General features: G+C 73.3%; 53 protein-coding genes and 2 pseudogenes (1 of these 55 cut by a window edge). 18 read left to right on the top strand and 37 right to left on the bottom strand.

The window, feature by feature from the left end; translation table 11 throughout:
* The 3 genes from trhA to ACN6LD_RS17285 all read right to left on the bottom strand — a co-directional run.
* Positions 1–428, bottom strand: the 5' portion of a protein-coding gene (gene trhA / locus ACN6LD_RS17295; protein WP_445043624.1) for a PAQR family membrane homeostasis protein TrhA. 217 nt of this gene lie to the left of the window's left edge; the window shows 428 of its 645 coding nt (coding positions 1–428); it begins with the start codon at positions 426–428; the stop codon falls past the left edge of the window.
* Positions 429–811: 383 nt separating this feature from the next.
* Positions 812–1,444, bottom strand: a complete 633-nt coding sequence (locus tag ACN6LD_RS17290) for a response regulator (RefSeq protein WP_445043631.1) — start codon at positions 1,442–1,444, stop codon at positions 812–814.
* Positions 1,444–2,715: a sensor histidine kinase gene (locus tag ACN6LD_RS17285; protein WP_445043630.1), complete on the bottom strand. Its 1,272-nt coding sequence runs from the start codon at positions 2,713–2,715 to the stop codon at positions 1,444–1,446. Before ACN6LD_RS17285 ends, ACN6LD_RS17290 begins: the two co-directional genes overlap by 1 nt.
* Before the next feature lie 199 nt (positions 2,716–2,914).
* Here ACN6LD_RS17285 and ACN6LD_RS17280 point away from each other — a divergent pair, with 199 nt between their 5' ends.
* Positions 2,915–3,652, top strand: a complete 738-nt coding sequence (locus tag ACN6LD_RS17280; RefSeq protein ID WP_319190439.1) for an ABC transporter ATP-binding protein — start codon at positions 2,915–2,917, stop codon at positions 3,650–3,652.
* Positions 3,646–6,102: an ABC transporter permease gene (locus tag ACN6LD_RS17275; protein ID WP_445043623.1), complete on the top strand. Its 2,457-nt coding sequence runs from the start codon at positions 3,646–3,648 to the stop codon at positions 6,100–6,102. The genes ACN6LD_RS17280 and ACN6LD_RS17275 overlap by 7 nt, the downstream gene beginning before the upstream one ends.
* An 80-nt stretch (positions 6,103–6,182) precedes the next feature.
* On the opposite strand, the gene ACN6LD_RS17270 is transcribed toward ACN6LD_RS17275, so the two are convergent.
* From ACN6LD_RS17270 to ACN6LD_RS17260, 3 genes are read right to left on the bottom strand one after another with little or no spacing between them, the layout of a single operon-like run.
* Positions 6,183–6,848, bottom strand: a complete 666-nt coding sequence (locus ACN6LD_RS17270) for a 3-oxoacid CoA-transferase subunit B (RefSeq protein WP_445043622.1) — start codon at positions 6,846–6,848, stop codon at positions 6,183–6,185.
* Positions 6,845–7,540 carry a 3-oxoacid CoA-transferase subunit A gene (locus ACN6LD_RS17265; protein ID WP_319190433.1) on the bottom strand — a complete coding sequence of 232 codons (696 nt, stop codon included), beginning with the start codon at positions 7,538–7,540 and terminating at the stop codon, positions 6,845–6,847. Before ACN6LD_RS17265 ends, ACN6LD_RS17270 begins: the two co-directional genes overlap by 4 nt.
* The gene (locus tag ACN6LD_RS17260; RefSeq protein WP_319190431.1) at positions 7,537–8,742 is read right to left on the bottom strand and encodes a thiolase family protein; all 1,206 of its coding nucleotides are present in this window, start codon (positions 8,740–8,742) and stop codon (positions 7,537–7,539) included. The genes ACN6LD_RS17265 and ACN6LD_RS17260 overlap by 4 nt, the downstream gene beginning before the upstream one ends.
* A 71-nt stretch (positions 8,743–8,813) precedes the next feature.
* On the opposite strand from ACN6LD_RS17260, the gene ACN6LD_RS17255 reads away from it, so the two are divergent.
* The 3 genes from ACN6LD_RS17255 (at position 8,814) to ACN6LD_RS17245 (ending at position 12,245) form a co-directional block, all read left to right on the top strand.
* Positions 8,814–9,698: a LysR substrate-binding domain-containing protein gene (locus ACN6LD_RS17255; protein ID WP_319190429.1), complete on the top strand. Its 885-nt coding sequence runs from the start codon at positions 8,814–8,816 to the stop codon at positions 9,696–9,698.
* 496 nt (positions 9,699–10,194) lie between these two features.
* The gene (locus ACN6LD_RS17250) at positions 10,195–11,694 is read left to right on the top strand and encodes an arabinofuranosidase catalytic domain-containing protein (RefSeq protein ID WP_445043621.1); all 1,500 of its coding nucleotides are present in this window, start codon (positions 10,195–10,197) and stop codon (positions 11,692–11,694) included.
* Positions 11,695–11,858: 164 nt separating this feature from the next.
* Positions 11,859–12,245: a hypothetical protein gene (locus tag ACN6LD_RS17245; RefSeq protein ID WP_445043620.1), complete on the top strand. Its 387-nt coding sequence runs from the start codon at positions 11,859–11,861 to the stop codon at positions 12,243–12,245.
* 54 nt (positions 12,246–12,299) lie between these two features.
* On the opposite strand, the gene hypE is transcribed toward ACN6LD_RS17245, so the two are convergent.
* The 19 genes from hypE to ACN6LD_RS17150 form a co-directional block, all read right to left on the bottom strand.
* Positions 12,300–13,379, bottom strand: coding sequence for a hydrogenase expression/formation protein HypE (gene hypE / locus ACN6LD_RS17240; RefSeq protein ID WP_445043619.1), 1,080 nt, complete (start codon positions 13,377–13,379; stop codon positions 12,300–12,302).
* Positions 13,372–14,499 (bottom strand): hydrogenase formation protein HypD, encoded by a 1,128-nt coding sequence (gene hypD / locus ACN6LD_RS17235; protein ID WP_319190424.1) that lies wholly within the window; start codon positions 14,497–14,499, stop codon positions 13,372–13,374. The genes hypE and hypD overlap by 8 nt, the downstream gene beginning before the upstream one ends.
* Positions 14,496–14,798, bottom strand: a complete 303-nt coding sequence (locus tag ACN6LD_RS17230) for a HypC/HybG/HupF family hydrogenase formation chaperone (protein WP_319190423.1) — start codon at positions 14,796–14,798, stop codon at positions 14,496–14,498. Before ACN6LD_RS17230 ends, hypD begins: the two co-directional genes overlap by 4 nt.
* A gap of 30 nt (positions 14,799–14,828) precedes the next feature.
* A complete protein-coding gene (hypF, locus tag ACN6LD_RS17225; RefSeq protein ID WP_445043618.1) occupies positions 14,829–17,222 on the bottom strand; it encodes a carbamoyltransferase HypF in 2,394 nt (797 codons plus the stop codon).
* The gene (hypB, locus tag ACN6LD_RS17220) at positions 17,219–18,016 is read right to left on the bottom strand and encodes a hydrogenase nickel incorporation protein HypB (protein WP_445043617.1); all 798 of its coding nucleotides are present in this window, start codon (positions 18,014–18,016) and stop codon (positions 17,219–17,221) included. Before hypB ends, hypF begins: the two co-directional genes overlap by 4 nt.
* 3 nt (positions 18,017–18,019) lie before the next feature.
* Positions 18,020–18,415, bottom strand: a complete 396-nt coding sequence (locus ACN6LD_RS17215; RefSeq protein ID WP_319190418.1) for a hydrogenase maturation nickel metallochaperone HypA/HybF — start codon at positions 18,413–18,415, stop codon at positions 18,020–18,022.
* A 145-nt stretch (positions 18,416–18,560) separates the two neighbouring features.
* On the bottom strand, positions 18,561–18,665 hold the full coding sequence (locus ACN6LD_RS17210; RefSeq protein ID WP_373430421.1) for a DUF6893 family small protein: 105 nt from the start codon (positions 18,663–18,665) through the stop codon (positions 18,561–18,563).
* 11 nt (positions 18,666–18,676) lie between these two features.
* Positions 18,677–19,219: a hydrogenase maturation protease gene (locus tag ACN6LD_RS17205; protein ID WP_445043616.1), complete on the bottom strand. Its 543-nt coding sequence runs from the start codon at positions 19,217–19,219 to the stop codon at positions 18,677–18,679.
* A complete protein-coding gene (locus tag ACN6LD_RS17200) occupies positions 19,216–20,706 on the bottom strand; it encodes a hypothetical protein (protein ID WP_445043615.1) in 1,491 nt (496 codons plus the stop codon). The genes ACN6LD_RS17205 and ACN6LD_RS17200 overlap by 4 nt, the downstream gene beginning before the upstream one ends.
* The gene (locus tag ACN6LD_RS17195) at positions 20,703–21,398 is read right to left on the bottom strand and encodes a DUF6084 family protein (protein WP_319190413.1); all 696 of its coding nucleotides are present in this window, start codon (positions 21,396–21,398) and stop codon (positions 20,703–20,705) included. The genes ACN6LD_RS17200 and ACN6LD_RS17195 overlap by 4 nt, the downstream gene beginning before the upstream one ends.
* Positions 21,395–22,057 (bottom strand): DUF5947 family protein, encoded by a 663-nt coding sequence (locus tag ACN6LD_RS17190; protein WP_319190411.1) that lies wholly within the window; start codon positions 22,055–22,057, stop codon positions 21,395–21,397. The genes ACN6LD_RS17195 and ACN6LD_RS17190 overlap by 4 nt, the downstream gene beginning before the upstream one ends.
* Positions 22,054–22,587, bottom strand: a complete 534-nt coding sequence (locus ACN6LD_RS17185; RefSeq protein WP_445043614.1) for a hypothetical protein — start codon at positions 22,585–22,587, stop codon at positions 22,054–22,056. The genes ACN6LD_RS17190 and ACN6LD_RS17185 overlap by 4 nt, the downstream gene beginning before the upstream one ends.
* A complete protein-coding gene (locus tag ACN6LD_RS17180) occupies positions 22,584–24,368 on the bottom strand; it encodes a nickel-dependent hydrogenase large subunit (RefSeq protein ID WP_445043613.1) in 1,785 nt (594 codons plus the stop codon). The genes ACN6LD_RS17185 and ACN6LD_RS17180 overlap by 4 nt, the downstream gene beginning before the upstream one ends.
* Positions 24,369–24,453: 85 nt before the next feature.
* On the bottom strand, positions 24,454–25,542 hold the full coding sequence (locus ACN6LD_RS17175; RefSeq protein WP_307048279.1) for an NADH-quinone oxidoreductase subunit B family protein: 1,089 nt from the start codon (positions 25,540–25,542) through the stop codon (positions 24,454–24,456).
* A gap of 63 nt (positions 25,543–25,605) precedes the next feature.
* Positions 25,606–27,387 carry an enoyl-CoA hydratase-related protein gene (locus tag ACN6LD_RS17170; RefSeq protein ID WP_319195231.1) on the bottom strand — a complete coding sequence of 594 codons (1,782 nt, stop codon included), beginning with the start codon at positions 27,385–27,387 and terminating at the stop codon, positions 25,606–25,608.
* A 220-nt stretch (positions 27,388–27,607) separates the two neighbouring features.
* Positions 27,608–27,865, bottom strand: coding sequence for a hypothetical protein (locus ACN6LD_RS17165; protein ID WP_319195229.1), 258 nt, complete (start codon positions 27,863–27,865; stop codon positions 27,608–27,610).
* A complete protein-coding gene (locus ACN6LD_RS17160) occupies positions 27,852–28,166 on the bottom strand; it encodes a DUF6400 family protein (RefSeq protein ID WP_445043612.1) in 315 nt (104 codons plus the stop codon). Before ACN6LD_RS17160 ends, ACN6LD_RS17165 begins: the two co-directional genes overlap by 14 nt.
* Before the next feature lie 132 nt (positions 28,167–28,298).
* Positions 28,299–29,711, bottom strand: a complete 1,413-nt coding sequence (locus ACN6LD_RS17155; RefSeq protein WP_415924967.1) for a sensor histidine kinase — start codon at positions 29,709–29,711, stop codon at positions 28,299–28,301.
* A gap of 125 nt (positions 29,712–29,836) precedes the next feature.
* Positions 29,837–30,586 (bottom strand): response regulator transcription factor, encoded by a 750-nt coding sequence (locus ACN6LD_RS17150; RefSeq protein ID WP_319195226.1) that lies wholly within the window; start codon positions 30,584–30,586, stop codon positions 29,837–29,839.
* Positions 30,587–30,851: 265 nt separating this feature from the next.
* Here ACN6LD_RS17150 and ACN6LD_RS17145 point away from each other — a divergent pair, with 265 nt between their 5' ends.
* Both ACN6LD_RS17145 and ACN6LD_RS17140 read left to right on the top strand, forming a co-directional pair.
* On the top strand, positions 30,852–32,204 hold the full coding sequence (locus ACN6LD_RS17145) for a ferredoxin reductase family protein (protein WP_445043611.1): 1,353 nt from the start codon (positions 30,852–30,854) through the stop codon (positions 32,202–32,204).
* Positions 32,205–32,211: 7 nt separating this feature from the next.
* The gene (locus ACN6LD_RS17140; protein WP_445043610.1) at positions 32,212–32,658 is read left to right on the top strand and encodes an FMN-binding protein; all 447 of its coding nucleotides are present in this window, start codon (positions 32,212–32,214) and stop codon (positions 32,656–32,658) included.
* Positions 32,659–32,730: 72 nt separating this feature from the next.
* Here the strand turns inward: ACN6LD_RS17140 and ACN6LD_RS17135 are convergent, their stop codons facing one another.
* From ACN6LD_RS17135 to ACN6LD_RS17115, 5 genes are all read right to left on the bottom strand, one after another.
* Entirely contained in the window at positions 32,731–33,747 is a 1,017-nt protein-coding gene (locus ACN6LD_RS17135) for a Rieske 2Fe-2S domain-containing protein (RefSeq protein WP_445043609.1), read from the bottom strand.
* Positions 33,748–33,988: 241 nt separating this feature from the next.
* Positions 33,989–36,277 (bottom strand): protein translocase subunit SecD, encoded by a 2,289-nt coding sequence (gene secD, locus ACN6LD_RS17130; RefSeq protein ID WP_445043608.1) that lies wholly within the window; start codon positions 36,275–36,277, stop codon positions 33,989–33,991.
* An 84-nt stretch (positions 36,278–36,361) separates the two neighbouring features.
* On the bottom strand, positions 36,362–36,793 hold the full coding sequence (locus ACN6LD_RS17125; RefSeq protein WP_319195223.1) for a hypothetical protein: 432 nt from the start codon (positions 36,791–36,793) through the stop codon (positions 36,362–36,364).
* A 140-nt stretch (positions 36,794–36,933) separates the two neighbouring features.
* Entirely contained in the window at positions 36,934–37,599 is a 666-nt protein-coding gene (locus ACN6LD_RS17120; protein WP_319195222.1) for a response regulator transcription factor, read from the bottom strand.
* Positions 37,596–38,549 (bottom strand): HAMP domain-containing sensor histidine kinase, encoded by a 954-nt coding sequence (locus ACN6LD_RS17115; RefSeq protein WP_445043607.1) that lies wholly within the window; start codon positions 38,547–38,549, stop codon positions 37,596–37,598. Before ACN6LD_RS17115 ends, ACN6LD_RS17120 begins: the two co-directional genes overlap by 4 nt.
* A 417-nt stretch (positions 38,550–38,966) precedes the next feature.
* Between ACN6LD_RS17115 and ACN6LD_RS17110 the strand changes: the two genes are divergently transcribed.
* The 5 genes from ACN6LD_RS17110 (at position 38,967) to ACN6LD_RS17090 (ending at position 41,628) form a co-directional block, all read left to right on the top strand.
* Positions 38,967–39,293: a TraR/DksA family transcriptional regulator gene (locus ACN6LD_RS17110; protein ID WP_319198462.1), complete on the top strand. Its 327-nt coding sequence runs from the start codon at positions 38,967–38,969 to the stop codon at positions 39,291–39,293.
* Between the two features lie 79 nt (positions 39,294–39,372).
* Positions 39,373–39,747, top strand: a complete 375-nt coding sequence (locus tag ACN6LD_RS17105; RefSeq protein WP_445043606.1) for a TraR/DksA family transcriptional regulator — start codon at positions 39,373–39,375, stop codon at positions 39,745–39,747.
* On the top strand, positions 39,744–40,538 hold the full coding sequence (locus ACN6LD_RS17100) for a hypothetical protein (protein ID WP_445043605.1): 795 nt from the start codon (positions 39,744–39,746) through the stop codon (positions 40,536–40,538). Before ACN6LD_RS17105 ends, ACN6LD_RS17100 begins: the two co-directional genes overlap by 4 nt.
* Positions 40,539–40,682: 144 nt before the next feature.
* A complete protein-coding gene (locus tag ACN6LD_RS17095; protein ID WP_445043604.1) occupies positions 40,683–41,162 on the top strand; it encodes a MarR family winged helix-turn-helix transcriptional regulator in 480 nt (159 codons plus the stop codon).
* A gap of 94 nt (positions 41,163–41,256) precedes the next feature.
* Entirely contained in the window at positions 41,257–41,628 is a 372-nt protein-coding gene (locus ACN6LD_RS17090; RefSeq protein WP_445043603.1) for a tetratricopeptide repeat protein, read from the top strand.
* 126 nt (positions 41,629–41,754) lie between these two features.
* Here the strand turns inward: ACN6LD_RS17090 and ACN6LD_RS17085 are convergent, their stop codons facing one another.
* Positions 41,755–43,155 (bottom strand): PepSY-associated TM helix domain-containing protein, encoded by a 1,401-nt coding sequence (locus ACN6LD_RS17085; protein ID WP_445043602.1) that lies wholly within the window; start codon positions 43,153–43,155, stop codon positions 41,755–41,757.
* 169 nt (positions 43,156–43,324) lie between these two features.
* On the opposite strand from ACN6LD_RS17085, the gene ACN6LD_RS17080 reads away from it, so the two are divergent.
* Positions 43,325–43,969 carry a peptide deformylase gene (locus ACN6LD_RS17080; RefSeq protein WP_319194460.1) on the top strand — a complete coding sequence of 215 codons (645 nt, stop codon included), beginning with the start codon at positions 43,325–43,327 and terminating at the stop codon, positions 43,967–43,969.
* 1 nt (position 43,970) lies between these two features.
* On the opposite strand, the gene ACN6LD_RS17075 is transcribed toward ACN6LD_RS17080, so the two are convergent.
* On the bottom strand, positions 43,971–45,389 hold the full coding sequence (locus ACN6LD_RS17075; RefSeq protein ID WP_319194462.1) for a dihydrolipoyl dehydrogenase family protein: 1,419 nt from the start codon (positions 45,387–45,389) through the stop codon (positions 43,971–43,973).
* A gap of 143 nt (positions 45,390–45,532) precedes the next feature.
* Between ACN6LD_RS17075 and trxA the strand changes: the two genes are divergently transcribed.
* Positions 45,533–45,937, top strand: coding sequence for a thioredoxin (trxA, locus tag ACN6LD_RS17070; protein ID WP_319194464.1), 405 nt, complete (start codon positions 45,533–45,535; stop codon positions 45,935–45,937).
* Positions 45,938–45,975: 38 nt separating this feature from the next.
* Here trxA and ACN6LD_RS17065 read toward each other — a convergent pair whose 3' ends face one another.
* The 4 genes from ACN6LD_RS17065 to ACN6LD_RS17050 form a co-directional block, all read right to left on the bottom strand.
* Positions 45,976–47,412: an aldehyde dehydrogenase family protein gene (locus tag ACN6LD_RS17065; RefSeq protein WP_445043601.1), complete on the bottom strand. Its 1,437-nt coding sequence runs from the start codon at positions 47,410–47,412 to the stop codon at positions 45,976–45,978.
* Between the two features lie 39 nt (positions 47,413–47,451).
* Complete coding sequence (locus ACN6LD_RS17060) at positions 47,452–48,630, bottom strand: 4-hydroxybenzoate 3-monooxygenase (RefSeq protein WP_445043600.1); 1,179 nt, start codon at positions 48,628–48,630, stop codon at positions 47,452–47,454.
* 25 nt (positions 48,631–48,655) lie between these two features.
* Positions 48,656–49,705 (bottom strand): LacI family DNA-binding transcriptional regulator, encoded by a 1,050-nt coding sequence (locus tag ACN6LD_RS17055; protein ID WP_445043599.1) that lies wholly within the window; start codon positions 49,703–49,705, stop codon positions 48,656–48,658.
* A gap of 269 nt (positions 49,706–49,974) precedes the next feature.
* On the bottom strand, positions 49,975–50,664 hold the full coding sequence (locus tag ACN6LD_RS17050; RefSeq protein ID WP_319194472.1) for a TetR/AcrR family transcriptional regulator: 690 nt from the start codon (positions 50,662–50,664) through the stop codon (positions 49,975–49,977).
* 103 nt (positions 50,665–50,767) lie between these two features.
* On the opposite strand from ACN6LD_RS17050, the gene ACN6LD_RS17045 reads away from it, so the two are divergent.
* Entirely contained in the window at positions 50,768–51,331 is a 564-nt protein-coding gene (locus tag ACN6LD_RS17045; protein ID WP_319194474.1) for an NAD(P)H-dependent oxidoreductase, read from the top strand.
* A gap of 205 nt (positions 51,332–51,536) precedes the next feature.
* Entirely contained in the window at positions 51,537–52,484 is a 948-nt protein-coding gene (locus tag ACN6LD_RS17040) for an FkbM family methyltransferase (RefSeq protein WP_445043598.1), read from the top strand.
* A 147-nt stretch (positions 52,485–52,631) separates the two neighbouring features.
* On the opposite strand, the pseudogene ACN6LD_RS17035 reads toward ACN6LD_RS17040, so the two are convergent.
* A pseudogene (locus ACN6LD_RS17035) lies at positions 52,632–53,603 on the bottom strand (TerC family protein).
* Positions 53,604–53,828: 225 nt separating this feature from the next.
* Between ACN6LD_RS17035 and ACN6LD_RS17030 the strand changes: the two are divergent.
* Both ACN6LD_RS17030 and ACN6LD_RS17025 read left to right on the top strand, forming a co-directional pair.
* Positions 53,829–54,803, top strand: coding sequence for an alpha/beta hydrolase (locus ACN6LD_RS17030; protein ID WP_445043597.1), 975 nt, complete (start codon positions 53,829–53,831; stop codon positions 54,801–54,803).
* Between the two features lie 55 nt (positions 54,804–54,858).
* Positions 54,859–55,016 (top strand): annotated as a pseudogene (locus ACN6LD_RS17025) (PucR family transcriptional regulator); the annotation flags it as partial.

Below are 55,016 nucleotides of genomic sequence, written 5' to 3'. Positions count from 1 at the left end.
GCCACCCAGCCCAGTGCGATGTAGCACGGGGTGTACAGCCACCGGGGAGCCCCGATCCACAGGGTGCGGAACGCGATCCCGGCGAGCGCGCCCGCCCACACCACGGCCAGCAGCAGCCGCTGACGGTCCGGGGGCAGCAGCAGCACCGCCAGCGGGGTGTAGGTGCCGGCGATGATGAGGAAGATGTTCGCGTGGTCCAGCCGCCGCAGCACCGCCTCACCGCGCGGGCCCCACGTCCCGCGGTGGTAGACAGCGCTGGTGCCGAACAGCAGGCAGGCCGACACCGCGTACACCGAGCAGGCCGCCACCGCCGCCCCCGAGCGCGACACGGCGATCAGGACGATCCCGCCGGCCAGCGCGAGAGGGAACACGCCGGCGTGCAGCCAGCCGCGCATCCGCGGCTTCAGCGCGGCCACCGCACGCTCCATACCGCCTTCGAGCCCGGTGGCGGCTGCCGGCCGACGGTGCGCGGCGGGTGACTGGTCTTGCGCCGCGGCCCGCACGGCGCCGTCGGAGGTGCTGCCGGGTCCGGGCTGTGGCTCTCGGCCCGGGGACGGCGGCTCAGTTTCTTCGGCGAACATGCGCTCATCTTCTCGAAGTGGCCAGAGCATGCGGTCCGGCGGGGTGGCGCGGAGCGTCGGCCGGTCGCCGGCGGCCGCCGGGCCCGTGGTGCGGGCGGGCCCGTGGTGCGGGCGGGCCCGTGGTGCGGGCGGGCCCGTGGTGCGGGCGGGGTCGTGGTGCGGGCGGGGTCGTGGTCGTCGTCCGGACGGGGCGGCCGCGGGCCATGACGGCGCAGTGCGCTCGGCGGGCGTCAGGCCCGGAGGTAGGTCAGGACGGCCAGGACCCTGCGGTGCGTGGTGTCCGTCGGAGGCAGGTCCAGCTTGGTGAGGATGTTGCCGATGTGCTTGCCGATCGCCGCTTCGGAGACCACCAGCTCTTTGGCGATCGCGCCGTTGGACCTGCCTTCGGCGATCAGCGCCAGCACCTCGCGTTCGCGCGGGGTGAGCTGCTCCAGCGGATCGCGGCGGCGGCGCAGCAACTGGCGTACCACCTCGGGGTCGACCACCGTCCCGCCGTCCGCCACCTTGTGCAGCGCCGCCATGAACTCCTCGACCTGGCCGACCCGGTCCTTGAGCAGATACCCGACGCCCGATCCGTCGCCGGAGTCCAGGAGTTCGGCGGCGTACGTGCGTTGCACGTACTGGCTGAGGACCAGGACGGGCAGTGCGGGGCGCTTCTCCCGCAGCCGCACTGCCGCGTGCAGTCCCTCGTCCTGGAAACCGGGCGGCATCCGCACGTCCGTCACGACGATGTCGGGGACATGCTCCTCGACCGCGGCGACCAGCGCCCGCGCGTCCCCGACCGCGGACACCACCCGGTGTCCGCAGCGGTCGAGCAGGCCGATGAGGCCTTCCCGCAGCAGCACGCTGTCCTCGGCCAGCACTACGCGCAGCGGTCGGCCGCCTTGGGCACCTCGCAAGGAAACTCCACACGCAAGAGAGTCGGTCCACCTGGCGGACTGGTCAGGGCAAGTCTGCCATCGAGGACCGAGACCCGGTCGGCGAGGCCGGTGAGTCCGCTGCCGGCCGTCGGGTCCGCGCCGCCGCGGCCGTCGTCGCGCACCTCGAGGAACAGACGTCCTTCGCGATGCCCCCCGCTGACCTGCGCGCGGCCGGCGCCGCTGTGCTTGGCGACGTTGGCCAGCGCCTCGCAGACCACGAAGTAGACGGCGGACTCGATCGCCCTGGCGGGCCGTCCCGGCAGTGCGAGGTCGACGTCGACGGGGACCACGCAGCGGTCGGCGGCGTCGCTGATCGCGGCGGGCAGGCCGTAGTCCGTGAGGACCTGGGGGTGGATGCCGTGGATGAGCTCCCGCAGCTCCGCGAGCGCCTTGCCCGCCTCCGCGTGGGCCCTGGTGAGCTGCTCGGCGAGCGGGCCGGGCGGGGCGTCCAGGCGGGCCAGCCCGAGGGCCATCGTCAGGGCCACGAGGCGCTGTTGGGCGCCGTCGTGCAGATCGCGCTCGATACGGCGCCGTTCGGCCTCGAAGGCATCGACCAGCCGGACACGGGAACGGGCCAGTTCGACCGCCGTGGAGCCGAGGTCGCCCTCGCGTGGGGCGATCAGGAGCCGGGCCAGGCCGGCGCGGGCGCCCGCCGTGACGCCGAGGAGGTAGGCGCCCAGAGCCGCCAGGAGCAGGCCCAGTACGGCGACGCCGAAAGCGGTCGGCCAGGTGGTGACCGTCCACTGTTTGAGCACCTTCGCCTCCCGGCCGTCGCCGACCGTGGCCATCAGCAGCGGAGTGGCCGCCATGGACAGCGGGCAGAGCAGCGCGACGGTGAGGGCCAGCGCGTCGACCGGCCACAGCAGCCCGGCGAACAGCAGCGCGTACCCGAGCTCCCGCCAGGTCGCCTGCTCGCGCAGCCGGGTGGTCAGCCAGGGCCGCAGTCCCGGTGCGGACGGCGTCCGGTGCCCACCGGACAGCGGGTCGCGGTCGACCAGGCGCATCCTGCGCCGCTCCACCCGGGCCGCCGGGATCCCGCCCAGGGCGACCACCACGAGCAGCGGCAGCCCCACCAGGACGATGGCGAGCGCACCGCAGACCACCGCCACCGTCACGATCACCACCAGGGTGACGGCGCCCGTCAGCGCGCCGGTGAGCAGATACGCGGCGGAGCGCCAGGGCCAGGCCGACAGCAGAAAGCCCGGCCGGGACATGGCCTGCCACACATTCCGAGGGTGCATGTGCATGACCGTAGGCGGCCCCACCGGTCCGGTGCCATCGGTCCAGGACCCGTGTCGGGGGTATGTCTGGCCCTACCCCAGGACTCGTTCCGGCCTTACTGCGCCACGCGGGGCTTCCGCGGTTTCGTGGAGACACCGACGAGCCGAGGAAGAGATACCGATGGGGCACCACATGAGCAACGACGCGATCCGACTGGACTCCGTGACCCGGCGATACGGCTCGGGCGGCACGTCCGTCACCGCCCTCGACCAGGTGTCGCTCGCCTTCCCGAGGGGGACGTTCACCGCCGTCATGGGCCCCTCCGGGTCCGGCAAGTCGACCCTGCTGCAGTGCGCCGCCGGCCTGGACCGGCCCACGTCGGGCTCGGTCACCGTGGGCGGCACGGAGCTGACCGGGCTGAGCGAGACCGCGCTGACCCTGCTGCGCCGCGAGCGCATCGGCTTCGTGTTCCAGGCGTTCAACCTGCTGCCCTCGCTGACCGCCGAGCAGAACGTGTCCCTGCCGCTGCGGCTCGCCGGCCGCCGCCCGAAGACGGCACAGGTGCGTGAGGTGCTCCGGCAGGTCGGGCTCGACGACCGGGCGCGACACCGCCCGTCGGAGATGTCCGGCGGCCAGCAGCAGCGGGTAGCCCTGGCCCGCGCCATGATCACTCGTCCGGAAGTGCTGTTCGGCGACGAGCCGACCGGCGCGCTCGACTCGCGGACCGGCCGCGAGGTGCTGACGCTGCTGCGCGGCATGGTCGACCGGGACGGCGGGACGATCGTCATGGTCACCCACGACCCCGTCGCTGCCTCCTACGCCGACCGCGTCGTCCTCCTCGTCGACGGCCGGGTCGACGGCGAGCTGCTGGGCGCCCGCGCGCACGACATCGCGGCGCGTCTGTCCGGGCTGGAGGCGGCGCCGTGCTGAGCACCACGCTGTGCACCCTGCGCACCCGATGGGTCACTTTCGTCGGCAGCTTCGTCGCCCTCTCCCTGGGGGTGGCGCTGATCGCCGTGATGGGACTGGCCCTCGCGTCCTCGCTGGACGCACCCGAGCGCGGGCCGGAGCGGTTCGCCGCCGCGCCCGTCGTCGTCAAGGGCCAGGACACCCTGCGGGTGCCGACCTCGATCGGTGAGCGCGACCAGAAGCTCGCACAGCCGCGTGCCGTGCCCGCCGACGCGGTCGCGAGGCTGCGGGACCTCGGGACCGTCGTGCAGGACCGGTCGTTCGCCGTGCGGGCGCAGGGCGGGCCCGCCGATCTGGTGGGCCATCCCTGGCCCACCGCGGCCTTCGCGCCGTACCGGCTCGCCGCGGGGCGGGCGCCCGCGGCCGCGGACGAGGTCGTCGTCAGCGGTGACTGGGCACGTCCGGGCGCCCGGGTGCGCACCGACGGCGGCGCCGTGCGCGTCGTCGGCGCCGTAGCCGGGCCGGGCTTCGAGAACGCCGTGTTCTACACCGCCGCCCGTGCCGCCGAACTGTCGCCGCGCAGCCCCCAGCTCGTGGTGGACGCCGATCCCGCGGCCGTGCGCGAGGCGGTGCGCGGTGACGAGGGGGTCCAGGTCCTCACCGGGGACGCGCGCCGGTACGCCGACGCCGACCCCGACCGCGACCGCGAGGCGCTCACCGCGATGAACGCGATGTTCGGCACGGCCGGCGGTGTCACCGGGTTCGTGTCGGTGTTCGTGGTGGCCTCGACCTTCGCGTTCACGGTGGCCCAGCGACGACGCGAGTTCGGGCTGCTGCGCACCGCCGGCGCGACCCCGGGGCAGATCCGCCGCATGGTCGTCTGCGAGGCGCTGGCGGTGGGCGTGCTCGCCTCGGCCGCCGGATGCGCACTCGGTTCCCGTGCGGCGCCGGGGCTCGCCGAGTGGGCGGTCGACGAGCGCCTCGCCCCCGGCTGGTTCGCCATCGGCGACCACGCCTGGCCCTTCCATGCGGCGTTCTGGACGGGGCTGTCGGTGGCCCTGTGCGGCGTGCTGGCCGCGTCCTGGCGGGCGGGGCGCACCGGTCCCGCCGAGGCCCTGCGCGAGGCGTCCGTGGACGCCCGGCCCATGACACGGGGCCGCCGGCTGTTCGGCGCGGCCCTGCTGGTCGCCGCCGCGGTGACGCTCGTCTGGGCCCTGGCGACGAACCCGGGCGAACTGCTGCAGCGCAAGACCTATGTGAGCCGGCCCATGCTGCTGATCACCGCGGTCGCCCTGCTCGCGCCGGCGCTGGTGCGCCGGCCGACCCGGCTGATCGCCTGGCTGCCGTCCCGGCTGCCGGGCGCCGGCGGGATGCTGGCGCGGGAGAACGCCGCCGCCGGGGTGCGCCGCACCGCAGCCGTCGCGGCGCCCGTGCTGGTCACGGTCGCGCTGGCGGGCTCGCTCCTCGGCGCCACCGCGACCCTCGACGAGGCGAGGGCCACCGAGGTGCGTGAGCGGACGGCCGCCGACCTCGTGGTCACTTCGGCGGGCGACGCCGGTTTCGACGCGGCGACGGTCCGGCGGCTGCGGGGGGTGTCCGGCGTCGAGGTCTCGCCGAGTTCGTCGAGCGCGGTGTACGTCCTCGAGGACGGCGTGGCGCTCGTCAGATCCGAGGCCAGGGCCGTGGAGCCGCGGCCGTTCGCGGCGACGGCCCGTCTTCCGCTCGCCGCAGGGACGGTGACCGCTCTCGACGACGACTCGATCATCGTCAACGAGGAGTGGGAGAAGCACACCGTGGGTGAGCGGGTGGACGTGTGGCTCGGCGACGGCACGAGGAGGTCCCTGCGGATCGCCGCGGTCATGACCGTCGGCACCGGCGACAACGGCGTCTACGTCACCCCGCGCAACGCCGTCGGCGCCCCCGTCGACCGGGTGGAGGCACGCCTCGCGGACGGCGCCGACGTGCACGCCGTGGCCACCGGGCTGCGTCAGGCGCTGCGAGGGTCGGGCGGGGAGGTGGTCACCAGGGATGCCTGGGTGCGCGCGATGGACCCGCAAACCGACCGCACGACCCGCATGGGCTTCTTCCTGGTCCTCGGGATCGCCCTGCTCTACACCGGCATCTCGCTGGCCAACACGATGGTCATGGCGACCTCCGACCGGTCCCGCGAACTGGCCGTGCTGCGGCTGGCCGGCGCCACCCGGTGGCAGGTGCTGCGGCTGGTGGGCGCGGAGGCGCTGATGGTCGTCGTGGTCGGCGGGCTGCTCGGAGCACTGGTCGCCGGTCTCGAACTGGTGGGCATGTGGGGCGCGTTGGGCCTGTGCTCGGTGTGGACGTCCGTCGAGATGCCGTGGGCGACGCTCGCGGCGGTCCTGGGCGCCTGCGCGGTGCTCGCCGTGATCTCGGCGGTCGTTCCGGCCGGCCTGCTGCTGCGCCGCAGTGCGGTGGACGCTGGGGCGGGAAAGCGATGAGCCTCCCGCCCCACGGGGCCGCCCGAACCGGTCCGCGGCCTTCCCCGGCTTCGCCGCCCGCGCACCTCGTCACGAAACGCTCAGTGCGCCGGCGTGACGCCGAGCCGCTCCGCGAGTTCGTCGGCGCTGACGCCGTACGTCTCCCGGATCCGCACGCCGTCGGGGCCGACGTCGAAGACGCCGTGGTCGGTGTAGACGCGGCTGACACAGCCGACCCCGGTGAGCGGATAGGTGCACCGCGGCACGAGCTTGGGCTCGCCGGAGCGGGTGAAGAGCGTCATCATCACGTAGACGTCCTTGGCGCCGATGGCGAGGTCCATGGCTCCGCCGACGGCGGGGATGTCGTCGGGCCTGCCGGTGTGCCAGTTGGCGAGGTCTCCGTCGAAGGCGACCTGGTACGCGCCGAGGACGCAGACGTCCAGGTGCCCGCCGCGCATCATGGCGAAGGAGTCGGCGTGATGGAAGTACGCCGCCCCCGGCAGTTCGGTCACGGGCACCTTGCCGGCGTTGGTCAGGTCGGGGTCGACCGCGTCGCCCTCGGCCTTGGGGCCCATGTTGAGCATGCCGTTCTCGGTGTGCAGCACCACCCCGGATCCGGCCGGCAGATGGTCGGCGATCTTGGTGGGCTGTCCGATGCCGAGGTTGACGAACGCACCGGCCGGGATGTCCCGGGCGATGGCGGCGGCCAGCTCGTCCATCGAGAGCCGGTGGCCGGCGCCGGCCCGATCGCTCGACGCGGTGGTCATCGTGCCCCCTGAACGGTGTAGCGACGGGCCGCCACCTGGACGACCCGGTCGACGTAGATGGAGGGCGTGACGACGGCCTCGGGGTCGAGCCTTCCGGATTCGACGACCTCGTCGACCTGGACGACGGTGGTCGTCGCGGCGGTGGCCATGACCGGTCCGAAGTTGCGGGCGGTCTTGCGGTAGACGAGGTTGCCCAGCGTGTCCGCGAGGTGTGCGCCGATCAGCGCGTAGTCGCCCTTGATGGGGTACTCCAGCAGGTACGTGCGCCCGTCGATCTCCCGCTCCTCCTTGCCCTCGGCCAGCGGAGTGCCGACCGCGGTCGGGCAGTAGAACGCGCCGATGCCCGCGCCCGCCGCGCGCATCCGCTCGGCGAGGTTGCCCTGCGGCACCACCTCCAGTTCGATCCTGCCCTCGCGGTAGAGCCCGTCGAACACCCAGGAGTCCGCCTGTCGGGGAAAGGAACACAGAACCTTGCGCACCCGGCCGGCGGCCAGCAGCGCGGCCAGTCCGACATCGCCGTTGCCGGCGTTGTTGGACACGATCGTGAGGTCCTTCGCACCCTGCCGGATGAGCGCGTCGATCAGGTCGAACGGCATCCCGGCCAGGCCGAAGCCACCGACCAGGACCGTGGACCCGTCCTCGATCCCGGCGACCGCGGCGTCGGTGCTGTCGACGATGTCGGCGCGGCTCACCGGGTCGCCCCCGTGTCGGCGCAGTTCTCGAGGACGACGGCCAGGCCCTGGCCCACCCCGATGCAGACCGCCGCGACGCCGTAGCGCTGCCGGGTCTCGCGCAGCACCTTGGCCAGGGTGGCGAGGACGCGGCCGCCCGAGGCGCCCAGCGGGTGCCCGATCGCGATGGCTCCGCCCTTCTGGTTGACGAGCGCCGGGTCGACCTTCCACGCGTCGAGGCAGGCGAGCGACTGCACCGCGAAAGCCTCGTTGAGCTCGACCGCGCCCACCTGGTCCCAGCCGATCCCGGCCCGGGCCAGCGCACGGTTCGCGGCTTCGACCGGGGCGTAGCCGAAGGCCTGCGGCTCCAGCGCGCTCGTGCCGCGGCCGGCGATGCGGGCGATCGGGTCCGCCCCGATGGCGGCCGCGGCCTTCTCGCTGCCCAGCAGAACGGCGCAGGCCCCGTCGTTGAGGGGGCTGGCGTTGCCCGCCGTGATGGTGCCGCCCTGTTCCGGTGTCCGGAAGACCGGTCGGAGCCCGGCCAGCACCTCCGGCGTGGATCCGGCCCTGATGCTCTCGTCGCGGGTCAGGCCGACTCCCTCGACCGGCGCCACCAGGTCGTCGTAGAAGCCCGACTCCCATGCCTGGTGGGCGAGTCGGTGGGAGCGTGCGGCGAACTCGTCCTGCCGTTCGCGGGAGATGCCGAAGCGCTCCCGGAGCTGCTCGTTGGCCTCGCCGAGGCTGATCGTCCACTCCTTGGGCATCCGCGGGTTGACGAGCCGCCAGCCGAGCGTCGTCGAGACCGCGGTGACGTCGCCGGCCGGGAAGGGCTTCGCCGACTTGGGCAGCACCCACGGCGCCCGGGTCATCGACTCGACGCCGCCGGTCAGCACCACCTCGGCGTCGCCGGTCTCGATCATCCGGCCGGCCGCCATCGCCGCGTCGAGGCTCGAGCCGCACAGCCGGTTGACCGTGGTGCCGGGCACGCTCACCGGAAGGCCGGCGAGCAGCGCCGCCATGCGGCCGACGTTGCGGTTCTCCTCGCCGGCTCCGTTCGCGTTGCCCCACACCACGTCGTCGATCGCGGCGGGGTCGAGGCCGGGCACCCGGGCGAGCGTCGAGGTGATCGCGGCGGCGGCGAGGTCGTCGGGCCGGACCCCGGCCAGCGCGCCGTTGAAGCGGCCGAACGGCGTCCGTGTCGCGGCGTACAGGAAAGCACTCATGGCAGCGACGCTAATCCCGGCCCGCGATATTCTGAAGTACGCATATCCGAGCCGATTGATACGGATGACCTATGGATCTGCGCCACCTGCGGTACTTCGTGGCCGTGGCCGAGGAGCGTCACTTCGGTCGCGCCGCCGAGCGGCTCCACATGGCCCAGCCGCCGCTGTCCACGCAGATCCGACAGCTCGAGACCGAACTCGGCGTCGAGCTGCTCCACCGCACGACCCGCCGCGTCGACCTCACCGAGGCCGGCCGGGCTTATCTCGGACGGGCGCGCGCGATCCTCGCCGGGGTCGACGAGGCCGCCCAGCACGCACGGCTCGTCGCCGCCGGCTCGGTGGGCCACCTCGCGATCGGCTGTGTGGGCTCGGCGACGTACAGTCTGCTGCCCGCCCTCTCCCGGCGGCTCACGGAGGAGCTCCCCGGCGTCGAATTCTCCTTCCGCGGCGAGATGCTCGCGCCCGACCAGGTCGAGGCGCTGCGCACCGGCGCGATCGACGTCGCGCTGCTGCGTCCCGTGGCGGCCGGCCGCTCCCTCACCGTGCACGCCCTGCGCCGGGACCGCCTCGTCGTCGCCGTGCCGGTCGACCACCCCCTCGCCCGCCGGAAGCGGCTGCGCGCGGCGGACCTGGCCGGCGCCGACCTGATCGTGCACTCCGCCGGCCGCCGGTCCGTGATGTACGACGTCGTCCTGGGCCTCCTGCGCGACGCCGGCGTCGAGCCGCGCATCCGCCACGAGGTCGGCGAGACCTCGACGCTGGTCACGCTGGTGGCCGGCGGTCTCGGCGTCGCGGTCGTGCCCGAGCCCGTGACCGCGTTGGCGCTCGACGGTGTCGTCTATCTGCCGCTGGCCGGACCGGACGCACGCGTGGAACTGGCGGTCGCCCACCGCGCGGACCGCTCCGAGCCGCATCTGGCGCGCACCGTGGGGATCATCCGGGCGATGTTCCGGTGACTCCGCCGGTCGGACCGGTCGTGACGTCTTGTTAGCGCACACATTCCGCGTGGGCCAGGACCGGTCGAACGCTCGATCCGGAGGCCTCGAGAGCGTGCGGATCGCCGGCTCCCCCAACGGACGGGGCCGGCCGGTGGAGCGCGCCGGTTCGGAATAACGGAAATCAAGGTCAAGGGATGGCATGGCCTTTGTTTCCATACTCTTGACTGTTCAGCAGTGTTGACCCGGTGTTCACGCCAGCGTAAAAAGGCGGAGTCACGGGACCGGTCGATCACCGCCAATCGTACGAGAACCGTCCAGGCACACCCTGGACCAGCTCCGACAACAGAGCCGCCGACGCACCGTTCACACCCCCGCCCCCCACGACCCGGATGAGTGATGACGTCCGGGCACCTCCTTTGTTAGCGCTCACAATTTTTCTGGTCGGCGGTCGAACATCCCCCTGCTGCCCGCGCCTTCGACAGCGGGCCAGAACGCAAGACGGAAGAGGTTCACAGTGATAGCCAGACACCTCAAGGGGCTCCGCCTGAGGGTCGTGGGCGCAGTCCTCGCCCTGCTCGCCGGCCTCCTGGCCGGGGTCATCAGCACCGCCGGCACGGCCGAGGCCGCCTCGTCCCTGCCGTGCGACATCTACGCCTCCGCGGGCACGCCCTGCGCCGCGGCCCACAGCACCACGCGGGCGCTCTACGCCGCCTACAACGGCCCTCTCTACCAGGTCAAGCGCGCCTCGGACTCCGCCACCGCCGACATCGGCGTCCTCAGCGCCGGCGGCTACGCCAACGCGGCGGCGCAGGACTCCTTCTGCTCGGGCACGACCTGCATCATCACCAAGATCTACGACCAGAGCACGCGCCACAACGACCTGACCGTCGAGGGGCCGGGCGGCAACGGCGGGCAGGACGTCGGCGCGATCGCCAGCGCGCTGCCGGTCACCGTCGGCGGTCACGCCGCCTACGGCGTCTTCGTGTCCGCCGGCGTCGGTTACCGCGACAACAGCACCACGGGCATCGCCACCGGAAGCTCACCCGAGGGCGCCTACATGGTGACCAGCGGCCACCACGTCAACAACCGCTGCTGCTTCGACTACGGCAATGCCGAGACGTCCGGCAACGACACCGGCAACGGCCACATGGACGCGATCAACTTCGGCACGGAGTGCTGGTTCTCCTGCTCCGGCGCCGGATCGGGACCCTGGGTCGAGGCCGACCTCGAGAACGGGCTGTTCTTCGGAGGCAACGGAGCCAACGCGGCGAACACCGGGATCTCCAGCGAATACGTCACGGCCATGGAGAAGAACAACGGCACGACGACCTACGCGATCAAGGGGGGCAACGCGCAGTCGGGCTCACTGACCACCTGGTACGACGGGGCGCTGCCCAACCTCGGCGGATACACCCCCATGCACCTGGAGGGCGCCATCGTCCTCGGCACCGGCGGTGACAACAGCAACGGGTCCGACGGCTCCTTCTACGAAGGCGTCATGACCTCCGGCTACCCGACCAACGCCGCCGACAACGCCGTCCAGGCCAACATCACCTCCGTCGGCTACAGCACCCCGGCCGTCACCTTCCCCGTCGCCGGCACCGCCTACCGGCTGACCAACCCCAACTCCGGCAAGGTCCTGGACGCGGTGAACTGCGGTACCGGCAACGGGACTTCGGTCGACCTGTGGTCCTCGCTCGGCAACGCCTGCCAGCAGTGGAAGTTCGCCGGCGCGGGCAACGGCCACTACACCATCACCAACGTCAACAGCGGCACCGTCCTGGACGACAAGAACTGCGCGCAGTCCAACGGCACGGCCGTCCAGCTGTGGGCCTCGCTCGGCAACCGCTGCCAGCAGTGGGACGTCACGAAGGCCGGCGCCCACTACACGATCTCCAACGTCAACACCGGCATGACACTGGACGTCGCGAACTGCGGAACGGCCAACGGCACCGCGGTGCGCCAGTGGCAGCAGCTCGACAACGTCTGTCAGCAGTGGGACATCGCCCCCTGACCGGATCACCGGGTCACCGACGGCCCGCCGGACTTCCCACCGGCGGGCCGTCGCGCTCCGATCACGCTCACGACATGCCCGCCCTGCACAAGAAGGGGATAATTCACCTGTACCGGGTGGGCGTCATCAGCGTCCCCGCTGACCGTGGAAAGGCGGATCGGACCATGTCGAAGAAACCACGCTCGTCCGAACCACCGCACGGCGAGGGCCCCAGCCGTCACACGGGCGGCGAGCACCACGGCTGGTCCCCCGACGTGGACGAGACGCGCCGGCAGGACAACCCGAGCGCCCACCGCTCGTTCCACCCGGGCGAGCACGCCGGCGAGCGCGGCCGCGGCCGGACGAAGTCCGCGCAGGAGACGAAGTCCGTGCCGGGTGACACGGCCGAGAGTCCCGGTGCGCGCGGCGAGGAGTACGGCGACGCCGAGGAGAAGGGCAGGCGCGACACCGGGCGCAGGGGCCGCTCCCAGCGTCCGAGCGGAACGAAGGACGCTTCCTCCAGGAGCGGTGTGGACCCGCAGGACCCGCCGTCCGGACCCCGGGCGGGCTGACCTTCCGATCGGGGGCCGGACGGGCGCTCTCCTCGGCGAGCGGCGCGCGCCCTGTCAGCAGATGCGCGGCAGCTGCTCCCCGATCGGCAGATCGACGACGCGCGTCCCCCCGAGGCCGGTCCGGGTCACGACCATGCCGGGATGCTCCGCGACGGCCTCACCGATGATCACGGAGTCGGCGCCCAGCGGATGCGCCCGCATCGCCTCGAGGACGGCGTCGGCGTGCTCGCGCGGCACGAAGGCCACGAGCTTGCCCTCGTTGGCGATGTAGAGGGGGTCCAGCCCGAGAACGGCGCAGGCGTTGGCCACGGCGGGCGGGACCGGGACGGCGCGTTCCCGGATGACCACCCCGGCGCCCGAGGCCCCCGCGATCTCGTTGAGCGCGGCCGCGAGGCCGCCCCGGGTGGGATCGCGCAGGACGTGCAGATCCGGGGTGACCGCCAGCATGGCGTCGACCAGGCCGCCGAGCGCCGCGCAGTCGCTCTCGATCTCCACGCCGAACTCCAGGCCCTCCCGCACGCTCATGATCGCCACTCCGTGGACGCCTACGGCGCCGCTGACGATCACGACATCGCCGGGGACGACCCGCTGCGGCCGCAGGTCGACGCCCGCGGGGACGAGACCGATGCCCGCCGTGTTGATGAAGATGCCGTCGCCGTGGCCGGCCTCCACCACCTTGGTGTCGCCGGTGGCCACCTGCACGCCGGCGGTGCGCGCGGCCGCGCCCAGCGCCTCGGACACCCGCGTGACCACGTCCAGCTCGACGCCCTCCTCCAGGATGAATCCGCAGGAGAGGTAGGCGGCCTGGGCGCCGCTCATGGCGAGGTCGTTGACGGTGCCGTTGACCGCCAGGTCGCCGATGCTGCCGCCGGGGAAGAACAGCGGCCGCACCACGTAGGAGTCGGTGGAGAACGCCAGCCGGGCGCCGCCCAGGGCGACGACGGCGGCGTCTCCCATCTGGGCGAGCACCTCGCCCCCGTAGGCGGGCGCGAAGATCTGCTGGACCAGTTCGGCCGACAGGGCTCCGCCGCCGCCGTGGCCCATCACGACGCGCGGCCGGTCGCGCAGGGGCGCCGGACACGTCCACGCCTCGAGGTCCAGGGCGGCGGTGGGGACAGCGGTGGTGTCAGACAACGGGGGTCGCCTCCCTGGCCTTGCCGGCGGGCATGTCGAGCCGTCGGTAGAGGTAGTACGCGGCGCACGCGCCCTCGCTGGAGACCATGGTGGCCCCCAGGGGCGTGCGCGGGGTGCACACGGTGCCGAAGGCCTCGCACTCGTGCGGTTTGAGCAGCCCCTGGAGGACCTCTCCGCTGCGGCACGCGGCGGGTTCCTCGGTCCGGATGCCGTCGACCGGGAAGCGGTGCTCGGCGTCGTGGTCGCGGTACTTCGGCGACAGCCGCCAGCCGCTGCCGGGGATCACCCCGATGCCGCGCCAGGCACGGTCGGTGACCTCGAAGACGTCCTCCAGCATGGCGCGGGCGGCCGGGTTGCCCTCCGGGCGCACGGCCCGCGCGTAGGCGTTGTCGACGGTGTGCTCACCGCGTTCCAGCTGGCGGACGGCCCGGCGCACGCCTTCGAGGATGTCCAGCGGCTCGAAGCCCGTCACGACGATCGGCACACGGAAGCGCTCCGCGAGTTCCGGGTACTCCTCCACGCCCATCACGCTGCAGACGTGTCCGGCCGCGAGGAAGCCCTGCACGCGGCAGCTCGGCGACGACATGATCGCCTCGATGGCCGGTGGCACGCGGACATGGGACACCAGCATGCTGAAGTTGGAGATGCCCAGCTTCCGGGCCTGATGGACCGTCATGGCGTTCGGGGGCGCCGTCGTCTCGAAGCCGATGCCGAAGAACACCACCTCGCGGTCGGGGTTCTGCCGGGCGATGCGCAGTGCGTCGAGCGGCGAGTAGACGACGCGTACGTCACCGCCCTCGCCCCGGACCTGGAACAGGTCCCGCCCCGTGCCCGGCACGCGCAGCATGTCGCCGAAGGAGCAGAAGATCACCTCGGGCCGGGAGGCGATCTCCAGCGCCTTGTCGATGACCTCCAGCGGGGTCACGCACACCGGGCACCCCGGCCCGTGGATCAACTCGAGCTTCTCCGGGAGAAGTTGGTCGATCCCGTGCCGGATGATGCTGTGCGTCTGCCCTCCGCACACCTCCATCAGGGCCCACGGCCTGGTCACCGTGGCGTGGATGTCGTCCAGGAGCCGACGCGCCAGCTCGGGGTCCTGGAACTCGTCGATGTACTTCACTTCCGCACCTCTTCCACGGCGCCCTCGGCCGCCTCCGTCGCCGCCGACTCCCAGGGATCTCCGAACTCCTCCTGCAACAGGCCCAGTTCGGCGAAGAGTTCGAGCGTCTGCCGCGCCGACTCCTCGTCCAGGCGTTGCAGGGCGAACCCGACGTGGACGATGGCGTACTCGCCGACCCGGAGGTCGGGCAGGTACTCCAGGCACACCTCCTTGACCACGCCGCCGAAGTCGACGGTGGCCATCCGGGTGCCGTCACGTTCCTCGATGTCCAGCACTTTGCCGGGTACCGCCAGGCACATGGGCCTCTCCTCGCTGTGGTCGGGCGTTGTTCAGTCGGTGGGACGGGGAGCGGTCCGGGCGGCCACCATCAGCTGGCCCAGCGCCAGGCCGCCGTCGCCCGGCGGCACCAGTCGGTGCCGCAGGACGGTGAAGCCGTCCTCGCGCAGGACGGCGGCGCAGGCCGAGGAGAGCAGCGTGTTGGCGAACACGCCGCCCGTCAGGGCCACCGTGTCCGCTCCCTGCCGCTCCCGCGCCCGCACGCAGACGCGGTGCACCAGGTCGGTGACGGCCCGGTGGAACCGCGCCGCGACGACGCCCGGCTCGACGCCCGCGCGCAGGTCGCCGACGATCGCCGCGAGCACGGGGGCGGGATCGGCTCGTCGGGCGCCGTCGCGGCCGTCCCGCGGGCCGTGCAGGGCGAAGGCGTAGGCGGCGGTGTCCTCGACGGGTGCACGCACCGCCGCCCCCTCCAGCTCGACGGCGGCCTGCGCCTCGTACCCGGCCCGTTGGCACACCCCGGCGAGCGAGGACACCGCGTCGAAGAGCCGGCCCATGCTGGACGTGGGGACGCAGTTCAGTCCACGCTCCAACTGCCTTTCCAGAAGCGGCAGTTCGTCGGGCGGGCAGGCCGTCGTGCAGGCGAGGTCCGCGGACCAGCCGATCCCGGCCGCCCGCAGATGAGCCAGCGCCATGCGGTACGGGCGGCGCACCGCGGCGTCGCCGCCGGGCAGCGGGACGTACGCGAGGTGCGCGAACCGGGTGAAGCCGTCGTAGTCGGCGAGCAGGAACTCCCCGCCCCACACGGCGCCGTCGTCGCCGTGGCCCGTGCCGTCGAAGGCGACGCCGATCACCGGGCGGGCGCCGTCGAGCCCGTGCTCGGCCATGGCGGCGGCGATGTGCGCGTGATGGTGCTGGACGCGTACGACCGGCCGACGATCCGCGTTCCGGTCGGCCCACCGTGCGGACCGGTAGCCCGGATGCCGGTCGGACGCCAGGGTCTCGGGCCGCACGCCCGTGATGCGCTGCAACTGCGCCACCGCGCGACCGAAGGCCTGTTGGGTGGCGAGGTCGTCCATGTCGCCGATGTGGGCCGACAGCCAGGCGCGACGGTCCGCTGCCAGGCAGAAGGTGTTCTTCAGGTCTCCGCCGACGGCGAGCGCCGGCCGCACGGGCAGCGGCAGCGAGAGCGGCAGCGGGGCGTAGCCACGCGAGCGGCGGATCACCAGCGGCTCCCCGTCGCAGACGCGGACCACGGAGTCGTCGCACGGGACGTGGATCGGCCGGTCGTGCGTGAGCCAGGCGTCGGCCAGGTGCGCGAGCCGCTCCAGCGCCTCGGCGTCGTCGGTGACGATCGGCTCACCGGAGACGTTGCCGCTGGTCATGACGAGCAGCCGGGGGCCGGCCGGGTCACCGGGCAGGCCGAGCAGCAGATGGTGCAGGGGTGTGTACGGCAGCATCACGCCCAGGTCCGGGCTGCGGGGCGCGACGGCCTCGGCGGGAGACGGGTCCCCGTCGGCGTCCGACGGCTGCGGAGGGAGCCGCCTCATCAGGACGACCGGCCTGGCCGGGCCCTCGAGAAGGCTCCGCTCCTCGGGTCCGAGCCGGACGAGGTGACGGACGTCGTCCGCGGACCGGGCCATGACGGCGAACGGCTTGTCGCCGCGCGCCTTTCGACGCCGCAGGCGTGCCACCGCGGTCCGGTTCGTGGCGTCGCAGGCCAGGTGATAGCCGCCCAGGCCCTTCACGGCGAGGATCGCGCCCCGCGTCAGCAGGGCGCGCGCCTCGGTGACCGGGTCCGCCCCCGCACCGCTCCCGGGCTCCGGATCCCGGCCGGGGACCAGCCGCAGCCGCGGCCCGCACGCCGGGCAGGCGACCGGCTGCGCGTGGAACCGGCGGTCGGCGGGGTCCGCGTACTCCCGGGCGCAGTCGGGGCACATCGCGAAGCCGGCCATGGTGGTGTGCGACCGGTCGTAGGGCACGCCGGTGACGATCGTGAAGCGCGGGCCGCAGTGGGTGCAGTTGACGAAGGGGTGGCGGTACCGCCGGTCGGCCGGATCGGCCAGCTCGGCGAGGCAGTCGGCGCAGGTGGCGGCGTCCGGGGAGACCAGGGTGCGGGCCGGCCCGTCGGTGCGGGAGGCGAGGATGGTGAAACCGGTGCCGCCCGCGGGAGGCATGTCCCGGTGCCGCACGGACTCGACGCGGGCCAGCGGGGGCGCCTGGGAGGCGATCCGGTCGCAGAACCGGGCCACGGCAGAGGCGGCGCCCTCGACCTCCACGACGACGCCCTCGGGCGTGTTGGTCACGTGTCCGGCCAGGGCGAGCTCGGTGGCGAGGCCGTACAGGTAGGGCCGGAAGCCCACGCCCTGCACCACTCCCCGGACGGTGATCCGGCGTCGTAGCGGAGCGTCCTCGACGAGGGCGGCCGGGGCCTGCTGACCGCTCACGGGTGGGTGTGGGCCATGGCGCCGTCGGCCTCCGGGGCCGCGTGGGAGTGCCCGGCGTGCGGGTGGGTGTGCCCGTCGTGCGGGTGGGAGTGACCGTGGTGCTGCGGCGGCCGGGCCATCACGGGCGTGTGGACCGGTTCCCCGTTCGCGGCCGCTGTCGCGCGGTCGAGCAGCGCGCCGATCCCCTGCCCCCGGCGTGCGGAGGTGAGGATCACCTCGACTCCCGGGTTGACCTGTTCGACGTTCGCGCGGAAGGCGCGCTCGTCGAACTCGACGGCCTGCGCGATGTCGGTCTTGGTGAGCACGACCAGGTGGGCCAGGCCGAAGGCGGTGGGGTACTTGAGCGGCTTGTCCTCGCCCTCCGTCACGGAGGCGAGCGTGACCCTCAACGTCTCCCCCAGGTCGTAGGAGGCCGGGCAGACCAGGTTGCCGACGTTCTCCACGAACAGCAGCCGGGTGTCGTCGGGCAGCCATCCGTCGAGGTGCCCTGCGAGCATCCCCGCCTCCAGGTGGCACAGTCCGTCGGTGAGCACCTGCTTCACGGGCACGCCCGAACGCGCCAGGCGGACCGCGTCGTTCTCGGTGGCGAGATCGGCGCTCAGCGCCGCGACGGGAACGGACCGCTCCCGTGCCCGCAGCAGTTCCTGCTCCAGCAGCGCGGTCTTGCCGCTGCCAGGACTGGACATCAGGTTGACGACGGCCGTGCCGCGGGCGGCGAGGCGGGCGCGCAGTGCGTCGGCGCTCGCGTCGTTCTTCGCGAGTACGGCCTGCCGCAGGTCGACGACACGGCACATGGTTCAGCGCTCCTCGGAGATCGGTTCGCGGGTGGACGCGTGCGGGGGGCCGTCCTCCCAGTGCACGTCGACGATCTGCAGCTCCCGGCCGGCGAGCAGCTCGGTGTGCGTCGCGCCGCACGCGGGGCAGATCAGCCGGGGCGGCATGCCGACGGCCCATTCGTGCGCACAGGGCGTGCAGCGGGCCCGCCCCGGCACCGCCTCGGTGATCAGTTCGGCGCCTTCCAGCACGGTGCCGGCGCAGGCCAGCTCGAAGGAGAAGGCGAGAGCGTCCGGTACGACGCCGGCCAGTTCGCCCACCTGGAGCCGTACGGACCGCACCGCCGTGACGCACCGGGACCGGGCGGCCGCCTCGGCCACCTGGTCGACGACGGCCAGCGCGACGGACATCTCGTGCATGGGGCTCCGTCCTTTCGCAGGCTGCCTCCGCCGGGCTTCATTAGAGGCGCGCCCGCCCGGGTCGCACGGCCCGGCACGCCGTCACCGGCTTCGCGGGTACGCCGTTCGACGCAACCGCACGGCGCACCGGGGGGGGCGCCGGCGGTCACATCCGTCGGATCCTCAGGTAGCGCCTGATGTCGGGAAACACCTCGGCGAAGACGGCGACCACGGCGGCCAGGGCCGCTCCGCCGATGACGATCTTCTTCATCCCGTCTCTCCTCATGTCGATGCCTGCGCGGTCGGGGTCTGTGCCGCGGACGTCTCGGCGTCCCGCAGCAGTTCTTCGATCAGCCGGACGGCCCGCGGTACGGCGCCGGACACCGGTGCGCTCAGACCGATGCCCTCGTCCACCGAGGCCGGCTCGCAGCCGACCACCAGCACGCGGCGCGGCGGCTCCGTGCCGGTGCCGGCGCAGAGGGTGGCCAGCAGCGCCAGGACGGCGTCGGGGGTCATCCGGTGGCCGTCCATCGCGGCGGCGGGCGGCGAAGGGGTCCCGCCGACGTCGTGTTCGATGACGTACAGGGTGCCCGGGGCCTCGCCGCGTGCCGTGGCGTCGACGAGGACGAGGGTGTCGTAGCCGTCCAGCAGCCGGTAGGCGAGGTCCATCCCCCGTACGCCGGTGTCCACGACCTCGGTGCGGGCGGGCAGGTCGCGTTCGGCGAGCCGGCGGGCGGTCTCCACGCCGAAGCCGTCGTCGCCGAGGAAGATGTTGCCGATGCCGGCGACGAGGGTCCGAGGGCCCGGCGGTGCGGAGGGCTTCATCCGTCCTCCTCCAGCGGTGCGACCTCGTCGGGCTGGAAGTACAGGAACCGTCCCTGCTCGCGGCGGATGTCGGCGCCCGGGTCGCCGTCGACCGTGACCGCGAGGTGCACCCCGCCGTCCACGTCGTGCAGGACCGCCTCGACCGTCGCCGTGCGGCCCCGCAGGAAGATGTCCTGCGCGTCGGTGCGCCGCAGGCCCGGTCGCAGCGCGACGCGGCTGCCCTTGCCCACCGGCCGTCCGTCGACGAGCACACGGTCCTGCGCGGGGTCGAAGCCGGCCTCGCTCGCGGGGTCCCACCAAGGGGTGTCCGGCCGCGGCACCCCGTGCTCGTCGGGGAAGCCCGGCTGCGGGACGGCGGGGCCGGCGTCCGGCGGCTCCGGGGCGGCGGGGCCCGCGCTCGCCGGCTCCGGGACGGTGGGGCCCGGGCCGGTGACCTCGCGCAGACTGCGCACCGCGCCGTGCAGCCGCTCCAGGACCTCGGCCGGCATCGAGTCCGCCAGCTCGATCACGGCGGCCGCCCGTTCGTCGGTGCCCCGGGCCTCCCGTTTCTCCTCGTCGGTGAGGGCCGCGGTGCGCAGCGCGAGGATCTCGTCGATCTCGGTGGCGTCGTAGAGCGCGCCGGGGCTCTCCGGTGCGATGGCCGGATGGTCCTCCAGGATGATCGGCGAGGACAGCACGAGGTCGGCGCGGCCGGGTTCGCCGGCCAGCACGGGCCAGGTGTGCAGATTGCGGCAGGCGGCGACCGCGCCCTTGGCCCACTCGGGGGGATCGGTCATCGACAGGAACGATCCGGCGCTCAGCGCCATGAGGAGGTGGGTGGCCACGAGGGAACGCGGCAGCGCCGCGTCCCGGCCGGCGCCGCGGCTGTCGCAGGGCGTCCAGTCGCCGGTGTTCTCGACGACGGCCGTCAGACGCATGGCCCGGTAGGGACCGTCGAGTTCGCGGGCGGACAGCCGGATCGTCCCGCTGATCTCCTCGCACCGCCGGACCAGCCGGCCCACGGTGGCGCCGGCCGCGTCCAGGACCGGTTCGACGTCCTCGCGAGCGGGGCGGCCGAAGGGATGCGTGACGCCGTCACCGAGGAGTTCGTCCACCGACGCGACGACCTCGACCCGCTCCTCGCTCCCCTCGTCCCAGGGCATCAGCACCCGGTCGTCGAGGCGCAGTTCGGGCACCGTGTCGTAGCCGCCGTCCGGGCGGGCGCGCTGCACCGTGCGCCGTCGGGCGTGCAGGAAGCGCACCTCGACCGAGAGGGTCGCGCCCGCCTTCGGTTCCATCAGGCATTCGGTGTGCTGGAAGTCGTGCTCCTCGCACTCCGCGCCCCAGCCGGGTGGCACCAGCACCCCGAACTGCCAGCGCAGCCGGTTCTTGGCGGCGGAGGCGCGGTACGGGTAGAGCACATAGCCCTCGAAGAGGACGGCGTTGGCCACCTGCCGGGCGAGGGCGAACCGTTCCTCCGTCTCGGGCGCGAAGGTGGTCACGGTCACGGGTCCGTCCTTCCGGTGCTGCCGGTGAGCGCGCGGAACGGGTCGCTCGCGGGCGGGGCCGGGGCGCCGCCGTCGTGGTCGAGCAGGGCCTCGAGGGTCGCCTCCCAGGAGGTCAGGGCGTGCCGGGAGCGGTAGGCGAGCAGGGCGTCCATGGTGTCGCGCGGCAGCCGGATCCAGCCGCAGCCGGGGAAGTGCTGCTCGACCATGTCCCGCCAGGCGGCCACCGGCATCCGGAACGCCGCCTCCCGGTCCCAGGGGACCGGCTCGACCCGGAAGCCCCCGTCCCCGGTGAAGGCCGTGCCGGAGAACAGCATCAGCAGCGGGACCTCGCCGTCGGCGAGGGCGGTGAGGTAGCGGGTCGCGGCGACGTCCATGTCGTAGGTGCAGGGCACCACGAGGTCGGTCTCGATCTCTCCGGTGAAACTCGGGACCATGAGCGCGACCTGGGCGAACTGCACCGGCTGGAGCGTGCTGCCCCAGCGGGAGCGCTCGCCGAAGAGGTCCGACAGGCCGTCGGCCTCGGCCGCCCCGTAGGACCGGCGGGCGGGTTCGATGCGGATCTGGCAGCGCAGCGCGAGGGCGTGCACGCGTGCGCCGGCCGCTGCGGTGACCCGCAGCCGGAAGACCAGGGTCGGCCCGGCGGCGTACCGGTCGGCGCGCACGCCGGTGCAGGCGAAGGAGAACTCCGTCACGGCCGCACCGCCTTCTCCGGCGGGCGCTCCGCCTCGTCCACGGGCCGGGCGCGGCGCGCGACGTCCGCGAAGAACGCCTCCAGAGCGGCGCGGGCCTCGGCCCCGCCGTCGAAGCCCTGCCACAACAGGCGCATGCGGCCCACGAGTTCGTAGCAGACGTCGATGGGGACGAGGTGGCACGCGCAGCCGCCGTCGGTGCGGCGCAGCAGCAGCGCCTCCACATCGGGTTCGAGCAGTGCGGCGAGGCGGCTGCGGCCGAGGACGTCCGCCCAGGTGGCGGGGTCGAGTTCGCTCTCGGTGGCCCCGGCCGGGCTCGGGTAGAGGGCGACCAGGCGGTCGAGTGCCGCGTTGCGGAAGAGGAAGGCGACGCCGACCGGGATCTGCAGCGCGTCCCACGCACTGTCGTCGAGGCGATGTGCGGGGTCGGCGAGATAGCGGTCCGGGACCGTGCGGAAGCGGCCCGCGGCGGCCCCCGGCTGCTCCATCAGCAGCCCGCAGGGGGCGCAGGCGCAGACGAGGGCGCGTTTCTCGGTGTCGACCAGATGGCGGTGGTCCGCCGGGACCGTCACGGCGCACAGCTCGCACCGTTCGGGCTGCGGAGCTCGTTCGGTGACGAACCTCCGCAGCCCGGACGGGCGTGTCGCCGGGGACGCCGTCATCGGGCTCCCGTCGGGGCGGTGCCGATCTGCAGGAGCGTCGGCCCCGCGGGCGCGGTCTGCACGTCGACGGCCCTGACCTCCGGTGCGAAGCAGGCGAGGGCGGCCTCCGCGGCCTGCCGGGCGTCCCCGCCGGAGCCGCATCCGCAGCCGCCGGCCTCCTGGGCCCGCAGCGACAGGGTGCCGTTGCGCTCGTCGAAGTCCACGACCTCCAGGGCGTGTTCGCGGACGCTGTCCAGGGCCCGGGCGATGCGTGCGTCGCGGTCCTCGGGGTGCAGGTCGTGCAGGACGAGCAGGCTCGCGACCAGCTCGTCGCCGAGCAGCCGCGCCGCCGGGCCGTCCGGGGCGGAGGTCAGCAGGTGGAGGATGCGGGCCAGTCCGGCGCCGTAGAAGTCCATGAGGGACCGCACCAGTTCCTCCGCGGCCGCGGCGGCGGCCGGGTCGCCGCTCGCGGTCAGCCGCTCCAGCACCTCCTCGACACGGCGTCCGGTCTGCTCCGCGTTCACCGGCGTCGCCGCCGTCGCGGCGCTCATCCGCCCAGTCCGCTCAGGCCGGTGGGCACGTGCATCGACTTCACCGTCTTGCCGCCGCCGACGTACATGTGGACGCCGCAGGGCAGACAGGGGTCGAAGCTGCGGACGGCCCGCATGATGTCGATGCCCTTGAAGTTCTCCGGGGTGTTCTCCTCGAAGATGGGCGTGTTCTGCACGGCGTCCTCGTACGGGCCCGGGGTGCCGAAGGTGTCCCTGGTGCTGGCGTTCCACGGGGTGGGCGGGTACGGGTGGTAGTTGGCGATCTTGCCGTCGCGGATCACCATGTGGTGGGACAGGACGCCCCGGACGGCCTCGGTGAAGCCGACGCCGATGCCCTCGTCCGGCACCTCGAACTTCTCCCAGGTCTGGGTGCGTCCGGCGCGGACCTCCGCGAGGCCCTTCTCCGCGCAGTGCAGGGCGACGGCGGCGGCGTAGGCCTGGAAGTAGGTGCGGGCGCGGTTGCGCTCCAGGGCGTTGGACCACTTCGGGATCTTCCACTCGAAGGTGGTCTCCGGCTTGGTCATGGTGCGGGGCAGGTTGATGACCACGCTGTGGCCGGTGGCCTTGACGTACCCGATGTCGACGAGCCCGGACAGGGCCGTCGACCACAGGCGGGCGATGGGGCCGCCGCCGGTGTCCAGGGCGAGGTGGTCCTTGCCGTCGAACCAGCGCGGCGACATGACCCAGCTGTACTTGTCGTCGAAGTCGCGCTTCTGCGGGGCGGGGATGGTGTGCTGGTTCCACGGGTGGCGCGGGTCCACCGGGTTGCCGAGCGGGTCGTGGGTGACGAACTGCTCCTGGCCCTGCCAGTCCTCGTAGTAGGAGCTGCCCAGCAGGATGCGGATGCCGAGGTTGATGTCGGTGAGGTCGTTGGTGACGAGCTTGCCGTCGACGATGACGCCGGGCGTGACGAACATCCGCCGGCCCCAGTCCGACATGTTGGCGTAGGTGAAGTCGCAGTACTCGGGGTCGTTGAGCGCGCCCCAGCAGCCGAGCAGGACCCGGCGGCGGCCCACTTCCTCGTAGCCGGGCAGCGCCTCGTAGAAGAAGTCGAACAGGTCGTCGTGCAGGGGCACGACCCGCTTCATGAACTCCACGTAGCGCATCAGCCGGCTGAGGTAGTCGGTGAAGAGCTGCACGGAGGCGATGGTGCCGACGCCGCCCGGGTAGAGCGTGGAGGGGTGCACATGGCGGCCCTCCATCAGGCAGAACATCTCGCGCGTGTAGCGGCTGACCTGGAGGGCCTCGCGGTAGAACTCGCCTTCCAGCGGGTTGAGGGAGCGCATGATGTCGGCGATCGTGCGGTAGCCGTGCTCGGCCGCGTGCGGGGCCTCGGTGCGCTCGGCGAGTTCGAGGACGCCGGGGTTGGTCTCCTTGACCATCTTCTCGCAGTAGTCGACCCCGACCAGGTTCTCCTGGAAGATGTTGTGGTCGAACATGTACTCCGCGGACTCGCCGAGGTTGATGATCCACTCGGCGAGGTGCGGGGGCTTGACGCCGTACGCCATGTTCTGCGCGTACACCGAGCAGGTGGCGTGGTTGTCCCCGCAGATCCCGCAGATGCGGCTGGTGATGAAGTGGGCGTCGCGTGGGTCCTTGCCGCGCATGAAGACGCTGTAGCCACGGAAGACCGACGAGGTGCTGTAGCACTCCGCGACCCGCTTCTGCTTGAAGTCGATCTTCGTGTGGATTCCCAGGCTGCCCACGATCCGGGTGATCGGATCCCAGGCCATCTCCACCAGGCCGGTGCCGTCGCCGGCCGCCTTCGTCTTCGGTGCCATCTGTGCCGTGCCCTTCGTTGCGCGGGAGGTACGGGGGGGGGTGGGGGGTGCACGAAGCGGGGAGCGGACTACGTGCGGCGACCGCTCACCACGGGGGTCGGTATCCGGTGGTGATCCGGTCTCCGGTGCGGCGCCACTTGGGCTCCTTGTCCACGGTCCTGGCGGTGATCGACCGCAGCGTGCGGACGACGGCGCCGTACGCGCCGCTGGCGCCGCTGGACACCTTGGCGCCGGGCGGCTCGTCCATGAACGGCATGAACTTGTCGGGGAATCCGGGCATCGTGCAGGCGATGCAGATGCCGCCCACGTTGGGGCAGCCGCCGATCCCGTTCATCCAGCCGCGCTTGGGCACGTTGCACTTGACGACCGGGCCCCAGCAGCCGAGCTTGACCAGGCAGGTCGGGGAGTCGTACGACAGCGCGAACTGGCCCTGCTCGTAGTAGCCGGCGCGGTCGCAGCCCTCGTGCACGGTGGCCCCGAACAGCCAGGTGGGGCGCAGCTTGTCGTCCAGCGGGATCATCGGGGCGGAGCCGGCCGCCTGGTAGAGCAGGTAGGTGAGCGTCTCGGAGAAGTTGTCGGGCTGGATCGGACAGCCCGGGACGCACACGATGGGGATGCCGGCGTGGGACTTCCAGTCCCAGCCGAGGTAGTCCGGCACGCCCATGGCGCCGGTCGGGTTGCCCGCCATGGCGTGGATGCCGCCGTAGGTGGCGCAGGTGCCGATGGCGACGACCGCCAGGGCCTTCGGGGCGAGCCGGTCGATCCACTCGCTGGTGGTGATCGGCTGGCCGGTCTCCGGGTTGTCGCCGAAGCCGCACCAGTAGCCCTCGGGCTTGATCGCCTCGTTGGGGATGGAGCCTTCGACGACCAGGACGAACGGGTCGATCTCGCCCCGCTCGCCCTTGAAGAACCACTCGATGAACGTGTCCGAGCCGCCGATCGGACCGCACTCGAAGTCGATGAGCGGCCAGTGGACGGCGATCTTCGGGAGACCCGGCAGTACGCCGAGCACGATCTCCTCGATGCTGGGCTGCATGGCGGCCGTCAGCGCGACAGAGTCGCCGTCGCAGCTCAGCCCCGCGTTGATCCAGAGGATGTGGATCGTGGGTGTCTCGTCGGCGGGCGCGCCGTCCGCGTCCGCAGCGCCGACCGTGCCCGGCGTCGCCTCGGTCATGGGATCGCCTCCTGGGGAGGTAAGGGATGAAGGCCGGTATTTCGGCCGTCGTCTTTCTTCGTATCAGCCGTTCGGCCGCGACGGGACGCCAACGTGGGCCGTTCCGGTGACAGCGGTGGGAGTGGGGACGGGAGCGTCCTGCGCAACCGGGGCGGACGCCAGGTGCGGCGGGGTGCCGGCGGGCCGCTCCTTGTGGACGAACGAGCGGCGCAGGGCGTGGTAGGCGGCGTCCGGGTCGTCGAAGGTGCGGCGCATCCGGGCCAGCTCCCGCTCACGGAACCCGGCCAGCGGGGTGGCTGCCTCGAGCCGGTCCAGATCCGTCTTCTTCGCGGTGATCCGTGCCGCCGTCGCCGGAAGCGACGCCAGACGGGCCGCCAGGCTGCCGACCTCCTCCGCGAACGCCTGCGGACCGCAGTCGACCACGCGGTCGACCAGTCCGAGGCGCAGTGCGCCCGCCGAGCTCACCGGCAGGGCCTCGCGCAGGAGCCGGTCGGCCGTCGCCGGCCCCACCCTGCGCGGGAGGGTGTACGTCCAGTACTCCGAGCCGTACAGGCCCATCAGGCGGTAATGGGGGTTCAGCACGGCGCCCGAGCGGCACCACAGCTCGTCGGCGGCCAGGGCCAGCATCACCCCGCCCGCGGCGGCGTTGCCCGCGACCGCGGCGACCACCAGCCGGTCCGTCGTCGTCAGGACCGCCTCGACCAGGTCGTCGATGGCGTTGATGTTCGCCCAGGACTCGGCCGCGGGATCGTCCGCGGCCTCGATGACGTTGAGGTGGATCCCGTTGGAGAAGAAGTCCCGTTCGCCGCCCAGGACCAGCACGGACGTGGGCCGCGTGCACGCCTCCCGGTAGGCGTCCAGCAGGCGCCGGCACTGCTCGGTGCTCATGGCGCCGCCGGGGAAGGAGAACGACAGGAAGCCGACGTTACCGTCCTCCCGGTAGCGGATGTCGGTCCAGGCGCCGGGCGCCGCCTCGGGCAACGGGGGCAGGCGGTGCTCGGGCAGCGGCGGCAGCCGGTCGCCCAGGGCCCGGACGGCCGGCAGCCGGAACGTGGGGGGCTGCCCGGGCCCGCGCCGGGGCCGCAGCTCGGGAATCCACACGGCGCCGTCCCGGGTGGCCCGGCAGACCGCTCCGGCCCGGGTGGCCAGCAGCTCGCCCGGACGGCCGCGCAGCACGCTCTCCGGGTGGCCGCCGTGCAGGTACCACTCGCCGCCGAGCAGCGTGTCCAGCACTCCGGGCTGGGAGTCCGCCGCTCTGAGCCTGCGCAGGACGTCCTCGGTGGAGTCCGCGGCCCAGTCGATCCGCCGGACGCTCTGGTCGAGGTACGGACGCGTGCCCGGGCCGGAGTCCGTCGCGCCGGACGCGGGTTGCCGGAGGGGTACGTACGTACCGCCGGCGAAGCGCTCCACCGCGATCATGAGGGCCTGCAGCGCGGCGTCGGCGATCTCGCCCCGGTACAGCTCGCTCTTGGACACCGGCGGGACCCGGCACGGCACGGAGGCCCACACGTCGCCGGCGTCCATCTCCCGGTCGGCCTGGAGGACGGTGACGCCCCACCGGTCGACGCCCTCGTGGATCGCCCAGTCCAGGGAGGACGGTCCGCGGTCGCCCACGGGGCCCGGATGGACGACGAGGCAGGTGTGCGCCGTCCACACCTCCTGCGGAATCGCCGTCCTCAGCATCGGCGCGACGACGAGCTCGGGTGCGTGCCGCCGCACGGCCTCCGGCAACGGGCTTCCCGGCAGCGCCAGTTCCACCGCCACGGTGTGGCCGCGGTCGCGCAGTTCGGCGTGGACGCGCTGGGTGAGGCTGTTGAACGCGCTGGCAAGGAGCAGGATGTGCACAGCTGCCTCCGGGCGGGAGAACGGCAGGCAGGGATGTCCGCCGACCGCGATCCTCGGCCAGGGCGGGTCCGCAGCCCCCGGCGACAGACGGTGAGGTCACCCGAAAGTCGGCACCGATCCGCCGTCCGGCCTCGCCCTCCGGGGCCCACGGGCGCACCGCCGGTCAGGCCGGCCCTCGTGCGCGGTCACCGTCGTCGCAGACCGCTGGTGACGTGCGCGGTCACCGTCGTCGCAGGCCGCTGGTGATGCGCTCCCACGGGGAGCGGGTGGCGCCGAAGTGGGTTTCGTGCGTCCAGATGTGGGTGCAGGACCGGCACTGCAGGTGGAGCAGACTGCCGGCGTGGGAGAGCAGATAGCGCCAGTGCTCGGAGCAGGTGCGCCCCTGCTCGCAGGTGGCGCAGCCACGGCGGTCGTCGCAGTTGGGGCAGGCCACCCAGGCGCGGCGCCCGATGTCGGCCTGCGGGTCAAGCGGCAGCATGGCCGCCCCCTCTGTGCGGGAGGACACCGGCCGCGACGAGCTCGTCGTACACCCGCTGCTGGTCCGCGCTGAGGCCCGAGTAGAGCAGCTCGTACGCCGCTTCCTCGCCGCGCAGTGCGGCGATGGGGTCCCAGGCGGGGCCGAGTGCGTCGAGCACATGAGCGCGGCGGAGCATTTCGTGGGAGCTCAGGTCGATGTCCAGGCCGAAGAGGGCGGACGCGCCGGGCCGGTCCGCGGCAGGCCCGCGCGCCTCGGCGGGTTCGTCGGGTTCGGCGGGGAGGGCGTCGCCATGGGAGGACATGCGACCGAACGTAAGGAGGCGTTGCGCGCCCCGGCAAGAGCAGGTGGGAGAAGTCACAGCGGACCGGCCCGGCCGCATGCGCGGTCGCCGTCGGGGCCGGGAGGTGTGCCGGCGAGGGGCGTCGGCGTCCGGTCACCCGTGCCCGGCGGGGATGCGTACGGTGAAGGCGGTCGAACCGGGGGCGCTCTCGAGGTCGACGCCGCCTCCGTGGGCGTCGGCCACCGCCGCGACGATCGACAGGCCGAGGCCGGCGCCCGTGCCGCTGCCCACGCCCCCGGAGCGGCGGCGGTCCCCGTGGGTGAAACGCTCGAAAACCCCGGGCCGGACGTCCTCGGGCACGCCGGGGCCGTCGTCGTGCACCGTGAGCACCGCCGTGCCGGCCTCGGTCTCCAGCGACACGGTGACCGTGCTGCCGCCGGGGGTGTGCAGGCGGGCGTTGGCCAGCAGGTTGCCCAGCATCTGATGGAGCCGGTGGGCGTCGCCCGGCACCGTCACCGGCTCCTCGGGCAGCTCCAGCGTCCAGCGATGCCCGGGGCCCGCGGCCTGCGCGTCCGTCACCGCGTCGAGGACCAGGCGGGTCAGGTCCACGGGAAGCCGTTCCAGCGGCCGGCCCGCGTCCAGGCGGGCCAGGAGCAGCAGGTCGTCGACCATCTCACCCATGCGGGCCGACTCCGCCTCGATGCGTTCCAGGGCCCGCACCACCTTGTGCGGCACCGGCCCGGGATGCAGCAGTGCCAGCTCGGCATGCCCGCGGATCGACGCCACGGGCGTGCGCAGCTCATGGCTGGCGTCGGCGGCGAAACTGCGCAGCCGCTCCTCGCTCGCGTGCCGCTTGGTCAGCGCGTCCTCGACGTGGCCGAGCATCGTGTTGAAGGCGTCGGCGACCCGTCCCACCTCACCGCGCGGGTCGGCCTCGGGGGCGCGCGGCCAGAGTTCCACCTCACCGCTGGACAGCGGCAGCCTGCTGACCTTCGTGGCGGTCGCGGCCACTCTGCTGAGCGGCCGTAGCGACCAGCGCACCCACAGCGCTCCGGTGAAGCCCGCCGCGGCGAGCGCGGCGCCGAAGACGACCGCGGCGACGAGTTCCAGCCGGTGGACGGCGGCCTCGACGGGCTCCGTGGGCAGCCCGGTGACCAGGACGTCGCCGTCCCTGCCCCGGACGGCCATCACGCGGTAGTCGTCCAGGGCGGAAAGGCCGACGGTGCGGCCGCGGCCGTCGGCCGGGACCGCGGCGAGCGTGCGCCGGTCCGCGGCCGAGAGCGGGACGTTCTGCGCGCCCGCGCCGGTGGCGCCCACCACCGCTGCGTCGGTGACCGTGTCGCCGACCAGCCGGGCTCCGAAGGTCCCGACGGGCTGCCGGCGGGTGTCGCCGTCGCCTTCCTCGTCGCCGTCGTGATCGGAAGGCCGGGTCCCGCCGTGCTCCAGGCTCGCCGGGAACCGTGCGCCCGCCTCGCGCAGCTGCTGGTCGAGGCGGCCGGTGAGGAAGCCGTTCAGCTCCACCACCGCCGCCACCCCGACCGCCGCGCAGCTGACCGCGAGCAGCACGACGAGGCCGACGGTGAGCCGTGCCCGCAGCGTGTGCGGCCGGGGCAGACGGGACGGCGACCGCCTCGCCGCGCTCCGGAGGGGACGCCCTGTGAGCCGTCCTGCGAGCCCCGGGCCGGGCGTCGTCACCGCACGACCGGCTTGAGCACGTATCCGGCGCCGCGCACCGTGTGGATCATGGGCGGACGGCCGGCGTCCACCTTCTTGCGCAGGTAGGAGATGTAGAGCTCGACGACGTGGGCCTGCCCGCCGAAGTCGTAGGACCACACCCGGTCGAGGATCTGTGTCTTGCTCAGGACCCGTCGCGGGTTGCGCATGAGGAAGCGCAGCAGTTCGAACTCCGTCGGGGACAGTTCGACGCGCTCGCCGCCGCGGGTGACCTCCCTGGCCTCCTCGTCCATCTCCAGGTCGCCGACGGTCAGCCGCGGCCCCTCGGCCGCCTGCCGGGCCATGCCGGCCCGGCGCAGCAGTCCGCGCAGGCGGGCGACGACCTCCTCCAGGCTGAACGGTTTCGTCACGTAGTCGTCTCCGCCCGCCGTGATGCCCGCGATGCGGTCCTCCACCGCGTCCCGCGCGGTCAGGAACAGCACGCACACGTCGGGGCGTACGGCACGCAGCGAGCGCAGCACCGCGAAGCCGTCGGTGTCCGGGAGCATGACGTCGAGGACGATGGCGTCGGGCAGCAGCTCGCGGGCCCGGGCGACGGCCGAGGCGCCGTCGCCTGCCGTGCGCACCTCCCAGCCGTCGTAGCGCAGGGCGCCGCAGAGCACCTCGGCGAGGTCGGGGTCGTCGTCGACGACGAGGACCCTGAGCGGCGCGCCGTCGGCCCGGGTCAGCGCGGGGCGGCCGGAGCCACGGGGGCGGGAAGTGTTCATCTCGGGTACCAGGATGCGGCCTCGCGGTGTCGTGGGCCGCTCTCCCGACCTCTGAGTTTCCTCTGAGTCCGCTCTGGTTCTGCCCTGAGTCCACCGCGCCGCCGCTCGGCGCCGATCGTCCGAGCGGCCCCTCCCACCTGCGGTGGAGTCGGTGGAGCCGTCTCCGTGGCGTCCGCGCTGAGAGCGGGCTCAGAGGTTGGGTCGGCACAGTGTCGTACCGGACGGCCGAGGAGACGGGTCGTAGGGCCGGGGAAGGGACATGCGGATGACGACGGCGTACGCGCGACGAAGGGTGGCCCTCGCGCCGCCCGCTCCCCGGCGTTCCGCCGCCGGCCCGGTGCTCGCCGTCCTGTGGGGCGGGGCCGCCGCCGTGGTCGCCCTGTGGTGGCACGACACGGGGTCGGTCGTGGGCGCAGCGGGATGGCTGACGGGCGCCGGGCGGATCGCGGGCCTGCTCTGCGGGTACGCCTGTGCCGTGCTGGTGGGGATGACGGCCCGCGTGCCGCTCCTCGAGCGTCGGATCGGGACGGACCGGGTGACCCGCTGGCACGCGATGGCGGGCCGCTACACGATCTGTCTGCTGCCCGCGCACGTCGTGCTCATCCTGCTCGGGTACGCCGCCCAGGACGGCTCCTCACTCGTGCACGAGACGGTCACGGTGGTCCTGGACTACCCGGAGATGCTCAAGGCCACCGCCGGGACGGTCGTCCTCCTCACGGTGGGGATCGTCTCGGCACGCGCGGTGCGCCACCGGGTCGGTCACGAGTTCTGGTACTACGTGCACCTGCTGACGTACGCGGCGGTCTTCCTCGCCTTCGGCCACCAGCTCGCCCTGGGGTCCGACCTCGTCGGCAGCCGTCCCGCACAGATCGCCTGGTACGCGCTGTACCTGGGGGCCGCCGCCCTGGTGGTGTGGTTCCGGATCCTCGTCCCGGTGCGGCTGAACCTGCGGCACCGGCTGCGGGTCGACTCGGTGCACCACGAGGCGCCGGGCGTCTGCTCCGTCGTCGTACGCGGCCGTCGGCTGGACGAGATGGGCGCACGGCCGGGGCAGTTCCTGCGCTGGCGGTTCCTCACCGACGGCATGCGCTGGACCTCCACGCCGTACTCCCTGTCGGCGCCGCCGCGCCCGGACCTGCTGCGCATCACCGTCAAGGCGCTCGGCGACCACAGCGCCGCCGTGCCGCTGCTGCGGCCGGGCACCCGGGTGTGGGCGGAGGGGCCGTACGGGGCGCTGACCGCGGACCGCCAGGGCGCACACAGGTCCCTGCTGATCGCGGGCGGCGTCGGCGTCACCCCGCTGCGGGCCCTGTTCGAGACGCTGCCCGGAGAGGTCACCCTCCTCTACCGCGCGCGCTCGGCCGAGGACCTCGCCCTGGGCGGCGAGCTGGAGACGGTCGCCCGGTGGCGCGGGGCGAAAGTGCTCTACGCGCTCAACGGCCCGGACGGCCGGCGCCCCGACCTCGGCGCCCGGTCGCTGTGCGCGGCCGTGCCCGACCTGGCCGCCCACGACGTGTACCTGTGCGGCCCGCACGGCTTCGCGCAGGACCTGTACGGGGCCCTGCGCGAAGCCGGGGTCCCGGACAGCCGCATCCACCACGAGTCCTTCGAGCTGTGAGGCCGTCTTGCACACGTTGAGGAAGAACCGTCCGCTGCGCCGCATCGTGCTGGCGGGCGCCGCGACCGTCTCCGGGATGGTGCTGCTGCTGTCGCTCAAGCCGCACACGGCGCCGGGCGTCGCCGTAGCGGCGTCCCCGGCGCCGGCCGGGTCGGGCGCGTCCGCAGCCGCAGGGACCCGGACCCTCACGGGTGACTCCGTCCAGACCCGCTGGGGGCCCGTCCAGGTCCGCATCACGCTGAAGGACGGAAAGCTCACCGACGTCACGGCGGTCAGCTATCCCCAGGAGAACCCCCGGGACCGGCAGATCAACAGCTATGCCGTCCCACAGCTGACCAGGGAGGCGCTCACCGCCCAGAGCGCCGACATCGACACGGTCTCCGGCGCCACCTACACCAGTGACGGCTACCGTCAGTCCCTCCAGTCGGCCCTGGACTCCGCGAACGGGTCCTGACCGACCCGTGCGCCGGCGAGGGCCGGGCCGCGCCCGCCGCTCCGGCGAACCGCCGCGCGCCCCTTCGCGGCGTCAGGGCGGGCACACGGCGCCGTCTCCGCAAGGACCCGCACCGGCGCGCGCCGTGGCGGGCCGCAGTGGGACGCCGTTGTTCCGCAGCACATCGCGGACGTGCAGGATCAGCGGGAACACCTCCTGGTTGCGGTCCTCCCCCTGCTCGTCCCAGGCCCGCTGCTCGGCCTCGACGGCCATCCGGTCCTCGGCGAAGACCCGTTCGGTGAACCTTCTGATGAACGGCCAGGCGACGTGCAGGGCTCCCGGGATCGCCGGCTTCGCGATCATGAGCAGTCCGAAGGTGTGGTTGACGCGCTGCTCGGCGTCCTGCGGCACGTACGCGGCCCACAGGGAGAACGCCGGGAGCTCGGCCTTCTCCGGGACCGCCCGCAGCGTCTGGTACGGGTACTGGGTGCGCACGGTGATGACGTCGGGCGAGGAACCGCCGCCCAGTCCCTCGGCCGACAGCAGCGCCGCGCCCCGGTCCTTCCTTCCGCCCGCGGGAACGAACAGGTACCGCGCCTCCACGAAGTCCGGCCCCGTGTCGAACCCCAGCAGCTCGGGCCGGATCCTGCCGAGGACGCCCCGGTGCAGGAACTGGTGGTTCATGTCGAGCAGGTTCTCGTGCATGAACGAGTAGTGGCACCGCACGGTCCGCGAGAAGGTCATGGTCATGTGCCGGCCCGAACCGAACTCGGGCAGATCGGGCAGCGGCGTCGCGGCGGCCTTCTCCGGATTACCGGGAAAGACGAAGACGAGTCCGTAGGCCTCCCGGACCGGATAGGCGCGCACACCGCGCGGCGGGCGGCCCACGCCCTTGGGCAGATACGGGATCTGCGAGATGCGGCCGTTCCCCCGGTAGGCCCAGGCGTGGTAGCAGCAGCGCAGCACCTCGCCCTCCACCACGCCCATGCTCAGGGGCACCTGACGGTGGGCGCAGCGGTCCTCCAGGGCGAAGACCGTGCCGCCCTCGCCGCGGTACAGGGCGATCCGCTCCCCCGCGAACCGGGCGGCGAACGTCTTCTTCCTGGCCACGCTCCGGGACACCGCGACCGGATACCAGAAGTCCTGGTCGATCCCGCGGCGCCTGAGGTCGGGGACCGCTCCGTTCCTGTGCTCGAGCGACGGGTACGGACCGCTCGCGGATTCAGTCCCTTTCCTCGTTCGCGTTCCTCGTTCGCGTTCCTCGTTCGCGCCCGCCCCGGCACTCGGGCACTCGGGGCGGGCCCGTCCACCGGCGCTCAGAGGCCATACGTCCCACTCACGCGCCGAGGGTTCACGGCCCCCGCAGGCCACCACCTGGACGGCCGAGCGTGCCGGGCCCCCGCGAGGAGCCCGCCCGTGTGCGCCGGTGCAGTTCGACGGCCAGCGGTGCGGCGGTGAACATCGAGGACCAGGTGCCCACCACGAGGCCGATGAGCAGGGCGAGGGCGAAGTCGGTCAGGGTGTCGCCGCCGAGGACGGCCAGCGCGGTGAGGATGAAGGCGGCTCCCATGCCGGTGCTGACGGTCCGCGGCAGGGTCTGCAGCAGTGCCTGGTCGGCGATGCGGGCGAAGGGCGCCTTGCGGTCGCGGCGCCCGAGTTCCCTGATCCGGTCGAAGACCACGACGGAGTCGTTGACGGAGTAGCCGATGACGGTCAGCAGCGCCGCCAGGAAGACACCGTCGACGGGCTTGCCGAGCCAGGCGAAGACGCCGACGAGGATCACCACGTCATGGGCGAGCGCAGCGACCGCGGAGGTTCCCAGCAACCAGCGGAAGCGTGCCGCCAGGTACAGCAGCTGCGCGCCGAGGGCGACGCCGAGGGCGACGAGGGCGCCGCGGCGCAGCTCCTCGCCGAGGCTCGGCCCGATGGCTTCGTCACGGACCTTGTCGGCACGGCCCGCCAGGTCGGTGACGGCGTCGGTGAGCGATGCCGCCTGCGCTTCGCCGAGGTGGTGCGTACGGACGGTGAGCCGGTTCTCGCCGGAGGTCCGGACGACGGCGCGGGGGAATCCGGCGTCGGCGAGCGCGGCCCGGGCCCGGTCGGCGTCCACGGGCGTCGCCGTGGTGTATTCGACGACGCGACCGCCGGTGAACTCGACGCCGAGGTCGAGGCCGCGCACGGCGATCCCGGAGGCCGCCAGGACCAGGGCCGCGGCCGAGGCGGCCAGCCACCTGCGGGGGTGGCGCAGCAGGCTCGGGTTCGTGCGGGCGAGCCGCGCGCGGACGACGCCGGTGTGGGCGATGCCGGTCAGGTGGGGGCGGCGGCGCAGGCCGGGCCGGCCGACCGCGAGGTCGGCGAGGGCACGGGTGACGACCAGGGCGCTGATCATGGAGGCCAGGACGCCGATGCCCAGCGTGACCCCGAAGCCGCGCACGGGTCCGGAGGCGAAGAAGAACAGCAGGCCGGCGGCGATGAGAGTGGTGATGTTGGAGTCGGCGATCGCGCCGAAGGCCTTGCGGAACCCGACGGTCAGCGACGACCGGGGGGTGGGCCGGCGGCGGGAGGCGTACTCCTCGCGGGCGCGTTCGAAGACGAGCACGTTGGCGTCCACCGCCATGCCGACGGCCAGGACGAACCCGGCGAGTCCGGGCAGGGTGAGGGTGGCTCCGAGCGCGGCGAGGGCGGCGTAGGACATGAGGCCGTAGCAGGCGAGGGCCACCGTGGCGAGAAGGCCCATGATCCGGTAGACCGCGATGATGAACAGCGAGGTCGCGGCGGTGCCGACGACGGCAGCCCAGGCGCTGGCCTCGATGGCCCGCGCGCCGAGGGTGGGGCCGACGGTGCGCTGCTCGACGGTCTCGACCGGCACCGGCAGGGCGCCGCCGTTGATGAGCAGGGCCAGCTCCTTGGCCTCGGCGTCGTCGAAGGATCCGGTGATCTGGGTGGAACCGCCGCCGATGCCGGACCGGCACGCCACGGAGGGGTCGACCTGCGGCGAGGAGATGATCTTGTCGTCCAGGACGATGGCGACCCGGCGTGCCGGATCACCGGGCGGACGGCAGGCGGCCTCGCCGGTCAGCCGGGCCCAGTCCGGTCCGCCCGACCCCTTGAAGTCCACGGTGACGTGCCATCCTGCGCCGGTCTGCTGGTCGAAGCGGGCGGCTGCCTTCTTGACGTCCTTGCCGGTGAGCGCAGCGGCCCGGAGGCGCAGCGGAGTGCCGGACTCGTCGGCCGTCACCTGCTCGTGGGGCCGTTTCGGCAGCGGATTCGACGTGCCGTCGGCGTCTGCCGCCGTGCCCAGCACCTGGTGGAAGGAGAGCTGCGCGGTCCGGCCGAGCACGTCGGCGGCCTGGCGGGGGTCCTGCACGCCGGGCAGTTCGACGACGATCCGGTCGCTGCCGGAGCGGGCGATGGTGGGCTCGGCGACACCGAGCGCGTCGATCCGGCCGCGCAGCACCTCCACGGTGCGGTCCGTGGTCTCGCCGGCGTCGGCCGGGTCGGCGGGGCGGGTCTGGAGCACGATCTGGGTGCCGCCCCGCAGATCGAGTCCCAGGTGGACGGGCACGGTGAGCGCGACGTACAGCGACAGCGCGACGGCGGCGAGGGCGAGCAGCCCTCTGACGAGCGGGGAACGTTGCACAGCGGGCCTCCGGCAGGCACACCCCGGCCGCGACGGTGGCCGCGGCCGGGAAGGGAGAGGAAGAAAAGGGAAACGGACCTGGGGTCAGATGCCGGAGAGGGAAGGAGGCGCCCGCACCCCGTGACGATGTGCCGGTCGCTCCGGGGCCGGTGGGCCCGCCGTGGGCGCCGGGGTCCGCCCGGCGCGCAGCGGACCGCCCGTCGCTTCCCGGGGCGGGTGGGAGGCGGGGACCGGCAGGGTGTGACGCTCACCGGTGACGTCCCGGCCGCTCCGGACGGCAGCGGAGGGGACGGCGGGGTCCGTGTCCTGTGCGTGCGTCGCTCCGTGCGCCGCCGCAGCCCCGGCGGTGTGCGTCACCCCGCCCGGCGCCGGGACGCGGGCGTCGCCGAGGGCCGGCGCACCGGGCGGACCGAGGAGTACGAGCAGGACGGCGAGCACCACGGCGACCGCCAGGGCGGGCACGGCCGCCGGGATCCGGCCTTGCGCAGGCGGGACGGGGTGCGTGCGGCCTGTCATGCCCCGTCCCCCTTTCCGTGGTCGATATGGGTGTGCGCGCGGCAGTGCGGAGCCTGCGGGCCAAGGCGGGAGGGCGCCGGGCCGGGGACTCGATGAGGTGAGCGAAGCAGTCGGAGATGACGGGCGGAGATCGGAAGCGGTCAGGCCTCGATGAGGCCCGCACGGATCGCGTACCGGGTGAGCTCCAGCCGGTCCCGCAGCCCGAGCTTGTGCAGCAGGTTCGCCCGGTGCCGGTGGACGGTCTTGATGCTGATGAAGAGCATCTCGGCGATCTCCTTGGAGGAGTGGCCCTCGGCGACGAGCTTGAGGACCTCCTCCTCACGGGCGGTCAGCACCTGGTCGGGCGGCTCCTCGCCGTTGCGGACCCGGTCGAGGTAGTTGCGGATGAGCGCGGTGACCGCGCCCGGGTACAGGAAGGGCTCGTCGCGCATGGCGGCCCGGCACGCCGCCACCAGGTCGCGGTCGGCCACCGACTTCAGCACGTAGCCGCTGGCGCCCGCCTTGAGCGCCTGGAAGAAGTACTGCTCGTTGTCGTGCATCGTCAGCATCAGCACCCGTACTTCCGGCTTCAGCGCGACGAGTTCCCGGGTGGCCTGCAGGCCGGTCATCCGGGGCATGGCGATGTCCAGGACGGCGAGGTCGACCTCGTGGGCGCGGGCCAGGTCGATGGCCTCCGCCCCGTCCCCGGCCTCGGCGACGACCTCGAGGTCCGGCTCCCGGTCGAGGATGAGTCGCACGCCGCGGCGCACCAGCGCGTGGTCGTCGGCGAGGAGGATGCGGATCACGGAGGTGTCGGGCGCGCTCATGGCTGCTTCCTGAGAAGGGGCACGGTCAGTCGGACCTGGGTTCCCGCCTGTGGCCGGGAGGTGATGTCCAGCGTGGCCCCGATCAGCAGGGCCCGCTCGCGCATTCCACGCATTCCCGCTCCCTCGGGGGCCGCACCGGTTCCGCGGCCGTCGTCGGCGACGGCCAGGACCACCGCGTCGCCGGTGTGCTGCAGGCCGACCTCGACCTGCCCGGCCTCGGCGTGCCGGGCCGCGTTGGTCAGGGCTTCCTGGGCGACGCGGTACAGCACCAGTTCCGTCTGGTGGTCCAGCACCGGCAGGCCGGTGTCGAAGCGGCGTACCACGCGCAGTCCGACATGGGTGGCGAACTCCGTGGTGAGCGAGGTCAGCGCGCTGATCAGGCCGAGGTCGTCCAGGACGCCCGGCCGCAGCCGGCGCACGAGACGCCGCACCTCGTCCAGGCTCCCCCGGGTGATCTCCTGCATCTGCCGCAGTTCACCGCGCAGGGGCTCGTCCGCGTCGTCGGCGGTCCGCTCCAGCGCCAGCAGGATCGCGGTCATGCTCTGGCCCACCTCGTCGTGCAGTTCCTGGGCGATGCGGCGTCGCTCCGCCTCCTGCGCGAGCAGGACGCGGGCGCTGCTGGACGCCCTCTCGTGCTCGAGCCGCTCGAGCATGGCGTTGAAGGTAAGGATCAGTTCGGCGGTCTCCCCGCGGCCGCGTTCGGGCAGCCGCTGCCCGGGGCGCAGCAGGTCGACGGTGGCCATCAGCCGGGTGAGCCGGTCGAGCGGGGCCAGGCCGATCCGCAGCAGGGCGGCGTTGGCGACCAGCATGACGACCAGGCCGGCCACGAGGATGACCGCCTCGGTCAGCACCACCGGCACGGAGACGGTCACCGGGGCCCACAGCAGCAGCGCGGTGGCGCTGCCCAGCACCACCGCGTTGAGCGCGAAGATCCGCCAGAACAGGGACACCGTGACGACGCCTTCCTCTGCTGTGCCGTTGGGGACGGCGGTGTCTGCACCGCCGGTCCTGCCCAGCCTCCCCCCTGCCCGCTCCGCCGTCGATGGGCTCCGATGCCCATTTCCGTCGTCCGGCCCACCCATCGGGAGTGGGGCACGGGACCGGCCGGAGATGGGTACTGCGCCCGATGGGATTCCGGCGGCCGATCGGCCACGGTGGGAATCAGCACCCGCCGGCCACCCGTGACCTCGGCCCCTGCCCGCCCGACCCGCTCCGTTCCTCGAACCGATCCTCCGCCCGTACCGCTCCCGCTGCCCGGCGCGACGCGCATCGCCCCGCCCGACGCACGCTCCCCGCCCTGCCCCGCCCCGCCCCGCGCACGCTTCCCGCCCTCGCCTCGCCCCGCCTCGCCGAAAGAAGGAACCGCCATGTCGCTCGACGCGCCCCGGACCGACGCCCGCCCCGAACGGCTGACGGCGCACGAGGCCCGCCAGCGCCTCGAACACGAACGCGCCTCCCGCCTCGCCCAGTTGAAGGCCATCGACGAGGCCGGCCCCGACACGGCGGAACAGGTGATGTCCGCACAGAAGGACACCGTCCGGCGTGTGCTCGTCGAGGTCGAGGCCGCGTTCGTCCGCGTCCGGGACGGCAGCTACGGCGTCTGCCGGGGCTGCTCCGGGTTCATCCCCGTCGAGCGCCTCGAGATCCTGCCCTACACCCGCTTCTGCGTGCCCTGCCGGCATGACGCCGTCTGACCGGCGACCGTCCGCCTTTCCCTTCCCTTCCCTCCCCTCCCCTCCCTCTCCCGCCCTGCCTTGTCCAAGGGGTGATTCGGTGAACCACCAGATCATCGACGACCGCAGCCCGACGGCCCTGTCCGCCGAGGATCTCGCCGCACTGCGCGAGAACCTGCACGAGCAGCGCCTGTTCCGCCGGGAGCAGCTGTTGCAGCTCTCCTCCGCCGCCACGACCCGCACGGACGCGGTCCTCGACCGGCGGGCCGCCTCCCAGATCGAGGTCCGTGTGAAGCTCGCCGCCTCCGCCCGCATGGTCCTCACCGACGTGGAAGCCGCCCTCGCACGGATGGACGAGGGCCGCTACGGCGCCTGCCACCGGTGCCGGGGGCCCATCGCCCGGGAACACCTGATGATCGTGCCGCAGGCCCGCTGCTGCACCCGCTGCCGTCACGTCGGGGAGGCCGGAAGGTGAACACCGTTCCTGTTCCCGGTCCCGTGACCGCCCGGCGCCGCCCGTGGCCCCGGTGCCGGCAGTGCTGGGGCATCGCCCTCGACCTGGGCAGCGCCCGCACCCGCGCCTGGACCTCCGGCGGGCGAATGATCATCGACGTCCCCACGGTCACCTTCCACGGCGCAGGCGCCACGTATCCCGTCCGGCGCGGCGCCATCGTCGACACCCTCGGGGCCGCCCGCATGCTCGACCGGCTGCTCGGCCACTGCCTGCCCCGCTTCGGCCGGCCGCTGGTCATCCTGGCCACGCCCGTGCTGGGCGGCATGGCCTACCGGACCGAGGCCCGTACCGCGGTAGAGGTCCTGCGACCCCGTACGTTCCTGACCGTCCCGACCGCACGCGCCGTGGCCGTGGCCGCGGACGCCGACCTGAGCCGGCCGTTGCTCGTCGTGGAGATCGGCGCCCAGCTGACCGAGGTCACGCTCCTCACCGACGGCGCGGTGACCGACGCCCGGCACACCGCGCTGGGCACCGGCGACCTGGACCGTCTCACCCCGCCCGCGCGAGTCACCGAGGCGGTCGCCGCCATGGTGACCGCGATGCTGGACCAGGACCGCACCTCCCAGACGCGCGACGCCCTCCGGCACGGCGCGCTCCTCGCCGGCGGGGGTGCGCTGCGCCCGGACCTCGCCTACCGCCTCACCGACCGGCTGCATGCGCCCGTCCAGCCCGTCCCCGCGCCCCATACGGCCGCGGTGCGGGGCGCCGCGACTCTCCTGCGAGCCGCCCACGCCCACCCGGCCGGTCGCTGACCGCGGCCGTGCGGACACGAGGAACTGGGGACGGGGGACGGGCACAGGGAACAGGGGTGGGGGATGCGGGCGGGAATGCCGGCGGGGAGGGGAACGGAGACGGGCGGGAACGGGACGCGCATAGTAGCCATGTAAACTAAGGCCATGAGCAAGGGTTCCGAAGGGGCCACGCCCGGTTACCTGGTGTGGCGTCTGTCGACGAAGTGGCGCGTGGCGGTCGACCGGGCCCTGGCCCCGCTGGAACTCACCCACGCGCAGTACTCGTTGGTCGCGTCGCTGTACGGGATGCAGCGCGACGGCGAGCGCCCCAGTCAGCGCAGACTCGCCGACCACACCGGCCTGGAGCCTCTCTACGTCTCCAAGCTAGCCCGCGCCCTGGAGTCCGCCGGGCTGATCGAACGCGCCCGGGACCCCCGCGACCCGCGCGCCGTGCAACTGTCCCTCACCGGACGCGGACGAGACGTCACCCTGCGGGCGATCACGGTCGTCCAGGGGCTGCTGGAGCGGCTGCTGGAGCCGCTCGGCGGTCTGGACGGCGCCCGTACGCGGGCGTTCACCGAAGAGCTGACGACCCTCCTCGACGTCCCGCTCGGGCCCGAGGAGGGCCCGCCGGAGCCGTCGTGACGCGGCGCGGACCCCGCCGCCGCCACCGCGCCGCGTAGTGGAATATTCAACTACGTGGTCCGGTTGACGGCTCCGAAGGAGGTCAGCAGTGGACATGAGGTACGAGAGGGCACACGGCGGGACCGAGGAGTACTACTCCCACGGGACGCCGGCCGAACGCTGGGAGCGGGCGCAGCTGTTCTTCGGGGCGCGGGAGTACACCGCCGCGACCCGGGTGCTGGCCGGCCTGGTCGAGGAGACGCCGGAGCAGACCGGTCCGCGCCTGCTGCTGGCCCGCGCCTACTACCACTCGGCCCAACTGAGGCGCGCCGAGACCGAGTTGAGGATCATCGTCGAACGCGACCCGGTCGAGCACTACGCCCGGCTGATGCTGGGCCGCACCCTGGAGCGGCAGGGTCGGCACACGGAGGCCGGACCGCACCTGCGGATCGCCTCCGCGCTGACCGGCGACTTCCCGCAGGACTGACGGCCCGTCCGCCCGCCGCCCGCCACGCCGGCCCTGCCGGGCGGCCGGGCGGCCGGGCGGTCCCGAGGCGAGCGGCCCGGCGGTGACGACCGGTCGCCTCCGGCCGCTCACCCCGTCCGCGACGGCTCAGGCGGCCGACGTCGCCCGCCTGCGCCGGTGCGCGATCTCGCCGACGACGACGTCCACCACGAGGAACCCGGCGAGCGGGATGCCGAGCAGCGGGACGAAGTAGCCGACCACGGCGACCGCCGCCATCAGCGGGACCAGGACGTACGGCGGAACCTGCGCCCAGGCGCCGCGCGGGATCGGCCGGCCGAAGGCGCCGCCCCGGCCACGCTGCCACCACATGCGGTAACCCCACACGATCAGCAGGATCAGAGCGAGCGCCAGAAGCATCAGCGCGATCTGGTTGGCCAGGCCGAACAGGACGCCGGTGTGCAGGTCGATGCCGTACCGGGTCAGCTTGGCCAGCAGCGGGTGGTCGGCGAACCGCAGGGTGTCGGTGACTTTCCCGGAGGCCGGGTCCACCGCGACCGCGTCCTGCTTCTCGGGCCAGCTGCGCTGCACCTGCTTGACGACATAGGCGGACGAGGCGTCGGCGGGCGGGACGATCTCGACCGGGTCGCCGAGACCCTCGGCGCGCGCGGCGGCCAGGACCTTGTCGAGACCCACGCCGTGCTCGGCGTCGCCGCCCGCCCCGGAGGCCGCGTCGTGACCGGCGTGGTCGCCGCCGCTCGCGGCCGCCGACACCGACGGGGTGGCCTGGCCGAGCGAGGTGCGCAGCTCGTCGATGTGGGCGCCCGCGTACGTCGACCAGGTCAGACCGGTCGCGGACAGGAAGAAGAAGCCGGCCGCCGCCCAGACGCCGACCGTGCCGTGCAGGCCGAGCGTGCGGCGCCGCCCGGTGACCCCGCGGACCTTGCGCTGCGCGCGCCGGCGGGAGAACCACAGCGCGACTCCACCGCCCGCGATCACCCACAGCCAGCTCGCGGCGAGTTCGCTGTAGAGGCGGCCGTTCTCACCGAGGTGCAGATCGCGGTGGAACTCGTCGATCCAGGTGCGCAGCGGCAGCGCGCCCGTAGAGCCGTACTGCTCCAGCGCGCCGCGCACCTCGCCCGTGTACGGGTCGACGAACACCGCGAGGGTGTGGGTGGCGCCGACCCCCTCGACGCCGGACAGCATCACGCGGGTGGAGGCGTCGTCCTCGGGAGAGGGACGCACCGCCGAGACGGTTCCCTCCGGGTGTGCCTTGCGGGCGGCGTCGACCTGCTGGGATATCGGCAGCTTCGCCTCGCCGACGGGCACCGTCGTCTCGTGCGCGTACAGGAGCTTCTCGGCCTGGAACGAGGCGGCGTACAGAAGCCCGGTGACGGCGGCGACCAGCAGGAAGGGCGCCACGAACACGCCGGCGTAGAAGTGCAGACGCAGGACCAGGGGGCGCAGCGCGGCCCACGGACCGCGGGGCTTCGGCTCGGCGGCAGCCGGCTGCGGGGCCTCTTCCGCGGTGAGGGAGGGAGCGGTGGACATCGGCGGCTTCTCCGGGGACAGGGGAGCGAACGGGGCGGGGGCGTGCAACGGAGCGGAACGGGGGCTGTTCTCAGCCACGTGTTCCAGTAGTCGGGAGGCGGCGCCTCCGAGTTCCCGCCACTTCGAGTGACCTGCGTCACGTCGAGTGCGGCCGTGGCATGCTGGCGCGATGGCATCTCCCCCTCCCCTCGCCCCCCTTGCCGAACGGATCGAGGAACTCCTCTCGCCCGGCGGCCCGTTGCCCCTCGTCCTGGCCGGAGACCCCGTTCTGCGGGCGGGCACGGCGCGTTACGAGGGTCAGCTCGACCCGGCGCTGCTGGCCCGCTTCGTCGAGGCGCTGCGCCGAACGATGCACGCGGCGCCCGGCGTCGGTCTCGCCGCGCCGCAGGTCGGCGTGGAACTGCGGATCGCGGTCGTGGAAGACCCGGCGACGGTGCCGCAGGAGGTGCGGCAGGCCCGCGGCAGGGTGCCCCAGCCGTTCCGGGTACTGGTCAACCCGTCGTACGAACCGGTGGGTTCGGCCCGGGCCGCGTTCTTCGAGGGCTGTCTGAGCGTGCCGGGCTACCAGGCGGTGGTGGCCCGGCACGCAGAGGTCCGGCTGACCGGCGAGGACGAGCACGGCAGGCCGCTGGACGAGGTGTTCGCCGGCTGGCCCGCCCGGATCGTCCAGCACGAGACGGACCACCTGGACGGGCTGCTCTACCTCGACCGGGCCGAACCGCGCTCGCTGGCCGCGGACCGCAACGTCCTGGAGCGGTGGGCGCAGCCGACCCCGGCCGAGGCGGCGCGGGCGCTGGACTTCGAGCTGCCGTAGGTCAGTTGTCCCGGTACGCCTCCAGCAGGCGCAACCACACCTCGCTGATCGTCGGGTAGGACGGGACGGCGTGCCACAGCCGGGCGATCGGCACCTGGCCGACGACGGCGACGGTCGCGGAGTGGATCAGCTCACCGACGCCGGGACCGACGAAGGTGACCCCGCGCAGGATCTCCCGCTCCAGGTCGACGACCATCCTGGCGCGGCCCCGGTAGCCCTCGGCGTACAGTCCGGCTCCCGCCACCGACGACATGTCGACGTCGACGGCCCGCACCCGGTGTCCGGCCCGCTCGGCCTCCGCGAGCGACAGGCCGACCGAGGCCGCCTCCGGGTCGGTGAAGACGACCTGCGGGACGGACTCGTGGTCGGCGGTGGCGGCGTGGGCGCCCCACGGGCCGTTCTGCGCCGGGGATGTTCCGGCGGCACGGGCGGCGATGGCCGCTCCCGCGATCCTGGCCTGGTACTTGCCCTGGTGGGTGAGCAGGGCACGGTGGTTGACGTCGCCCACCCCGTAGAGCCAGTCGGTGCCGGTGACGCGCAGGCTGTCGTCGACCCCGAGCCAGGAGCCGGGTTCCAGGCCGACCGTCTCGAGGCCGATGTCGTCGGTGCGCGGGGCGCGGCCGACGGCGAACAGGATCTCGTCGGCCTCGATGCGCTCCCCGGTGTCGGTGACGACCACGACGACGCCGTCCGTACGGGTCACCGACGCCACCGAGGTGCCGGTGCGCACGTCCGCGCCGGCCTCGGTCAGCGCCTCGGCGACGAGTGCGCCGGCGAACGGCTCCATGCGGTCGAGCAGGCCCTTGCCCCGCACCAGGAGGGTGACCTGCGAGCCGAGGGCCTGCCAGGCGGTGGCCATCTCGGTGGCGACGACTCCCCCGCCGACCACGACGAGCCGGCCGGGCGCGGCCTGGGCGCCGGTGGCCTCCCGGCTCGTCCAGGGCCGGACCTCGGCGAGGCCGGGCAGGTCCGGCAGGGCGGCTCGGGTGCCGGTGGCGACGACGACCGCGTGGCGGGCCGTGAGCACGGTGTCCCCCACCGTCACGGTGCGCGGGCCGGTCAGTCTGCCGTGGCCGCGGTGGAGGTCGGCGCCGATGCTCTTGAGCCAGTCGGCCTGACCGTCGTCCGTCCAGTCGCCGGTGTACCAGTTGCGGCGGGCGAGGACCGCCTCGGCGTCCAGGGGTCCCTGGACGGCCTGGCGCAGGCCGGGCAGCCGGCGGGCGTCGGCGCGGGCGATGACCGGGCGCAGCAGGGCCTTGCTGGGCATGCAGGCCCAGTACGAGCACTCGCCGCCGACGAGCTCGCTCTCCACGACCGCGGTGGTGAGGCCGGCCGCGCGGGTGCGGTCGGCGACGTTCTCCCCCACGGGCCCGGCCCCGAGCACAACGACGTCGTAAGCGTTGGTTTCCGATTCCGTCATGGGGTCAGTCTGGTGGGTGGTGTGCGGGGTGGCCACACGGGTAGGGGCGCGGAATACGCGTCCGGCCGCCGGCGTTGTCACGGGCGGCTTCACCCCATGTCGGGACACACCCGACGGGAACTCCGGGAAGAGGGAATCAGGTCATGAGCAGCACCGTGGAGCTCACCAAGGAGAACTTCGACCAGACGGTCACCGACAACGACTTCGTCCTGATCGACTTCTGGGCGTCCTGGTGCGGGCCGTGCCGTCAGTTCGCCCCGGTCTACGACAAGGCCGCCGAGGCGAACCCCGACCTGGTGTTCGGCAAGGTGGACACCGAGGCCCAGCCGGAGCTGGCCGAGGCCTTCGGCATCCAGTCGATCCCGACGCTGATGATCGTGCGCGACCGGGTCGCCGTGTTCGCCCAGCCCGGCGCGCTGCCCGAGGCCGCCCTGACGGACGTCATCGGACGGGCGCGGGGGCTGGACATGGACGAGGTGCGCAGGTCCATCGAGGAGGAGCAGGCCAAGAGCGGGGCCGGTGACTCCCCGGCGGCCCAGGGCGAGTAGGCCCCCGGCGAGCAGTCCCCCCGGCGAGCGGCGAGCTTCTAGAACGGGTACGGCGCCACGTCGGCCCGCACCGTCGTCCACCGGACGTCGGTGAAGGCCTCCAGGTTGGCCTCGCCGCCGAACCGGGCGCCGGTGCCCGAGGCGGCCACTCCGCCGAAGGGCGCCACGGCCTCGTCGTTCACGGTCTGGTCGTTGATGTGCACGATGCCGGTCGGAACGCGCTCGGCCAGCTCGAGGCCGCGGGCGGCGTCACGGGTGACGATGCCGAGCGAGAGCCCGTAGGAGCCGCGCGCGGCCAGTGCCGCCGCCTCGTCCGGTGTGGTGAAGGGACGTACGGGCGCCACCGGGCCGAAGACCTCCTCCGCGTAGGCGGGGGTGTCGTCGTCGACGCCCGCGAGGACCGTCGGCCGGTAGAAGCGGTCCTGGTGCGTGCCGCCCGCGGCGAGCTTCGCCCCGGCCGCGGTGCTGGCCTCCACCAGGCCGTGCACCTTGGCGAGCTGGCCGTCGTCGATGAGCGGGCCGAGGTGCACCTGGGCGCGGTGCGGGTCGCCGACGGCGAGCGCGTCCGCCTTCGCCGCGAGTCGTTCCACGTACTCCTCGTAGAGGGAGGCGTGCACCAGGTGGCGGCCGGTGGTCATGCAGATCTGGCCCTGGTGGAAGAACGAGCCCCAGGCGGCCGTGGAGATCACCGCGTCGAGGTCGGCGTCCTCCAGCACGATCAGGGCGGAGTTGCCGCCGAGTTCGAGGTGCGCGCGCTTGAGGTGACGTCCGGCCGCCTCTCCGACGGCCCGGCCGGCCGCGGTGGAGCCGGTGAACGAGATGACCGGCACGCGCGGGTCGGCGACCAGGGCCTCGCCGGTCTCGGCGCCGCCCGGGAGGATGTGCAGCAGGTCCTCGGGCAGTCCCGCCTGCGCGAACACCGCGGCCAGCGACAGCCCGCCGCAGACGGCGGTGCGCGGGTCCGGCTTGAGGACGACGGCGTTGCCGAGCGCGAGGGCGGGCGCGACGGAGCGGATGGACAGGATCAGCGGGGCGTTGAAGGGGGAGATCACGCCCACGACGCCGACGGGGACCCGCCGGGTGTACGACAGCCGGGGCGCCTCGCTGGGCAGGACCTGGCCGGCCGGGCGGGAGGCGAGGGCTGCGGCCTCGTAGCACTCCTGGGCCGCGACGTGCAGCTCGAAGTCGGCCTTGCCCGCGATGGAGCCCGACTCGCGGACGATCCACTCGCGCAGCTCCTCGGCGTGCGCGGCGAACAGGTCGCCTGCGCGGCGCAGGACTGCGGCGCGGACGAAGTGCGGGGCGCGCGCCCACTCGGTCTGCGCGGCGCGGGCCGCCTCGGCGGCCGGCGCGACGTCCGCGCCGGCTGCCAGGACGACCGTGCCCAGCTGCTCGCCGGTGGCGGGTTCGGTGACGGTGTACCGCGGCCCCGAGAGGGTGCGGGGCTGCCAGTTGGTGGGGTCGAGCAACGGCATGGGGGCTCTCCGATCGGTGACCCGCGGGCTTCGCCGCTCTCACGGGGAGAGGGGAAGTCCCGTGTAGTTCGCCGCCAGTTCGGCGGCCGCGTGGCGGGATGCGGTGATCCGGCGCAGCCGGGCGAGCTGCATCCGGTGGTCGAACGCATCCCCATCTGGTTGAGCGTGCAACATCCTAGTCATGTCGTAGGAGAACCGGGTGGCCTGCCACACACGTCGCAGGCACAGATCCGAGTACCCGTCCAGGAGTCGCGTCGACCCCCGGTCGCGCTGTTCGGCGAAGGCCCTGGCCAGGATCCGGACGTCCGAGACGGCGAGGTTGAGTCCCTTCGCGCCGGTGGGCGGCACGATGTGGGCGGCGTCGCCGGCCAGCAGCAGCCGGCCGTGCCGCATCGGCTCGTGGACGAGACTGCGCATCTCCGTCACGGAGCCGGCGGTGATCGGGCCGCGACGCAGCGTCCAGTCGGCGTCGACCTCGAAGCGCGCGGCGAGTTCGTCCCAGATCCGCTCGTCGGGCCAGTCCCGCAGGCTCGTGCCGCGGGGGACCTGGAGGTAGAGCCGGGAGACCTGCGGCGAGCGCATGCTGTGCAGGGCGAAGCCCCGTGCGTGGCGTGCGTAGATCAACTCGTCGCAGGAGGGCGGCACTTCGGCGGTGACGCCGAGCCAGGAGTACGGGTAGTCGTGGGCGTAGGTGCGACCGGCGGCCGCCGGGAAGGCTTTCCGGGCGACGCCGTGCGAGCCGTCGCAGCCCGCCACCCACGCGCAGTGCAGGGTCCGCTCCCGGCCTTCGTGCCGGAACCGCACGAAGGGCGCCGCGCTCTCCGGCCGCTCGACGGCGAGCGCCTCCGCCTCGAACAACAGGGGCGGCCCGTCGGCCAGTTGAAGCGCGATGAGATCCTTCACGATCTCCGTCTGGGCATAGATCGTGACCGTGCGGCCACCGGTGAGGGCGGGGAAGTCGAGGCGATGCCGTTCGCCGTCGAAGCGCAGCTCGATGCCGTGGTGCACCATGCCCTCGGCGTCCAGCCGGTCGGCGGCGCCGGCCGCGCGCAGCGCGTCGACCGTGCCCTGCTCCAGCATTCCGGCGCGCTGGCGCCCCTCCGCATGGGCACGCGTCCTGCTCTCCAGCACGACACAGGCGATTCCCGCCCGGTGCAGCAGACGGGCGAGCAGCAGCCCCGCCGGGCCGCCGCCGATGATGCCGACCGTGGTGCGCATCGCATGCCTCCCCCTGGACGGTAGTTCAGCTGGAGTCGCGGTGCACCACGGCGACCGTGAACAACGCGTGCGACTCGGGAGCCGCCGAGGGGTTGCGGACCGCCCGGTCCACCAGTGAGGCGAGGTCGCGGCCGGAGGGCAGCGTGATCCCCACGGTGCTGAGCCGCGGCCGCAGCAGCCGGCCGAGCAGCAGGTCGTCGGCCCCGATGACGGCCACGTCCTCGGGAATGCGCAGGCCGGCGTCCCGCAGGGCGCGCAACAGCAGCATGGCGTACTCGTCGTTGTAGGCGAACACGGCGTCGAGACCGAGGCCGCGCCAGCGCGCGGCGAGGGCGGCCGCGGACTCCTCCGTGTAGGCGAGGGGCAGCTCGGTGACGGTGGCGTCGGCGCCCTGCAGGGCGTCACGGGCGCCGGCGAGGCGGGGCGCGGAGAACAGCTCCATGCCGCGCTCCTCGGGGACCACCACCCCGATCCGGCGGCGCCCGCGGGCGTGGAGGTGGCCGGCGGCGCCCCGGCCGACGTCGGCCTGGTCCAGCAGCATCGCGTGGGCGCCCTCGACGGCCTCGGGGCCGAGGGTCACCACGGCCCGGGCGCCGGACCGCTTGAGGATCGCCACCCCTTCGGGCCCGATGCCGGTGCCGGGCACCAGCACGGCGACGGGTCTCAGCTCGGCCCACACGCGGGCGGCGTCGTCATCGCTCACGCCGCTCGCGCCGTACTGGACGACCGTGTAGTCGAGGCGGCTCATCGCCCCCTGGAAGTCGTGCACGAAGCGGCTGTAGAGCGGCCCCGCCGGCACCGGCAGGGTGGGCATCAGGACCATCCGACTGTGTCCGGCGCGCAGGGTGCGGGCGGCCGCGTGCGGCACGTACCCGAGTTCCTTCGCGGCCTCGCGGACCCGGCGGCGGGTGGGCTCGCTGATGCGTACAGCGCTGGTGTTGTTCAGGACGTAGGAGACGGTCGCGCGCGAGACTCCGGCCAGGCGGGCCACGTCGGCGCTCGTGGGCACGGGGCGCGGCGCCGGCGGCATCGTCGGCGCGGGCGTGTTCGGTATCTGCACCATGACGTATCGCATCTTGGCAGAAGCCGCGAGCCGGGTCCCGGGCGGGGGACGCCGAATCCGACGATCCGTCGACGAACACGGTCGTGACGGGTCGTCGGCACCCGCCACGAGGCGCCGTTGCTCCCGCCGTTCCCACCGTTCCCGCCGCTCCCGCCGTTCCCCGGCTCCCGCTCGGCGCGGCGACCGCGGCGCGGTCCGCCGACCGTGGCGCCGGGCGGTTCCCGGACGACGCACGGCAGGCCGTGGCCGGCCTCTGCACGACCCGGTCCCGAACCGGCGCGTCAGGCGGCGTCCGCTCCGCGGCGCCCGCCCGTGACCCGGTCCACCAGGTCGCTCCAGCCCGCCTCCAGACGCTCCGGCGGCATGCCGCACTGGCGGGTGAGGTGGTGGACGAGGACGGGGTCGAGGTACCCCATCAGCGTGTGGGCGAGGAGTTCGCCGTCGGCGTCGGGCAGTGCCTGCCGCAGCAGCAGCGCGAGGTGATGGTGGTGCACCCGGCGCACCGGGACCGAGTGCCGGCGGTCCGGCCCGGGCTCGGCCGCGAGCTGCAGATCCAGCTGGTCGACCGACCGCGCGAGAAGCGCGAGACCGAACGCCCGCAGCCGCTCCACCGGCGGCGCGCCCGGCCCCAGCGGCGCGGGGCCGCTCAGGAAGGCCGCCTGGAACTGCTTCTCCGAGTGGTCCAGGAGGGCGTTCAGCAGACCGGTGCGGTCACCGAAGCGGCGGAAGACGGTCCCCTTGCCGACGTTCGCCGCGCTCGCCACCGCCTCCATGGTGACCCCGGCCGCGCCGTGCTCGGCGATCAGACGGGCGGCGGCGTCCAGCAGCCTGGCCCGGTTGCGGGCCGCGTCGGCGCGCAGACACGGCTCGTCGCCCGCCGGGCCGAGTTGCAGCAGTTCCGGCTCGGCGGCGCTCTCCTCGGACGCGGGAAACGGAGGCAGCACGGCGGACATGAAGCCAGCGTAAAGCATCAGGAATGAAACTGGACCGCGGTCCGTTTAGAGTGCTAGAACATTAAACGGACCCCGGTCCGGATTCTTGCCGCACTGTTCTTTTCAGCCTCTGGGAGTACCCATGTCTGTCCGCATCCTCGCGCTCGTCGGCAGCCTTCGCGCCGGCTCGACCAACCGCCAGCTCGCCGAGGCGGCCGTCAAGGTCGCTCCCGAGGGCGCCGAGGTCGACCTGTTCGAAGGCCTGGCCGAGATCCCGTTCTACAACGAGGACCTCGACGTCGAAGGCAGCGTGCCGGCCGCCGCCGCCCGGCTGCGCGAGGCCGCTCTGGCCGCCGACGCCTTCCTGCTCTTCTCCCCCGAGTACAACGGCACGATCCCGGCCGTCCTGAAGAACGCCATCGACTGGCTGTCGCGCCCCTACGGCGCCGGCGCGTTCGGCGGCAAGCCGGTGGCCGTGGTCGGCACCGCGTTCGGCCAGTTCGGCGGCGTATGGGCGCAGGACGAGGCCCGCAAGGCCGTGGGCATCGCCGGCGGCAAGGTCATCGAGGACCTCAAGCTCTCCATCCCGGGCTCGCTGACCCGCTTCGCCGAGACCCACCCGGTCGACGACGCCGAGGTCGCCGCCCAGCTGACCGAGGTCGTCGCCCGTCTGCACGGTCACGCGGGCGAGGCCGCCGCCGCCTGACGCCTGGCGGCGCGCCGCCCTCCGGCAGCGGCCCCGACCGGCGGCACGGGACGGGAACGGCCGGCGGCGGATGAGCACACCCGAGGGGCCCGGAATCCGTTCCGGGCCCCTTCGGCGTGCGCGCGCTTCCTGGCCGGGTGAGAGGAGCGGCGAATGTCGGTCAAGCCGCAGACCGCGGGCCGTCCCGTCTGATAGGGCTGGGGAGATGAGCACCCTTTATCGACGACTGCTCGATCTGATGCCGCGCATCGGCGTCCAGGTGACCGACCTCGGGCCGGGGAAGGCGGTGGTCTCCCGACGCGGCGGCCCGTACCGGGTGACCGGCGCCGGCAAGGACACCTGGGTCCTGCGGCCGACCGGCGACGCGGCCCGCTCCGAGGCCGGCGAGGACGAGGCCGTGCGGCTGGGCGACACCGGCGCCGTGCTACTCATGGACCCCTCGGCCCGCCGGGACGAGCGCGCGACGCAGTTGGCGGCCGCCGCGTACCTCTGCACCCAGCATGTCGCCGCGATGCTCGACCTCTACGGCGTCAACTGCGTGTTCGACGTCGGCGCCAACAACGGCCAGTACGCCAAGGGGCTGCGCAAGGCCGGATACACGGGGCGGATCGTGTCGTTCGAGCCCACGTCGGCGACGTTCGCCCGGCTGGAGAAGGCGGCCGAGCACGATCCGCAGTGGCAGGTGCACCGGTGCGGTCTGGGCCGCGAGGAGACGACCGCGCGGATCCACACCGGCTGGAAGACCATGAACTCCCTGCTGCCGGCCAGCGAGTACGGCAAGGGGCGCTACAGCCGCTTCGCGAAGGACGACACGGAGGAGATCCGCGTCCGCCGGCTGGACGAGGTCATGGACGAGGCGCTGGCCGGCCTCGCCGACCCGCGTCCCTACCTGAAGATGGACACCCAGGGCTATGACCTCGAGGTGTTCGGCGGTGCCGGGGAGCGGATCGCGGAGTTCGTCGGGATGCAGTCCGAGGTGGCCGTGCTGAAGCTGTACGAGGGCAGTCCCGGCATGGGCGAGGCCGTCGCGCGCTACGAGGCGGCCGGGTTCGGCATCACCGGCATGTATCCCGTGACGCGTGAGGCGACGACCGGGCGGGTGATCGAGTTCGACTGCGTGCTGATGCGCGCCGCCGCGGCGCCCACCGCCTAGGGGTATCGATCACGAGCGTCGTCGACACCGGCGCGTCCTGAACATGGCGAAGACCTCCGATGCGGTGAAGTCGTCCGGGAACACACCGCGCGGAGGTCTTCGCGCCCCCTGAGCAGACCGTCTCGAGGGGGCCGCGCCCCGTATCCGTCACACCGGGGACGTGTCCGGTGCGGCCTCCTCCCGCCGCCCCGCCGCCCGCAGGCTGGTGAAGGTCGTCACGGCGAGGACGAGCACGATGAAGCCGAGCGAGAACGGGATGCCGATCTCGGGCACGTGCACCCCGGACTCGTGCAGCGCGTGCAGCAGCAGCTTGACGCCGATGAAGCCGAGGATGATCGACAGGCCGTAGCTGAGGTGGACCAGCTTCTTCAGCAGACCGCCGATGAGGAAGTACAGCTGCCGCAGACCCATCAGCGCGAAGGCGTTGGCGGTGAAGACGATGTACGGGTCCTCGGTCAGCCCGTAGATCGCCGGGATCTAGTCGAGCGCGAAGAGCACGTCCGTGGAGCCGATCGCCAGCATCACGACCAGCATCGGGGTCATGACCCGCTTGCCGTTCTGCTCGATCCACAGCTTCGTGCCGTGGTAGCGGTCCGCCACGCCGAAGCGCCTCTCCACGGCCTTGAGCAGCTTGTTCTCCTCGAACTCCTCCTCGTGCGCGCCCTTCCTGGCGTCCTGGATCAGTTTCCAGGCCGTCCAGATCAGGAAGGCGCCGAAGAGGTAGAAGACCCAGGAGAACGTCGAGATGATCGCCGCGCCGGCCGCGATGAACATAGCGCGCAGCACGAGGGCCACCAGCACGCCCACCATGAGGACCCGCTGCTGGTACTGCGAGGGCACCGCGAACTTGCCCATGATCAGGACGAACACGAAGAGGTTGTCCACGCTCAGCGACTTCTCGGTGATGTACCCGGCGAAGAACTCCCCCGTCGGCCTGCCGCCGCCGAAGACGAACACGCCGAGACCGAACAGGCAGGCCAGCACGACCCAGACGACGGTCCAGGTCCCGGCCTCCTTGACCGAGACGTCGTGCGGCTTGCGGCCGATGAAGAAGTCGACGGCGACGAGCGCGCACAGCGCCACGACGGTCGACAGCCAGACGGAGAGCGAGACGTTCACGGGTGAATACTCCTGGTACCGGTGGGGGGGGTGAAAATCGTTGTCGTATAAGCGGCCGAATGTCCACCCCTCGCAGATGAACGGAAGGTCACGTCCTGGTGCGGCGCGGGTGGCAGCCGGGTGCCACCCGCCGAACGGCGGGCAGGTTCCGCCGAACGGCGGCGCTCCCCCGGGGCGCGGGTGCGCAGATCATGGCCGCAGGAGCCGCCCTGTCGAGGAGACGCCATGACATCCGCCCCACCGCCGTTCGACCCGGAACTCGCCGCCGCCCTGGAACTGATCAAGGACATGATCCAGCCGGGTCTGGCCATGGAGGACATCGAGGCCGTCCGCCAGGGCCCGGCCATGGCGATGCTGTCCCAGCTGGACCTGACGGCGGGCGGCGTCCTCGAGGTCGAGGACCGCACCGTGCCGGGCCCCGAGGGCTCCCCGGAGATCTCCCTGCTGATCTGCCGCCCCGCCGCGCCGGCCCCCGACCGGCCGCGTCCCGTCGTCTACCACGTGCACGGCGGCGGCATGGTCCTCGGCAACAACCGGGCCGGCGTGGACGTGGTGCTGGACTGGGCGCGGGCCCTGGACCTGGTCGTGGTGTCGGTGGAGTACCGCCTCGCGCCCGAGCACCCGCACCCGGCCCCCGTCGAGGACGTGTACGCCGGGCTGCTGTGGACGGCGGAGCACGCCAAGGAGCTGGGCGCGGACCCCGACCGCATCGTGATCGCCGGTGCCAGCGCGGGCGGCGGGCTGACCGCCGCGCTGGCCCTGCTGCTGCGCGACCGCGGCGGCCCGCGGCCGATCGGCCAGCTGCTGATGTGCCCGATGCTGGACGACCGCAACGAGACCGTCTCCTCCCACCAGATGGCGGGCCTCGGCGTATGGGACCGCACAGCGAACGACACCGGCTGGACGGCGCTGCTCGGGGCGGGCCGCGGCGGCCCGGACGTGTCGCCGTACGCGGCGCCCGCCCGTGCCGAGGACCTGTCCGGGCTGCCGCCCGCCTTCCTCGACGTGGGCTCCGCCGAGACCTTCCGGGACGAGGTCGTCGACTACGCCTCCCGGCTCTGGCAGGCCGGCGGGGCCGCCGAACTGCATGTGTGGCCGGGCGGCTTCCACGGCTTCGACGGTTTCGCGCCGCAGGCCACGCTGTCGAAGTCGGCCCGGGCGGCCCATCTGGACTGGCTGCGCAGGCTGCTCGCCGAGTAGCCGGAGCGGGGCCTCGGCTCTCCTCACCGAGGGGCATATGGCGCATGATGACCGTATGAAAGAGCTGGCCGGGCGCCTGACGGCACTGGATCCGGACGCCGGCGCCGCCGTGCGCGTCATCGCCTACTTCGACCGGCTGACGGAGGGCCGTGCCGGGGTCGAGGCGCTGGTGCGCGGTGCCGCGGTGCTCGCCGGGGTGCCGGCGCGGCTCGT

The organism is Streptomyces sp. SAS_272 (genome assembly GCF_052543235.1).
This window is presented reverse-complemented; position numbering and strand designations above follow the sequence as displayed.

Bases quoted from the DNA above. Each gene is read 5' to 3' on its own strand.
- ACN6LD_RS17285 (WP_445043630.1), bottom strand. From the start codon at position 2,715: ATGTCCCGGCCGGGCTTTCTGCTGTCGGCCTGGCCCTGGCGCTCCGCC.
- ACN6LD_RS17280 (WP_319190439.1), top strand. From the start codon at position 2,915: ATGAGCAACGACGCGATCCGACTGGACTCCGTGACCCGGCGATACGGC.
- ACN6LD_RS17270 (WP_445043622.1), bottom strand. From the start codon at position 6,848: ATGACCACCGCGTCGAGCGATCGGGCCGGCGCCGGCCACCGGCTCTCG.
- ACN6LD_RS17260 (WP_319190431.1), bottom strand. From the start codon at position 8,742: ATGAGTGCTTTCCTGTACGCCGCGACACGGACGCCGTTCGGCCGCTTC.
- ACN6LD_RS17255 (WP_319190429.1), top strand. From the start codon at position 8,814: ATGGATCTGCGCCACCTGCGGTACTTCGTGGCCGTGGCCGAGGAGCGT.
- ACN6LD_RS17245 (WP_445043620.1), top strand. From the start codon at position 11,859: ATGTCGAAGAAACCACGCTCGTCCGAACCACCGCACGGCGAGGGCCCC.
- ACN6LD_RS17230 (WP_319190423.1), bottom strand. From the start codon at position 14,798: ATGTGCCTGGCGGTACCCGGCAAAGTGCTGGACATCGAGGAACGTGAC.
- hypB (WP_445043617.1), bottom strand. From the start codon at position 18,016: ATGTGCCGTGTCGTCGACCTGCGGCAGGCCGTACTCGCGAAGAACGAC.
- ACN6LD_RS17215 (WP_319190418.1), bottom strand. From the start codon at position 18,415: ATGCACGAGATGTCCGTCGCGCTGGCCGTCGTCGACCAGGTGGCCGAG.
- ACN6LD_RS17210 (WP_373430421.1), bottom strand. From the start codon at position 18,665: ATGAAGAAGATCGTCATCGGCGGAGCGGCCCTGGCCGCCGTGGTCGCC.
- ACN6LD_RS17205 (WP_445043616.1), bottom strand. From the start codon at position 19,219: ATGAAGCCCTCCGCACCGCCGGGCCCTCGGACCCTCGTCGCCGGCATC.
- ACN6LD_RS17190 (WP_319190411.1), bottom strand. From the start codon at position 22,057: ATGACGGCGTCCCCGGCGACACGCCCGTCCGGGCTGCGGAGGTTCGTC.
- ACN6LD_RS17185 (WP_445043614.1), bottom strand. From the start codon at position 22,587: ATGAGCGCCGCGACGGCGGCGACGCCGGTGAACGCGGAGCAGACCGGA.
- ACN6LD_RS17180 (WP_445043613.1), bottom strand. From the start codon at position 24,368: ATGGCACCGAAGACGAAGGCGGCCGGCGACGGCACCGGCCTGGTGGAG.
- ACN6LD_RS17175 (WP_307048279.1), bottom strand. From the start codon at position 25,542: ATGACCGAGGCGACGCCGGGCACGGTCGGCGCTGCGGACGCGGACGGC.
- ACN6LD_RS17165 (WP_319195229.1), bottom strand. From the start codon at position 27,865: ATGCTGCCGCTTGACCCGCAGGCCGACATCGGGCGCCGCGCCTGGGTG.
- ACN6LD_RS17160 (WP_445043612.1), bottom strand. From the start codon at position 28,166: ATGTCCTCCCATGGCGACGCCCTCCCCGCCGAACCCGACGAACCCGCC.
- ACN6LD_RS17150 (WP_319195226.1), bottom strand. From the start codon at position 30,586: ATGAACACTTCCCGCCCCCGTGGCTCCGGCCGCCCCGCGCTGACCCGG.
- ACN6LD_RS17145 (WP_445043611.1), top strand. From the start codon at position 30,852: ATGACGACGGCGTACGCGCGACGAAGGGTGGCCCTCGCGCCGCCCGCT.
- ACN6LD_RS17125 (WP_319195223.1), bottom strand. From the start codon at position 36,793: ATGACAGGCCGCACGCACCCCGTCCCGCCTGCGCAAGGCCGGATCCCG.
- ACN6LD_RS17120 (WP_319195222.1), bottom strand. From the start codon at position 37,599: ATGAGCGCGCCCGACACCTCCGTGATCCGCATCCTCCTCGCCGACGAC.
- ACN6LD_RS17110 (WP_319198462.1), top strand. From the start codon at position 38,967: ATGTCGCTCGACGCGCCCCGGACCGACGCCCGCCCCGAACGGCTGACG.
- ACN6LD_RS17095 (WP_445043604.1), top strand. From the start codon at position 40,683: ATGAGCAAGGGTTCCGAAGGGGCCACGCCCGGTTACCTGGTGTGGCGT.
- ACN6LD_RS17090 (WP_445043603.1), top strand. From the start codon at position 41,257: ATGAGGTACGAGAGGGCACACGGCGGGACCGAGGAGTACTACTCCCAC.
- ACN6LD_RS17085 (WP_445043602.1), bottom strand. From the start codon at position 43,155: ATGTCCACCGCTCCCTCCCTCACCGCGGAAGAGGCCCCGCAGCCGGCT.
- ACN6LD_RS17080 (WP_319194460.1), top strand. From the start codon at position 43,325: ATGGCATCTCCCCCTCCCCTCGCCCCCCTTGCCGAACGGATCGAGGAA.
- ACN6LD_RS17075 (WP_319194462.1), bottom strand. From the start codon at position 45,389: ATGACGGAATCGGAAACCAACGCTTACGACGTCGTTGTGCTCGGGGCC.
- trxA (WP_319194464.1), top strand. From the start codon at position 45,533: ATGAGCAGCACCGTGGAGCTCACCAAGGAGAACTTCGACCAGACGGTC.
- ACN6LD_RS17065 (WP_445043601.1), bottom strand. From the start codon at position 47,412: ATGCCGTTGCTCGACCCCACCAACTGGCAGCCCCGCACCCTCTCGGGG.
- ACN6LD_RS17060 (WP_445043600.1), bottom strand. From the start codon at position 48,630: ATGCGCACCACGGTCGGCATCATCGGCGGCGGCCCGGCGGGGCTGCTG.
- ACN6LD_RS17055 (WP_445043599.1), bottom strand. From the start codon at position 49,705: ATGCGATACGTCATGGTGCAGATACCGAACACGCCCGCGCCGACGATG.
- ACN6LD_RS17050 (WP_319194472.1), bottom strand. From the start codon at position 50,664: ATGCTTTACGCTGGCTTCATGTCCGCCGTGCTGCCTCCGTTTCCCGCG.
- ACN6LD_RS17045 (WP_319194474.1), top strand. From the start codon at position 50,768: ATGTCTGTCCGCATCCTCGCGCTCGTCGGCAGCCTTCGCGCCGGCTCG.
- ACN6LD_RS17040 (WP_445043598.1), top strand. From the start codon at position 51,537: ATGAGCACCCTTTATCGACGACTGCTCGATCTGATGCCGCGCATCGGC.
- ACN6LD_RS17030 (WP_445043597.1), top strand. From the start codon at position 53,829: ATGACATCCGCCCCACCGCCGTTCGACCCGGAACTCGCCGCCGCCCTG.